A 57,671-nucleotide genomic window follows, 5' to 3' on the forward strand; every position below is an offset into this window, starting at 1 on the left:
CGGGCCTTGATATGTTATGCAGGGCGGGAGTCGCTGAATCGGGCTATTATTGAGAACGGTTATCAATTATAATAGGGTTAACCGGATTAGAACTAAGCGGAATTGAACATAAATGGAGAGCTGAGATGAATCTGAACGATCATATGAAGTGGTGGAGTCATGCATCGGTCAAAATCATGGATACCCGCAGCGGGAGGCTGGAGGCCGGCTTTGAGATCGCGCATTACAGGCTGCCGTCCAGTGCCTTTCTGTATGCTGTTCAGGGACAGGCGGTGGTAGAGCTGGACGAGCTGAGGGTCACCCTGGGACGCAATCAGCTGGCGCATGGGGGGCGGGGAGCTGTACTTGCCGTGCGGGCGGAGGAGGCTTTTGAATACTTCCTTGTGCTCTATAAAGCCGTGCTGATGCTGCCTCCGTCCAGCCGTGTAATGCAGTTGGACCGGGAGAACCCCACCCGGCTTCAATACACCTTCGGCCCGTCCTACCCGGTGGCGCTGCTGACCCGGCTTGAACAGATGCATTCCGGGTGGCTCACTGCCGATCCGCTGCAGCATATCTATGTAAGGTCGCTGTTCCTGCAATTCGTTCATGAGCTGTTATGGCAGATGAAGGAGCAGGGAATTCAACCGGTTCGGCCGGATCTGCTGGCCCAGGTGCTAAGGTATATGCAGGAGCATTACAGTGAACAGCTTACGCTGGATGTTCTGGCAGAGCGCTTTGATTGCAGTGTAAGCTTCTTAAGCAAGCTGTTCAAAAGCCGGCTGCAGGCCGGTCCCATCCGTATGCTGACCCGCATCCGCATGGACAAGGCGGCACAAGACTTGCTGCACACGGAGCTTAGCCTGCAGGAGATTGCGGAGCGGACAGGTTACCCGGATGCCCACACCTTGAGCCGGAATTTCAAAAAGCATTATGGCTCGTCCCCGTCACAGTTCAAAGTGAAATTCAGGACAGAGGGCGGTATACGAGAATTGCCTGCTGCTTATCCGAGAACTGCCCTTGTAGGCCATTCACCCGGATGCTATAGTAACCCAAGAGATGAGAATCATTATCATTCGTATCTTAAAGGGGGATTACCTGTGTTTAAAAGAACCAGGGCAGCATCTGTGGCCACCGCGGCCTTATTCTTGTGTATCACTTTGTTGTTGAGCGCTTGTTCGGGGGCCCAGGCTCCGGCGAACGGGAATGCAGCGGCAAGCCCTGCGGCACAGCCGGCGAAAGCAGCGGTCTCTGAGACTGCGGCAGACCAGTCAGCGGCAACGACCAAAATCTACAGGGACAGCAAAGGAGAGGTCACCATTCCGGCCAATCCGCAGCGGATCATCGATCTGACCGGCAGTGCCATCGGCAATTTACTGGTGCTCGGTGTGAAGCCGGTTGCCGCCGCTGATGATTCACTGAAGAATCCGTTCCATGAAGGCCGGCTCGACCATATCGTGAATATAGGCAAGGAACCGAACGCGGAAGCGATCCTGAAGCTGGACCCAGATCTGATTCTTATGTTCGACTATATGGAAGACGCTCAGTACGAGCAGCTCACGAAGATCGCCCCGGTAGTCAGACTGAAGTACGGCGGGGGAACACCACAGGATCTGCTGCTGGAATTCGGCAAAATCACCGGCAAAGAGGCTGAGGCGCAGCAATGGATAGATTCGTGGAATGCGAAGATCGCCGAAGTGAAGCCGAAAATCACTGAAGTGGTTGGCGATAAGACTGTGTCGATCCTACAGCCGTATGCGAAGGGCATCTATGCCTGGGGCGACAAGGGCGGAAGAGGCGGCGAGATTCTGTATAGAGACCTTGGCCTGAAAGCACCGGAGATTATCCGCACCACCCTGATTGACGGGGAGGGCTTCGGCGGGGACCTGTCGCTGGAGCTGCTGCCGGAGTATGCCGGAGATTATATTTTCACCAGTAATTGGGGCTGGGATGACGGGGATGCGAATGTCGTTTATGACAGCGAGGTGTGGAAGTCTCTGCCCGCGGTGAAGAACCATCAGGTCTATTTCATTGATGAGAAGGGCTCCTTCTATAACGATCCGATTTCGCTGGAGGCACAGCTGGATTTCATCACGAAAAGCCTGCTAGGTACAGCGCAATAAGTCGGGGGGACCTGTCGGAAAATTTATTCTTAGATGTACGGAAGACTGGTACTCTCAGGCTGAGAAGACCGGTCTTCTTCGCTGTTCGGCCGTGGCTTGGCAACTTAATTGTTTACATTTGGTGTGATGTATATATACTTAACTTTTGAAGGATTCATCATCTCGGGGTTACCCGGCAAGGGAGGATTACAGTAAATATGACTTCACGAATTAGAGTAGGTATTGTCGGTTACGGAAATTTGGGTAAAGGGGTACAGCAGGCGATTGCGCAGAATCCTGACATGGAGCTGGTCGCTATCTTCACCCGCAGAGAGCCGCAGCAGCTCGCTGAGATTACAGGCACAGTAACAGAGCATATCTCCGCAGCTGAACAGTATATAGGCAAAATTGATGTAATGATTCTGTGCGGCGGCTCTGCAACGGACCTGCCTGAGCAAACCCCGCAGCTGGCCCGGTGGTTCAATACCGTGGACAGCTTCGACACCCATGCCAAAATCCCGGAATTCTTCGCATCCGTGGACAAGTCCGCACAAGAAGGCGGCTCAGTCAGCGTCATCTCCACGGGCTGGGACCCGGGAATGTTCTCGATGAACCGTCTGCTCATGCAGTCCATCCTGCCAGTGGGCGAGGACTACACCTTCTGGGGCAAGGGAGTCAGCCAGGGACATTCCGATGCGATCCGCCGTGTTCCCGGCGTGAAGGCGGGCGTGCAATATACGATCCCTGTCCAGGAGGTCATTGACAGCATCCGTGCAGGCGAGACGCCGCAGCTGTCCACCCGCGAGAAGCACCGCCGCGAATGCTATGTAGTGGCGGAAGAAGGCGCTGACCGCGAGGCGATCACCCGCAGCATTGTGGAGATGCCGAATTACTTCGCCGATTATGATACGACCGTTAACTTCGTATCGGCCGAAGAGCTGGCTGAGAAGCATTCCGGGATGCCGCATGGCGGCTTCGTCATCCGCAGCGGAGTTACCGGCAGCGGCAGCAAGCAGATTGCTGAATTCGGGCTGAAGCTGGACAGCAATCCGGAGTTCACCGCCAGTGTGCTGGCCGCTTACGCCCGTGCAGCCGTCCGCCTGAAGCGTGAAGGTCACACCGGGGCGAAGACAGTGTTCGATATTCCGCTCGGCCACCTGTCGCCGAGATCAGCAGAGGACCTGCGGCGCGAACTGCTGTAGGAACTTGAAGCAGGGGCAGCCTGATATGGGCTGCCCTTTGTGCTGTCGCGGACGGCTGGCTGAAGGGAGATCAAAGGGATCAATCCCTTTAGTGGCGCAACTGAATAAGGTGGCTGAGGAGCATTAATGCACCTGAATCCAGGAGAAGTGGGCTAAAGGAGCGAATGAGGAGCATTAGTGCACCAGAATCCGGCGGATGTGAGCTAAATGAGCGAGTGTCCAACCTTCCCCCCGGGTGCAGCCTGTCTAACCACAAACAGACGTAAATAACGCGGCTATAGCGCTTCAACAACGAAATAAGAGGTGTCCCCCGGCCGTACTGGCTTCGGGGACACCTCTTTGTGAAATCAATGTTATACTACACCCTGGGCGATCATCGTATCTGCGACTCTCAGGAAGCCGGCAATGTTGGCTCCGGCGACCAGGTTGCCGGCGACGCCGTATTCCTCTGCCGCCTGTACGGTTCTGCGGTAGATGTTCTTCATAATGCCTTGCAGCTTCTCATCGACCTCTTCAAAGGTCCACGACAGCCGCATGCTGTTCTGGCTCATTTCCAGTCCCGACACTGCTACGCCGCCTGCATTGGCGGCCTTGGCCGGTGCAAAGAGCACCTGATTCTCAAGGAACAGCTCCACCGCGTCGATGGTGGTCGGCATATTGGCCCCTTCGCCAATGGCCAGGACTCCGTTCAGAATCAGCTGCCCGGCAGCGGCCTTATCCAGCTCGTTCTGAGTGGCACAAGGCAGGGCGATATCACACGGGATGTTCCAGATTCCGCTACAGCCTGCTACATATTCAGCGTGCGGATGTTCTTTGACGTATTCGCTGATGCGAAGGCGTTCGGTTTCCTTCAGTCTTTTGACTGTATCAAGGTTGATGCCCTGCGGGTCGTGAATATAGCCGTTTGAATCACTACAAGCGATGACGAGTGCGCCAAGCTGCTGCGCCTTCTCAATCGCATAAATGGAGACATTCCCGGAGCCGGAGACAACCACCTTGCGGTCCTGGAAGCTGGCTCCGCGTTCTGCCAGCATCTCCTGCACGAAGTACACACAGCCATAGCCGGTAGCTTCCTTGCGCGCCAGACTGCCGCCGTACAGAAGCCCTTTGCCGGTAAGAACCCCGGCGGTATGCCCGCCGTGAATCCGTTTGTACTGGCCGAACATGTAGCCGATCTCCCGCGCACCGACGCCGATGTCGCCGGCCGGAACATCTGTATCCGGTCCGATATGGCGGTACAGCTCGGTCATGAAGCTCTGCGTGAAGCGCATGATCTCCTGATCCGACTTGTCCTTGGGATCGAAATCGCTGCCTCCCTTGCCTCCGCCCATCGGCAGTCCGGTCAGCGCATTCTTGAAAATCTGCTCGAAGCCAAGAAACTTTACGATGCCGAGGTAGACGGAGGGATGGAAGCGCAAGCCGCCCTTGTAGGGTCCGATTGCACTGTTATACTGGATGCGGTACCCGCGGTTAACCCGCGTGCGGCCTGAATCGTCCACCCAGGGGATACGGAAGGAAATGCTGCGCTCAGGCTCAACCAGACGCTCCAGAATTCCTTGCTCCATGTATTTCGGATGACGGGTCAGAACGGGGGTGATACTCTCAAGGAACTCCTGGACGGCCTGATGGAATTCAGGCTCCTGCGGGTCGCGTTTCTGGACCTCCGCATAAATCTGCTGCACATATTGCACAGCCTCATTGGAAACCTCTGACGTTGCTGTAGGAACGATGGACACTTTAGAAAGCACTCCCTGTCTGTTGTATTTCGGGCTATCCCGTGTTATTTAGAATTTAAAAGAATTCTATAAAACCTGACATGAATTTGCCAATCAATTATTTTTGGCAAGGCCATTAAGAAATTCTATGAACCTTACATACCATGCCAGCTATATGCAGCAAAATGTTAATAAACCTCTGGTCAATTTTGGATTGCAGTTCCCCCTCTATGGGGTAATTATAGATTGCGGCAATAAGATATAGTATAAGAGAGAGAGGCGTCAGAATATGCACTTGTTATCTGTAGCAGAATTGGTAGATACGGAGAACCACGCGTGGGAGGAGATCAGGGAACTGCTTAGCCAGGGCCCGCGCACCTACCGGCTGGAGCCTGCTGAGCCGGAGGCCGCCGCACAGACGCTCGTCCGTCTGCAGGTGAGCACAAGATCCTATCTGGGCGCCATTGCCTATGAGAGCGGAGGTATCGTATTCGAGCACGGCTGGATTACCTTGCTCGGCGCCGGGGCGGCAGGAATCTGCGGCAGCCTGGCCTCCTGGAACGGCCTCGCGGATTCTGAGGAGCTCGCTGCCCTGCCGGGGCTGCTGGTCGTAGCTTATGATGCGGCCGGCGGGTTCTTCGGTCTGGATACAGGCCGCTTCGGACAGAGCGGGCAGATCTATTATTATGCCCCGGATGCTCAAGTATGGGAGACGACCGAATTGACCTATTCCGGATTCATCGGCTGGCTGGCGGAAGGGGATCTGGATCTGTTCTATGAGACATTCCGCTGGGAGGGCTGGGAAGAGGAGGTGCAGCAGCTTGCGCCGGATCAGGTCTTCGGGTATTATCCGCCGCTCTGGACGGAGCAGGGCAGCGGTTCGGGCAGCAGCAAAGCACCGGTCTCTATTCTGGAAGCGTGGCAGGCCGCGAGAAGCGCAGGTGCCGAATGAAGCGGCGCAAGGCAGGTCGGGAACGGCTTAGAGTGGTTACGATTGCCGAGGAACCGCTGGCGGTAGTTCCTTTTGTCAGTGCAGCGCCCGGCAGCCAGGGAATCATATACGATGAGCTTCCGGTACACTTGGGGGAGATGCTGGGACTGCCGGAGGACGTGGATGCGCTGATTGTCGCCTCTGACCTTCAGGGAATTGCCCTTTCCGAAAGCGGGGAATATGGGGATGTCTTGGTGGGAGAGCAGCTTGCCGGGACGCTGGTGGAACTGCTTATCCAACATCTGCCGGGTGTCCGCCCGGAGAAGGTGCTGGTCTGTTTATGCGGTGATTTATACGGAGATACTGCTGTAAGAGGTTCAAGCGGCGATCCGCTGCAGGTATGGCGGGCGTTCCGCCGCAGCTTCGGAAAGGTACTGGGCGTGAACGGCAACCACGATCTTCTGACTCCGCACGGGGAAGCTGAGCTTGCCGCCACACCGGGAACACATTTGTTCTCTGAACCGTCAGTCCTGCAGCATGAGAGTCTGCTTATAGCCGGGCTTGGAGGTGTCACAGGGAGAGCGGACCGGCCGAACCGCACGCCGGAGATAGAGTATCTGGAATTACTAGGCAGCTTGCTGAAGTGCGGACCCGATCTGCTGCTGCTGCATCAGAGCCCGGATCTGCCGGGCGCAGGTTTACCCGGACATGCAGGCATCCGTGAGCGGCTTGAGGCCGGGCCGGAAGTTCTGGTCTGCAGCGGGCATGTGCACTGGAACCGTCCGCTGGCAGAGCTGGCGAATGGCGTCCAGCTTCTCAATACAGACGGAAGGGTGCTGGTATTCACTGCCGCTGGTTGAAACCAAATGCGGGCTTGTCCGTAAACTTTACAAACAGCATCGGAATAGATATAATTTAGGTATAACTTTCAGGGTTTGAAACAACAGAAAGGGGCCTAACGCCATTAGGCTCCTTTTGTATTTTCGGCCCGTGTTAACAGGAGGGCGAAAGTCATTCATAAGGAAAAGATTATGGTATGTGTTCATTACGGTCCGCATGGCGAGCGTTTAATCCGGCGTGGAGTCCAGTTGTCCGAGCTGATCGGGGCACCGCTCTATGTTCTGAATGTGGATACTTCAGACAGTGATGAATATAATCAGAGCAAAGAAATGTATATGTCAGTCTGGAAGCGACTGGCAGAGGAAGCCGGGGCAGAGTTCATGATACGCAAGCGCCGGGGCCGCAAGACGACAGATGTCATTGTTGAAGCTGCCGAAGAGAAAGAGGTGACGCAGATCATCATCGGCCAGTCTGCCCAGACCCTGTGGCAGGAGCTGACCAAGCGCAACTTCGTCAATGAGCTGATCAGCAAGATGAAGATGATGGATCTGCATGTGGTGGCCGTGCAGCGGATGCGCGCCGGTCTGGAAGAGACGCATGAAGAAGGCGTAATTGCCTATCTGGTGAAGAACGATGGTGTGTACCAGCTCAGCGATGAGCCTGAGGGTGCAGATGCCATCAAGGGCAAATTTTTTCATGAACTTCATACCGAATTTGAGAATGGCCTGTTCAAGATTGAACAAGACGGCAAGGCCAGATATCTGCATATTTGTGAAGGGACATTAACCGATAAGCTGTAAGCGGTTTTCCCTTAAGGAAGTAAGTACCAGTCTTCACAACCACACTATAGATTGGAAAAGGAGGTTTGCCATTGCTGCATATCACCGTTCTGGTTCCGTTTCTCCTGGCTCTGATGATCGCACTGCTGCGCGGCAGGTTCCGCAGGCTCCATAGAGGCTGGCTGGTATTAGCCGCGCCGCTGGCGCTATTCATCTACTTCTTATCCCGGATTCCAGTCATCAAGGGAGGCGATTCCGGCTATGAGACTGTGTCGTGGATACCTTCCCTTGGCATTAATCTGGTCTTCCATCTGGATGGATTAAGTCTGTTGTTTGCCTTGTTAATTACAGGAATGGGTACGCTTGTCTTCATCTATTCGATTTTCTATCTGGACAAACGCAAGGAAGAGCTAACGCCGTTCTACGTATATCTTCTATTGTTCATGGGGGCCATGCTCGGTGTAGTGCTGTCTGATAATCTGATGGTGTTATACGGCTTCTGGGAAATGACAAGTGTATCCTCCTTCCTGCTGATCGCTTATTGGCACCGGAGACAGAAGTCGCGCTACGGCGCACTGAAGTCCATGCTGATTACGGTCTTCGGCGGTCTGGCGATGTTCGCAGGCTTCCTGATGCTGTATGTTATGACGGGTACCTTCAGTATCCGCGAGATCTGGAGCCAAGTTGGCGGCATCAGCGGACACGCGCTGTTCCTGCCGGCCATGCTGCTGATTCTGCTGGGTGCCTTCACCAAATCGGCCCAGTTCCCGTTCCATATCTGGCTGCCCGATGCAATGGAAGCGCCGACTCCGGTCAGTGCGTATCTGCACTCGGCAACCATGGTGAAGGCGGGTCTCTATCTGGTGGCGCGTTTCAGCCCGGTGTTTGCGGGGCAACATGAGTGGTTTTGGATTGTGTCGGGCGTCGGCCTGATCACCTTGATCTATGGATCGATCCAGGCGATGAAGCAGACGGACCTGAAGGCTCTGTTAGCTTATTCCACCATCAGTCAGCTCGGACTGATTATGGGACTGCTGGGCATGGGATCGGCCGCTTCCTTCTACTCGGGGGAACAGGCTGTATTCTATACCGCCGCAACAACGGCTGCGCTCTTTCATTTGTTTAATCATGCCATATTCAAAGGTTCGCTCTTCATGGTGGTCGGGATCGTCGACCATGAGACGAATACCCGCGACCTGCGCAAGCTGGGGGGGCTGGTATCGCTGATGCCGGTAACCTTCACGATTGCGCTGATCGGCAGCTTCTCAATGGCGGGTCTTCCGCCGTTTGCCGGATTCCTGAGCAAGGAAATGTTCTTCACGGCTGTGCTGAATATCAGACAGCTGGATATCCTCAGCCCCGGAGCATTCTTCACCCTGTTCCCGGTGCTGGCATGGATTGCAAGCATATTTACCTTTGCATACAGCATGATTATGGTATTCCATACCTTTTTTGGCAAGTTCCAGCCGGAGAAGCTGGACAAACAGCCGCATGAGGCGCCGCTGGGCCTGCTGCTGCCTCCTGTTCTCCTGGCGCTGCTGGCGATTGTCACCGGCTTTTTCCCGAATATCCTGGCCGATACGCTGATTGTGCCGGGCATGAATGCCATTCACCCGCAGCTTGCCTCTGCATCACCTTTTGATGTGCATATTTATTTCTGGCACGGCTTCACCACCGAGCTCTGGATGACGCTGGGCGTAGTCCTTCTGGGGATTGTCGTCTACCGAATTTATGGGCGTCTCAGCCTCGTTGATAAGGAATGGCGCAGCGGCTATACGCTGAACCAGGTCTATGACGGCAGTATCCGTCTCGTGGAGCAGGTATCCCGCTGGGTGACAGGCTGGTATATGACCGGCTCAATGCGCCATTATCTGATGTACATCTTCGCGATCATTATTGCGGTAGTCAGCGGAACCTTGCTGGTCTCCGAAGGCATTACCTTCGGGCAGGGCCAGTATGCGCCGGTTACCTTCTTTGAAGTGGTGGCTGTGCTGGTTCTATTGACCGGAGCGCTGGCTATTCCCTTCGCGAAATCCAGAGTGGCCGCGATTCTGCTGACAGGGATGGTAGGGTATATGGTGACCCTGCTCTTTATCCTCTTCCGGGCCCCGGATCTGGCGCTGACGCAGATGATTGTGGAAGTGGTCTCGGTCACGCTGTTCCTGCTCTGCTTCCGGCATCTGCCGCAGCTCAAGCGGGAGAAGGTCCGGCTGCGGCGGAAGCTGCCTAAGCTGATCATTGCACTGGGCTTCGGCGTAACGATGACCCTGGTCGCACTCGCTGCGCTCGGCAGCAGTCCGTTTGAGTCCATCTCCAGCTACTACACAGAGAACAGCTACAAGCTCGGCGGCGGCAAAAATATCGTTAACGTGTTGCTCGTTGACTTCCGCGGGTTCGATACGATGTTTGAAATTACGGTGCTGGGCCTCGCTTCGCTGGCCATATATTCCATGATCAAGCTGCAGCTTGACACGGACCATAAGCCGGCTGTAGCCCGAAAAGGGTTGGCTAATAACCTGCCGCGATATGCCCGCAGCAACGATGTGCTGCTGCAATCGGTCGCCAAGGTAGCCTTTGTCATCATTATTACCTTCTCGCTGTACCTGTTCTTTGCCGGTCATAACCAGCCGGGCGGCGGCTTCATCGGAGCCTTGATGGCTGCAGCGGCGCTTGTGCTTATTGCCATTGCCTTCGGGACGGAATTCGTGGAGAAGTTGCTGCCGGTGGATTACCGCAAGTTGATCGGGGTGGGGATTGCGCTTGCTTTTCTCACCGGGATCGGTTCCTTCGTATTCGATGTTCCGTTCCTGACCCAGGCCTTCCGCTACTTCGATCTGCCGGTGATGGGCAAGACGGAGCTGACTACCGCGATGCTGTTCGACCTTGGGGTCTACCTGTCGGTCATTGGCGTCACGATGAATATTATCTTTACGATCGGGAGGGATAACTGATGGAGATCCTAATTGCCCTGGCGATCGGTGTCTTGTTCACGGTAGGTGTATATCTGGTCCTCTCCAAGGGATTGCTCCGCATTCTTCTGGGGACGACGTTAATCACTCATGGCGTTCATCTGCTGCTGCTGACGATGGCGGGACTGAAGACGGGCGCTTCGCCGCTGCTTGGCGAGAAGGCGGACAGCTATGTCGATCCGCTGCCGCAGGCGCTTATCCTTACGTCTATTGTAATCAGCTTCGGCGTATCCGCGTTCTTCATTGTGCTGGCCTACCGGGCATACCGCTCGGCGGGGACGGATGATGTGGAAGGGGCAAGGGGGGAAGGCCATGAATAATCTGCTGGTGCTGCCTTTGCTGATTCCGGCCTTTACGGGCGTCATTCTGATTTTCCTGAAGGAGTATGTCAAGCTCCAGCGGATCATCAGCGCAATCAGTGTGTTCGTTAATATAGCCATAGCTATAATGATTGTCTACCAGGTCAATACGTACGGAATTCAGACGCTGTATATGGGCGGGTGGCTGCCGCCCTACGGCATCGTCTTCGTTGCCGATATGTTCGCGGCGCTGCTTGTCCTGACGGCTGCGGTGGTGGGGGCGGCTTGTCTGTTCTTCTCCTTCGCAAGTATCGGGGAGGAGCGGGAACGGTTCTACTACTATACGTTCTTCCATTTCCTGCTGACTGGTGTGTACGGCTCGTTCCTGACGGGAGATCTGTTCAACCTGTTCGTCTGCTTCGAGGTGCTGCTGGTTGCCTCCTATGCCATGATCGTATTGGGCGGGACCCGGGTTCAGCTGCGCGAGACACTTAAGTATATCCTTGTTAATGTGATCTCCTCCAGTCTGTTCGTGGCAGCCATCGCTTATCTCTATGCAGCGACAGGTACGCTGAATATGGCCCATCTGGCCGTTCGGGTTGCCGAGGCCGGACAGGGCGGTGTCATGAATGTGATTGCTGTGCTGCTGCTGCTGGTCTTCTCGCTGAAGGCGGGTCTGCTGCTGTTCTTCTGGCTGCCGGATTCGTACAGTGCCCCGCCGCAGGCGGTAAGAGCCTTGTTCGGCGCTTTGCTGACCAAGGTGGGGCTGTACGCGATCATCCGCACGTTCTCGCTGATTTTTGTCCATGATCTGGGCGTTACGCATTCGCTGATCGGCTGGATGGCCGGAGCCACGATGATTCTGGGAGCTGTCGGAGCGCTGGCCTATAATGATCTTAGCCGGATATTCAATTATAATATTGTCATTAGCGTAGGCTTCATTGCCTTCGGCATCTCTGTAGCGACCCAGGATTCCCTGAACGGGGTAGTCTTCTATCTGATGCATGATATCGTAGCCAAGGCACTGCTGTTCTTCCTGGGCGGGCTGATTCTTGCCGCTTCAGGGACGGAGCAGCTCAGACTGATGGGCGGACTGATCCGCCGGTATCCGTGGACGGGCTGGATGTTCTTCGTTCTTGCGCTGGCCCTGGTGGGTGTTCCTCCGCTGAGCGGCTTCGCCGGGAAGGTCATGATGGTCCGCAGCGGCTTCGGGGAGCAGCATACCGCACTCTCACTGATTGCGCTGGCCTCCAGCTTCGTCGTCTTGTATTCGCTGATTAAGGTGTTTCAGCAGGCGTTCTGGGGGGGCGAGAAGAACGAGGAAGAGATTCGTCCGCTGCATTACAAAGCCATGATGGCCCCGGCCGCTGTACTGTTCGTGCTTGTCATCCTGATGGGAATCGGCGCTGAGTGGGTGAACGGCTATGTGTCACAGGCCGGCGCGGTGCTTGCTGATCCGGCTGCGTACATTAACGCTGTCATGAAGGAGTAGATGAAGATGGCCTTTCAAATATTATTGAATCTCATGATCGCCTTCCTGTGGATGTTCCTGAACAATGACTGGACGGCCTCCGGCTTCATCGTCGGGTATGCGCTGGGGGTGGCGGTGCTGGTAATTATGCGGCGGTTCTTCGACGGACGGCTATATTTAGCCAAAATATGGGCAGTGCTGAAGCTGATCGCCCTGCTGCTGCGGGAGCTGGTCGCCTCCAGCTATGTGGTGGTGAAGGCGGTGCTCCGGCCCAGCCTGAACATCCGCCCGGCTATTCTGATGTACCATACGGAGCTGGAATCGGACTGGGAGGTCGCTGTGCTGATTACCCTGCTCTGCCTGACGCCGGGCTCCGTGGTGCTGGAGGTCTCCAAAGATAACCGGACCTTATACATTCATGCAATGGATATCCGGGACGCGGAACAGTTCGATGCCAATATCCGCAATAAATTTGAGCGGGCGATACTGGAGGTGAGCCGTTCATGATTCATTTTATCCTCATGCTATCCCTCTCGATTATGGTGCTCTCGATTGCGATTTGCGCCTGGCGTCTGGTCAAAGGCCCCTCGCTGCCTGACCGGGTCGCAGCACTTGACACGATCGGCATCAACCTGCTGGCGATGGTGGCGGTGCTCTCAATTCTGTTCAAGACCCAGGCATTCATCGAATATATTCTGCTGATCGGAATTCTCTCTTTTATCGGAACGATGGCCTTGGCCAGATATATTGAACGGGGGGTGGTGTTTGAACATGGAGATGATCAAGAGCGCGGTTGAACTTCTGTTCGTGCTGCTTATTCTGACCGGGGCTCTGCTCAGCGCCGTCAGCTCGGTCGGCCTGATCCGCCTGCCGGATGTCTATTTACGGTCACATGCCGCAGCCAAAAGCGCAACGCTGGGCGTACTCTGTATCCTCAGCGGAGCCTTTCTCTACTTCGCCTTCTTCCTGGACTTCATTAGTGCGAAGCTGCTGCTTGGCATCGTCTTCGTCTTCATGACCTCGCCGCTCTCCGCCCATCTGACCGGCCGGGCGGCCTACCGCACCGGGGTTCCGCTCTGGAACCGCCGTATCCAGGACGACCTGAAGGCCGCACTGGAGAAGGAGGAGATCAAGAGCGATTCCTCATCGTCATAACAACAGGCAAGCACAGGGATGTCCCGCACCTGCTTCAAGGTGCAGCGGACATCCCTGTTGTACTGTTGCTGGCGGGTTCAACCGTTCAGTTGTGCAGTGCGTTTACGATACATATGAAGCAGCAGGCAGGACGCGCCGAAGGCTATGGTTACCAGTACGAGCGGAATGCGCGGGTCCAGCTTATACGCCCAGCCGCCGATGATGCCGGCAGGGGCGGTGAACAGCAGGATCAGCACGGACAGCATGGAGAAGACCTTGGCCCGTTTGTCATCCTCAATGGCGTTCTGCACGGCAGCCTCCAGATACGGGGAGCTGATCATCAATCCGACGGCGGCCAGAATGGTGCTAAGACCAATCCAGACGTAGCTTGCGGACGGGTAGACGACCAGCATGGCGTTCGACAGGGCGGATAATCCGAGGCCGGCCATCATGGCCCGGTTGGCGCTCTGATCCGGGATTCGCGGCATCAGCAGCCACAAGGTGAGCAGCATGATGACCGAGGAGACCGCCGGGAACAACGAGAGCAGTCCACTGTCCAGATGAATATAATCTGCCAGATACAGGTACAGATACGTGCTTTTGAGTGTGGCCTGGAAGTTGAACAGAATGTAGACGGCAAAGATTAGCAGCAGGCTGCGCTCCGCCCCCAGATCGCGGAAGGCCCCGCCATATTCCGCTAGGCTCTCTCTGAGGCCCAGCTCCCGGGTCTCCTGGCGTTTACGGATGCCGGCTTCAGTCTCCCGGGTAGTCAGCTGACGGCCGACGAATTGGAAGGTCATGAACAGGAAGGCCAGCACATACATGATTCTCATGCCCGGAACCAGGCCGAACTGATGGACAAGCAGGCCTCCGAGTGGTGCAAACAAGCCTCCGATGACCCCGATAATCTGCAGCAGCGTGAATACATAGGTGCGGTCCGAGGGCCGGGTATCCTCTACAATGAGGCAGTAGAAGGCGATATGCGGCACACGCTGGAAGCCATTGATTACGGCAGCAGCTGCGAAGAACCACAGGTTCTGTGAGAAGGCCCACAGCAGTGTAACCAGGCTCCAGCTGAGCAGGTCAAAGTACAGAATCGCCCGCTTGCGTCCCATCCGGTCAGTCAGATACCCGCTGATTAACGAAGAGAACACCTGGACAACCAGCCCGATGGTCGTAATCCAGCCGATATTCAGCTCGTTCAGTCCGAGCTCGTACATGTACAGGGTGGCATAAGTTGAGAACATACTGAAGGGAATCAGAAAGAAGGGTTCAAAGGCCAAGCAGCCCCGGCTGTTCCCCTGCAGCCTTGGGAAAAAACGGTATGCCATGATGTTATCCTCCGCGTTGTCATTTAACTCTACTATTCTATGGGACGCAACAGGACTTAATCAAGAGCAAGCTATATATTTAGGAGTTGAGAATATGTTCATCATCCTTGGGCTGGTATTTATTGCGGTATACGCATTAATCGTCTTCTATATTGGCTGGAGCGGCTGGAGCTGGATCAAGCCGGTCGTCTCGGGCCGGTTCCGCCTGTTCTATATCATCGCCCTGGTCTTCCTGGCCAGCTCGCTGATTCTCTCCAGAGTGGTGGCAGGTTCGGCGGTTCTAAGCGTAATCGGCAGCTATTGGCTGGCTGTGTTCAGCCTATTAATCATGCTGCTGCCGCTGGTGCATCTGGCCGTCTGGCTTACGAAGCTGAGCAGGCTGCCGCGCCGGGCCGTCCAGAAGTGGTCGGGTATCCTTACGCTGGTGATATTAATAGGACTGATCGGATATGGCAGCTACAATGCCTATAGTCCGGTGGTGCGTTCCTATGATGTGCAGATCAACAAGCCGGGCCCGGCAAGCGGTAAGCTTCATATTGTGATGGCTTCGGATATGCATTTCGGCTATTTATCCGGCAAACGCCATGCAGAGCAGATGGTACAGGAGATCAATGCCCTGCAACCCGATCTGATTCTGCTCCCGGGCGATATTGTGGATGATGATGTCAGACCTTATAAAGAGAAGGGCCTCGGCACTGTGCTGGCGAAGCTTGAAGCTCCGCTAGGTGTGTATGCTTCCTTGGGGAATCATGACCGCTTCAAGGGCGGGACGGAGGAGATTATCCGCCTGCTGGAGGAGAGCGGGATTCAGGTGCTCTACGATGGGAACGTTGAGGTGGGCGGCTGGCTGACGCTGATCGGGCGGAAGGATTACAGCGACAAGGAGCGGGCCAAGCTGGCTGATTTGACCAGAGACATAGATCAATCTAAGCCGGTTATGATGCTGGAGCATCAGCCGGTGGAGTTCGCTACCGCAGAGGAGCAGGGCATCGACCTGATGGTCTCCGGCCATACCCATCGCGGGCAGATCGCCCCGGCGAATCTAATCACTTCCCGTGTGTTCGAGAATGATTGGGGTTACCTCCAGAAAGGCCGGCTCCATACGATTGTCTCTTCAGGCTATGGCTTCTGGGGACCGCCGATCCGTATCGGTTCGCAGTCAGAGGTGGTATCAATTCATGTAGAGTTTTCTAATGCAGAGATGTAAGCTATAAGGCTGACCCCATAAGGGGTCAGTTCTTTTTTTGTAAATACGGATTTACAAAAGCCTATAGATCAGTTATATTGTACTGGTACAATAAGTACACTGGTCGCGCAAGGAGGAAGCGTGTGGAGATCATTATCAGCAGTAACCGGAACAAGCCCATTTATGAGCAGATCACCTCGCAGATCAAGGGTAAGATTATGAGCGGAGAGCTTCAGGCAGGAGATCCCATCCCTTCAATGCGTGCTTTGGCCAAGTCCATTCAGGTCAGTGTCATCACTGTACAGAAGGCGTATGAGGACCTGCAGCGCGACGGATTCATCGAGACAACGGTCGGGCGCGGAAGCTTCGTCTCGGCCGTGAACCAGGATGTTTTTCAGGAAGAGCAGCTGAAGAAGGTGGATGAGCATCTAATGAAGGCAGCCGAAATCGCCCGCGCAAGCGGAATCAAACTGGAGACGATGGTGGATATGCTGACTATCTTTTACAAGGAGGGAAATCATGAATCTTAGTTTGGAAATCACAGGACTGACCAAGTCCTATGCCGATTCCGGCTTTATGCTGGACAATGTATCATTTGCTATTCCGAGCGGAACGATTATGGGGTTTGTAGGGGAGAACGGGGCTGGGAAGACGACAACCATCAAGTCCATTCTGAACACAGTTAAGATTGACAGCGGAACGATCCGGCTGCTGGGCCGGGAGATGACGGATACAGATACTGTCTTGCGTGAAGACATCGGAGTGGTGCTGGATTCGGCCAATTTCCCAGCGGTGCTGACCCCTGCTAAGCTGGCTAAGGTCATGCGCGGCGTCTATAAGCAGTGGGACCAGGAGGTCTACATCAAGCTTACAGGGAAGTTCGGCCTGCCTATGAACCAGAAGATCAGCGGGTTCTCCCGGGGTATGACGATGAAGCTGGCGATTGCTGCCGCCTTGTCGCACGATCCCAAGCTGCTGATTCTGGATGAGGCCACTTCAGGGCTGGACCCGGTGACACGGGAGGAGATTCTGGAGGTGTTCCTGGAATTCGTAGAGGATGAGCGTCACGCTATCCTGATGTCCTCCCATATCACAAGCGATCTGGAGAAAATCGCCGATTATATCACCTTCATCCATCAAGGGCAGATCATTCTGACGGCGATGAAGGATGAGCTGATCTACGACTACGGCGTGGCCCGCTGCACCAGCGGCCAGTTCCAGCGTATTGCAGAAGGAGACAGACTGGCTTACCGGGTGAGGGAGCATCAGACCGATGTGCTGGTGAGGGACAGAAGGGAATTTACGCAACGGTACAGCGGAATCGCCGTCGATCATGTATCGATAGATGACATTCTGCTGCTACTGGTAAAGGGGGCGAAATAGGATGCGCGGACTGCTGTTAAATAACCTGTATTCGCTGCAATATAATATCAGGCTTTCTCTGGGCATTTCGCTGTTTCTGGCACTGATCTCCTTTGCCGGAGTGGAGCACTCGGCACTGAATGCGATCATCGCGGCGCAGATTATGGTTTTTGTAGTGACCATCGGGGCTTCCCTGCAGGCGGATGAGGCATCGAAGTGGAACCGCTTTGAGATCACATTGCCGGTCAGAAGAAGAACGGTGATCCATGCCAAGTACCTGAGCTTCCTGCTGCTGATTTTGATGGGGACTGCGGCAAGTCTGGTTACCATGGCGATAATCTATGTAAAAGGGGCGGACATCTCGGGCTGGAGTCTGTCTGCCGGGTACACCTTCGGACTATCCTTATCGCTGTCCCTTCTGGCGATCTATTATCCGGTTATTCTTAAATTCGGCATTGAAAAAAGCGAGCAGATGCTCATGGTATCGATAGGGCTATCCTTGGGCCTGCGATTTCTCGTATGGATGCTGCTGAATCAGTATATGGACGACGTAAACTTTAATGGTCCAGAGACCGGAATTGCCAGCTTGATCACCGCTGTCCTTCTGTTCGCAGCTTCATATCTGGTAGCTGTACGGATTCAACGGAATAAAGAATTCTGATGCTGATGAAGCCGTGTTATGACCCGGCTTCATCATTTCTTGCGGCTCTGCATAATCTCCTTATAGACTTCAATGGCCAGCGCCCGGGACCGCTTCAGGTCAACGATAGCATCATCGGCAGGCAAATGAATAGCTTGATCAGACCATTCCAAGCGTTCCGGCAGCCAAGTGCGGAGATAACGGCCGTCCGGATCATGCGTTTTGGACTGGGTAACCGGGTTCATGACCCGAAAATAAGGGGAGGCATCGAAGCCCAGCGAAGAGCTCCACAGCCAGCCGCCGCGGTTCTGGGCATTGTCGTAATCGCTGAGCTTCAGCCGGAAATAGCGTTCGCCGTAGATGAACGGACAACCCAGATTCTTGGTCAGGAACATCGCCGTAATCATCCGCAGCCGGTTGGGCATCCAGCCGGTTGCGTTCAACTGGCGCATGGCTGCGTCCACAGCCGGGATACCGGTTCTGCCCTGAGACCAGGCATCGAAGTGCTGTGATCCCAGTGCAGACAGATCATATACCTTCTCATAGCTGAAGAAATCCTCATCCAGCCTTGCCTGGTACAGATAGAAATCCCTCCAGGCCAATTGCCTCAGCCATTCCTCCCCAAGGCCATTTTCTTCGGTCAGCCTGCTATAGACAGTCCGTGCAGATAAGGCACCTGTATTCAGATGTATGCTTATCCGGCTTGTCCGTTCCTCCGCATACCTGTCACGCGTATCCGGGTAATGCTGAAGCTCTGTCTGTACGAAATGCTCCAGAGTGCGGGCCGGATTCATCTCCCCAGCGGCACTCTTCAGTTGTAGAAGCTGCTGGGCGATTTCTTCGGGGAGTCCGAAGGCATCCCGTAGCTCCGGATGAAGGTCTGCGGTCTGCAGACTGCTTAGACCCGCAATGTACGGCGGCCGGAACCGCTGAGTGAGATAGGTGCGCCAACGGCGGTAGAAGGGAGTGAACACCTTGAAGGGCTCGCTCCGCCCGCACCAATCCATGAAGTCTTCCAGATCACAGAGCATCCGCTCATGCCGGGCCTCGAAGCGGAGTCCCAGCGCATGGGCAGTCTCCCGCAGCTGCCGGTCCCGCTTAAGGGCATAGGGAGTATAATCGGCATGAACGCTGATTTCTTGTATGGGGTGAAGCTGTGCCAAATGGCGGAGGATCTCCTCCGGCACCCCGTACAGGAGATGAAGCAGCTTGCCCTGCTCCGCATATTCCTGCTGAAGGCGGGCAACATGCTGGAGGAAGTTGCGGCCGCTGTGCTCCAGATAACGCTCCTTCCGCAGCAGGAACGGCTCCAGAATCAATACATGCAGCGAGCTTACTCCGGCAGCGGCAATGGCGTCGAAGGCCGGCAGATCAGAGGTGCGCAGGTCCTTACGGTGAATGAAGAGAATCATAGATGGTGGAGTTCCTTTCGGCGGTAAGTATCGTATCTCTATATTATAATGTCTATATACTATATACCCCGTTTATACTTTTACGAGTTATACGGCTCAAGTGTCAGGTTTTTTGATAGAATAAGAGGGTTGTTAGAATTTACCTGACATGAGGAGAGGTGTACGTTTGCGGCAAAAAGGATATACAGCGCTATTCGCGGTCTGGCTGCTGCTGAGCGGCGGGTCCGCAGCGCTGGCCGCAGAGCAAGGCAGCGATGGAGCAGCGGGAGCTACCCCATCCGGCATTGCGTTGAGCGGTTTGGAAGCTTTTGTAGACGATTATGTTGAAGAGTACATAGGAAAGCAGACCGTAGGCGCATCTGTTGTCATGGTGAAGGATGGACAGGTTGTGCTATCCAAGGGTTACGGATATGCAGATGTGGAGCAGCAGGTTCCCGTCTCCCCGGACACGGTGATGGAATGGGGTTCCATCAGCAAGCTTGCGGTCTGGACCTCCGTCATGCAGCTGGCCGAGCAGGGCAAACTGGATTTGAACGAGGATATCCGTAAGCTTTTGCCGGAGAATTTCCTGACCAAGCTGAAGGTTGACGAACCGATCACTATGCTGCAGCTGATGAACCACAGTGCCGGATTCGAAGAGTATATGTTCGATATGGCCTATCAGTCGCCTGAGGAAGTGCGGTCACTGGAAGAGGGACTGCGGCTTGCGCAGCCGGCACAGATTTACAGACCGGGAGAGGTGGTCGCTTATTCGAATTACGGCAACTCACTAGCCGCTTATATTGTTGAGCGGATCAGCGGCCAGCCGTTCCATGATTATGTGCAGCAGCATATTTTTGAGCCGCTGGGTATGAAGCATTCTATTGCGTATTCCGTGGTAGAGGACCGCCCGGAGCTGCTGAAGCAGAAGGCGAAAGGGTATTTCTTCGCCGGACAAGGCTCCTTCAAGCAAGGCTCATGGAATTATATGTCCATGTACCCTAACGGCGGGAATAACGGCACTGCGGAGGATCTGGCGAAGTTTGCTATGGCGCTCATGTCCGCAGCCGGAGCGAAGTCCCCGCTGTTTCAGAAGTCCGGTACGCTGGATACGATGCTGACCCGGAGTCATTCCGCTGCTGAAGACATGCCGGGCATCGCCCACGGGTTCTGGGAGTATCCCGGGGCACACCGGACACTGGGACATGGCGGGAACACGATTGCTTTTGCCACCAATGTTATGCTTGTGCCTGAAGACCGGTTTGCGGTCGTGATTATGACGAATCAGGCGGGCGAATCCCATATTGTTCACGGCCTGACCAAAGCGGTGGTGGGACAGAGAGCGCAGCCGGAGGCAGCGGTTCTGCCGGATGCAGCAGAGGTGGCAGGCCGGTTCGTGGCGGCGCGCCGTCCCGGGCATGGCTTCATGAAGCTGTTTCCTTACCTGACAATGATGAAGCTTGAGCCTCAAGGTGCTAATGAGCTTAAAGTGACATTGGCCGGGCTGACCGGAAGCTACAAGCAGGTTCAGTCTTACCTCTATGAGAAGACGGGCGGGGATTCCGGGCTGGATGCCTGGCCGATGCTGTATGCCACAGTGAAAGAGGGAAAGGTAACGGCTGTATCAGTCTATACCACCGATTATCTGCCGCTGCCTCCAGGACGTTCCATGCCGGTACTGCTGCTCAGCGCAGCACTTGCGGGGCTGGCAATTGTCTATTTCGTGATTTCTCCGTTGGTGTTGGGGGGACAGGCGATTCTCAGGAAGCGGAGAGAACGTAACCGTCCTGCACCCCGTTCCGCCAACCGGAAGCTGACGGCAGGGCTGACCTTGACAGGTACAGGTCTGGTGGTCAATAATCTGGTGCTGGCCTTACGGATGCTTAGCAACAGTGAGCGTGCATATGCGGAGGTGTACCCGCAGATTATAGTGAACTATGGTCTGAGTGGCTTGGCTGTTCTGCTTATAGCTGCGCTTTGGCTGCGCAGGAAGCAGCCCCGGAACCCGTACAGTATAACGGCCCGTAACCACTGGGCAGCCTTCGTGCCTGTGGTGATGATGGTGCTTTTGCTGGCCCAGCTTGTATTTTGGGAATTTTACAGTTAAGTAGCAGGGGAAGGGCGGAGAAGCGGTCACTTGGAAGAAGAATAACCGATTTCTATTCTTACATTCAAATAGGTGATTGTATTTAATGCAATAGAAAATGGATTACTGACCGTAAAATGAGATTCTATTGTATTTTATACAGTAGAATTTTGTGTTTTGGGTGAAAACAGGCCTTTGTTCAACATTCCATTGTACGGAATACATTAGATTCTATTTCGAAGCCCTTTTTACAGCAATCCATTGTACAAAATGCAATTACTATCGCTCCAGCGCCTACAGCATCCGAATGACTGCTGTGAAAATGAGAAGCTATAGTAAATCTGAGCCTGCACTAGTTCGTGGGGTATAACAGAATACCTTTCATTTTCTGTGTAAACTAGAAACGGCTATGCTATCCTCTTAAGGACGCATAGCCGTTTATACTACTATAAGGGCTATATTAATATTTCGGCTGCTTAATGAAGGGGGATAATAGCTTTTGTGCAATGGGACGCAGCCAAAAAGCTAGAATGGTCGTTCCCGTCCATGAGCTGCGCTTATTCTGGAGGTATTGATCGTTGATGATATAAGTCCGGGTCGAAGCGGGACTCTTAAGGCCAAGCTTCTCCCATTCAGCCGGATCATTGGACCCTCCGAGCCTGACAAGCATAGCCTCTGCCGCACGGTCGATTTTGGCCGGTATATGTCTGAAGGCTTCAGTGATCTTCATATGAAATTCATCAATGGGACTCCGGCTGGCGATGCTCTCCAGGTGAATACCTTCGCGGAGATAAGAGACGTAGGCCAGATGGTCTGCCCAGCATTCATCGATATAGAACAGCCGTACCCGCTGCTCCGCAGGGCTCAGCGGCTGCTCGCCCAGCAGAATGCGGAGGCGCTCCGTATAGAGAATCCTCCGCTGGTCCTCGACCATATCGGAATACCCGTTCAACTCGTTATGGATATCGAAGTTCTGGCTCATAACAATCTGCTGAATACTTGCAATCCTGCTGCGGAGCGAAGGTTCTTTGATAGCTTCCTTCTGTCTGAGCGCATGGGCTGGGGTAGGGGAGCTGAAGCGGCGCATGAGATCGTCTTCCAGGCTGACATAGAAGACAGAAGCCCCCGGATCGCCCTGGCGGCCGGAACGTCCACGGAGCTGGTTATCAATCCGCACGCTTTCGTTCACATGGGTGCCGATGACATATAAGCCGCCCAGCCTGGCGACAGCTTCGGCCTGTGCCGGATCGCCGCCGCCGAGCCGGATATCAACCCCGCGTCCCGCCATATTCGTAGAGACGGTTACGGCGCCGAGTTCGCCCGCTTTCGCAATGATTGCGGCTTCCTCGGCGTCGTTCTTCGCATTCAGCACCTGAGCGGGAACACCGGCAGCCGCAAGCTCCGCAGCGAGCATGTCCGATTCCTCAACGCTGGCGGTCCCGATCAGAATAGGACGTCCCTCCTTGTGAACGGAGGAAATATCCTGCACGAGCGCCTGATATTTGGCTTCTTTATGCGTGTAGATCCGGTGCGGGTGATCTACCCGGATATTAGGCTTATTCGGCGGAATCTGCACTACCTGCAGTGCATAGATATCCTTGAATTCGATCGCTGAGGCGCAGGCCGTAGCCGTCATTCCGCAGATTTCCGGATACAGGCTAATGAAGTGCTGAATGGTGATCGTACCGAGAATTTTCCCGCCAGCGGTCCATTTCAGTCCTTCTTTGGCCGTTAGAGCAGCTTGCAAGCCGTCCGGCAAAAAACGGTTCTCAGCCACGCGTCCGGTGTACTCTTCAATCAGTTCGATTCGGCCATCCCGGACAATGTAATCAACATCCTTCGTTAATAAGGTCTCCACATGCAACGCACAATTGAGTGAGGTTAACAGATGACTGTTATGGCTGTCATACAGATTGCCGCATCCCAGCAGAGCTTCCACCTTGGCAGCACCCGCTTCATTCAGGTATACATTACGCTGAAATTCATCATAATCGTAATGCTCCCCAGGCAGCAGTTGACGTGCCAGATCCGCGTACAGCATACCGTCACTGTGGCTTAGCTCAGACTCGCCGCTGATCACAAGCGGCACCCGCGCTTCATCAAGCAGAAGGGAATCGGCTTCATCTACAATGACGTAATGGAAGGGGCGGTGTACTGTAGCAGCCTCAGTGAAGGCAATGGTGTCGCGCAAGTAGTCGAACCCCGCTTCTTTGGCCGTAACATAGGTGATATCGCTCCTGTAGGCCACCCGTTTCTCTGTCAGGCTCATACCCGCTTGAACCGAATCCACCGTTAATCCCAGGAAGCGGTAGACCGGACCCATCCACTGCGCATCCCGCCGGGCTAAATAATCGTTGAAGGTCAGTACATGTACGCCTTTGCCAGTCAAGGCATTCAGATAGGCTGGCATTACGGCTGAGAGGGTTTTGCCCTCACCGGTGTGCTGCTCGATCAGCATTCGCTCGTGCAGAGCGATCCCAGCCATGATCTGGACATCGTAAGGCTGTAATCCGAGTGTTCTTGAGGCAGCCTCACAGACTAATGAATAGGCATCGACAAGCAACTCGTCCAGAGCGATGCCGGATTGGGCAGCACGCTGAAGCCGGAGGGACTCCTCCTGAAGCTTGGTGTCATCCCAATCCTGCAAATCTCGTTTGCGGATTTGCTCCGTTTTGTCGCGGTAGGCTTTAAGCATATTCCGGTTATCGTAATCTCTGAACCGTTGCATGAATCTGGCAGCCATATTCATAGTCATGTTCTCTCCCCGTTCTCCCAACTGCAAATATGAACGTCATCGGGTTACTTTATCTGTATATTATAATTCATAACTGTTTTCGTTTACCAATGTATGGATTATAGGCTACAGAGAAAGCGTCAGCCGGATAGAAAATAGGAGGGAAAGCAGCCTTTAGGCACTCAGTCCGCCGTCTACCGGCAGGATGACCCCAGTTACGAAGGAAGCTTGATCACTAAGTAACCAGGCCGCAGCCTGTGCGATTTCAACGGGCTCAGCCGGACGCCGGAGAGGCGTCTTGGCACTGATCTGCTCGATAATCTCAGGCTCGATGGAGACCCATTGTTGAATCATATCTGTCATCGTTGTGCCGGGGGCAATGGCATTGACCCGAATGCCCGCCGGTCCGTATTCGACGGCAGCCGTTTGCGTAAGGCTGTTAACCCCGCGTTTGGAGGCGCCGTAGGCACCCAAGCCAGGATTGCCCTTTAAGCTGCCGACACTGCTGGTATTGACAATGGCGCCTGATCCGGAGGTCTGCAACATTGCCGTAATCTGGGCTTTCATGCACAGCCAGACTCCTTTAAAGTTTACGGACTGAATCAGGTCGAAATCCTCTTCCTTCTCATCAGCCAATGAGGATACGGTGACTCCGACGCCAGCGTTATTGAAGGCGGCATCAAGCCGGCCATACCGCCTTACTGTGGCGTTGACCGCTTCTTGGGCCCCGCTTGCCTCCGACAGATCGGCTGTGAAATATTCCGCTTGTCCTCCCGTTGCCGTAATCTCATCTCTGAGTGAACGCAGCTCGGATTCTGTCCGTGAGACGAGCATCACCGAGGCACCCTGCACGGCAAACCACTTTGCTGCTGCAGCCCCGATCCCCCGTCCGGCACCCGTAATCATTACCACCTTGTCCTTGAGCAAGGCTTCAGCATATTTTGTCATGTTATTTCTCCTTTTCGTCAGGTATATTGATATCCTTGATCACTTTGAGTATACTTTGGCTATTGTTTTGGGAGGAGAGCCTTCTTTATGGTAGGCTTACGAGTGACAGGATAAGGGGGCTGCTTAGTTGAATGATAGTGAACGCCGTTTAGCCTTGGGGAATTTTCTGCGAAAAGCAAGATCCTCGATCTCGCCGCATGATGTCGGACTGTCTGCCGGCGGCCGCCGCCGGACACAAGGGTTACGCCGCGAAGAAGTTGCTCAACTCGCCAGTATAGGTCTTTCATGGTACACGCGGCTTGAGCAGGGGCGAGATATCAGTCCTTCAGCGGGTGTGCTGGAGAGTCTGGCTTCGGCCCTTAAGCTAACCCCTAATGAGCGCCGGCATCTTTTTCTGCTGTCAGGAGAGTCACTGCCGCCTCAACTGGCTGCTGCTGAAGAGAAGATCAGCCCGTCTGTCCAGTTGATGCTGGATGAATTTAATCCGAATCCTGCTTATGTCATCGGGAGGAGGTATGATTTTCTGGCCTGGAATGCAGCGGCGGAAGCTGTATTTACGATTAGCCGGCTGTCACCGCCGCATGATTACAATCTGATGTGGCGCCAGTTCACTGACCCAGTCTGGAGGGAGGGTTCAGAGGATTGGGAAACTGTCTCTCAGAGAATTGTAGCGGAGTTTCAGACATCAAGAGCCCGCTATCTGGAGGATGTTTCATTTAGCCATTTAATTGCTGACCTTAAGAAGGTAAGCGCCGATTTCGCCAGGATGTGGCAGGGGCATGAGGCGCCGGGCAGCCTTGACGGCTACAAGAAGCTGCATCATCCTGAGCTTGGAGTGCTGGAGTTTGAACATATTACGCTCCAGTTCCCCAATGACCCGGACCAGCGGATTATGTTATATTTGCCGGATACGGCAACGAAGGCCCGTTTGGAGCAGAATTTGCTGTAAAGTCCAAGCAAACAAGTGGAAACGGCTTTGCCGTCCTTTTAAAGGACGGTACCGTTTCAGCGAGAAATAGAAGGATAATTTATCGTGTGCAACATGTAAATTCTTATATTTTAAAACAAGCGACCCTACAGAAGGCGGACAGCCCCCGGAGGATCGCTTATTTATGTTAACAATATTTTTGGGCCCGTAAGACTTAGCCCTTAACCCCGCCGACAACCATCCCTTTGACGAAATACTTCTGCAGGAACGGATAGACGATGATGATCGGCACACTGGCCACAATGGTCATCGTAGCACGGATCGAGGTCGGTGTAACGGTCGCTTTATTGCCTTGCGCGTTCGCAAAGGCATCGGCTGCCGAGGAGCTGGACATCGCGGTGTTGGATGTTGACAGCATCTTCATCAGCTCGTATTGCAGTGTACTCAGGCTTGGCGTGGAGGAGTTGTACAGGAAGACGTCAAACCAGGAATTCCACTGATAGACTGCTACGAACAGGGAGACGGTGGCCAGCGCCGGAACGGTCAGCGGAAGCACAATGCGCGAGAAGGTGATGAAGTCGCCTGCGCCGTCGATTTTGGCCGATTCCATCAGTCCCTCAGGCAGTGCCTCAATGAAGGAGCGGATGACGATCATATTGAACACGCCGATGATGCCCGGAATGATATAGACCCAGAAGCTATTCAGCATGTTCAGCTCTTTGATCAGCAGGTAGCCCGGAATCAGACCGCCGCTGAAGTACATGGTGAAGATAAAAGTGATGGATACAAACTTTCTCAGCTTATATTCCGGACGGCTTACCGTATAGGCCAGCATCGCTGTACAGAATACGGAGACCACAGTGCCGATGACCGTCCGTGCTGCGGAGACAAACGTTGCAAAAAAGACATCGGATTCGCTGAACACATACTCAAAGTTGCGCAGTGTCCATTCCCGCGGCCAGATATAAATGTCTCCCCGCACCGAGTCATTCGCATCGTTGAAGGATAAGGCGAACATATTCAGGAACGGGTAAAGGGTGACAATCACTAACAGAATCATGAAGATAACATTGCATACATCGAAGATGCGGTCGCCTAATGAAGAATGGCGGTATGCGTTGGAGCTTGCTTTAGCTTTGGCCATTACATGTGTCCTCCTTTCTAGTACAATCTGCTCTCGCCCATACGTTTGGCGATATTATTGGCTGCGATCAAGAAGATGAAGCTGACCACCGTTTTGAACATACCCGCTGCGGTGGCGAGTCCGAAGTTATTCATCTGCATCCCGTATTTCAGTACGAAGATATCCAGATTCTCCGAGTAGTCGAGGTTCATCCCGTTCCCCAGCAGATACTGCGCCTCGAACCCGGATTCCAAGATATGACCGAGGTTCATGATCAGGATCAGGACAATGACCGGCTTGATGCCCGGCAGGGTAATATAGAACATTCTTTGCAGACGGGAGGCCCCGTCAATCTCAGCCGCTTCATATTGGGACGGGTCGATGGAGGTGATGGCTGCCAGATAGATGATCGTGTTCCAGCCGACATTCTTCCAGACCTCCGTAACCCCGAGTATTCCCCAGAAGTACTTGCCTTCGCCCAGCCACAGAATTGGATGATCAATAAGCTGCGCTTTGATCAGCAGCACATTGATGATCCCTTCCGGTGCCAGTGCCATTTGTACGATATTGGCCGCTACGACCCAGGAAATGAAGTAAGGCAGGTAGCTGATCGTCTGCACCGTGCGTTTGAAGAGGACATTGCGCAGCTCATTCAGCAGCAGGGCCAGCACGATCGCTGTAACGAATCCGAGAACCAGGTTAATTGAGCTCATGACGAGCGTATTGCGGAGCACACGGTAGAACTGCTGTTCCTGGAACAGGAACTTGAAGTTATCAAGTCCAACCCACTTCTGGTCGAACAGATCCTTAGCCGGTTTGAATTTCTGAAAAGCAATCGTCCATCCCCACAGAGGGAGGTATTTGAAGATGATTACCCAGATAAGGAAGGGCAATGACATCAGCATAAGCATTTTCTGTTTAGACAACTCTTTAAAAAAGGTTTTGAAGCGCGAGGTGCCAGTATTTGATTTCGTTAACTGCACAGCGGTTTTCCCCACCTGTACCGTCCCCTTTCCAAGCTCTATATTCTCTCTTTGCTAACAAGTGTAGAAGGGAAAAGTGAAGGCAGGCTTCACTTTTCCCGGTTCATCATGCTGCATCTGGGAAGCGGAGGCTTACCATTTGCCGTCGACGCGGTCCTTGATCTTGTTAGTCATGAATTCTTCGTAGCCCTTAGCATCGAGCTTGTTGAATTCGGCCAGGTATTCATTCCAGACCGTTTCGAATTGTCCGGGAGCGGCAAGCACCATACGAGGATAGTACTTCTGCTGCAAATCGCCGGCTCTCTGGCTGAAGAGCTGCTCAGGGGAGCCCGGTTCTTTCTCAATACTCCAGGCAGGATACCATGGACGCTCTACCGGCTCGGCATAGAAGTCGGAGAAGGTCTTCAGGTTGTATTTCTCCAGCAGGGTTTTGTCGCCCTCTGTGTAGTTGATAGCTGCAACTTCCGGCTGGTTGAACGGAACGTGGGCGTTGCCGTCATCATATACGGAGTTGTCGCCGTAACGCGGCCACTCATAATCGAAATAAGCGAAGCCGAATTTACGTTTGAAATCATTGTCGTTGCGGTTGGCCAGCTGTTCTTCGCTCATAATCATACGGCCTTCAGCGTTCTTAGAGTAGGTTTCGCCTTCAATGCCCCACTGTACAAGCTTCTGGTTCTCATCGGTCAGCAGGTTGTCGAAATATTTAATGATACGGACCGGATCTTTCGCGCTGACGGAGATACCCAGTCCGCGGTTGTTCACGAAGGACGGAGGATCAACATAAGCATCTTTAATGCTCTCGTCATACACGATAGGAAGGGCAACGTAACGCAGGTCGTCATTACCGGCGGATTTCAGGTTGTTAGTGGCATCAGTGACCTGCCAGGAATAGTTGACATACCCGAGCACACGGCCGGAGGTCAGCTTGGCCAGATACTGGTCTTTGTTCGCAGTGAACGTCTCAGGGTCAATCAGGCCCTTGCCGTTCATTTCATTCAGCTTGGCCAGCCAGCGCTTCTCTGTGTCCGTTCCCTGATACAGCTTGGCTTCATGGCTGTCCATATCGACCAGCACGGCGCCTTCATTCGGATAACCGGCCAGGTGCATTGGCTGGTTGGTGATCGTGTAGAATTCTCCTGGTGTGCCGGCGAAGGTGACGAAGCCGATGGTATCCTTACCATCTACCTTAGGGTACTTAGCCTGGTATTTCTCAATCAGCTCAAAGTACTGATCAAGCGTTTTCACTTCAGGGTAACCGAATTCCTTGAGGACGCGTCTCTGCATCCAGAAGGTGCTGCTAGGGTCTGGCGGCGACAAGTATCCGTTTACATTTGCAGTGAAGGGAAGGATATAGATATTGCCGTCTTCATTGGTAATTTTATTCATGTAGTCGCCGTAGACACGCTTGATGTTAGGGCCATATTTTTCAATCAGATCATTCAGCGGAATGTATGCACCGGCATCGAGCAGCTTGGCCAGCTCGCCGACTGGAGAGATGACATCAGGATAGTCGCCTCCGGCAATCATAACACCGGACTTGGTGCTTCCATCGCCAACCACGAATTCCATCTTCCAGTCTACACCGGTCTGCTCCTGAAGCTTCTTGCCGATGGTGGTATCACTGGCCATGGTATCCTTGTTGGACCCGAAGCCGAAATAAGTGAACGTTACCGGTTCAGTGCTTACCTCGCCGTCGTTGCCGCTGGCGCTGTTCTTGTTCCCGTTGTTGCCGCCCGAGCAGCCGGCAATGAGGAGGGCCGAAGCCATAACAGCGGCCAGGCCGGTCTGCAGCCATTTTTTTGTACGCATTGAATATCCCCTTTCTTGTGTGTGTGCCTGAAAACAATTTCATTATAAAAGAAAGCGTTTAACTTTGTTACAGGGCAAACCTTAGATCAGTCTTTGAATAATTAAGGTTCACCCTATATTTATTTATTTTTCAAAGGCAGCCGCAGCATAATGCGCGTTCCTGCGCCGGGTTCGCTTGTGATCGTGAAGGAAAAGGATTCACCGTACATGATTCTCAGCCGCGTAATGACGTTCTTTATGCCGATGGAGTCGCCCATCGCTGAAGTATCCTCGAAATAGTCCTGAAGCTCACGGATTTTGTCCGGCTCCATCCCCACACCGTTATCCGTAATGACGAAGAGAATCTGGCCGTTCTCCTGGGCAATCTGAATGTTGATATATCCGATCCCGGCAATATTCTCAATACCGTGAATGCTGGCGTTCTCCACGAAGGGAAGGAAGGTCATCTTCGGAAGCTCAATGTTCAGCAGGGATTGATCTACCTCGATGTGGTAGTCCAGCTTGCTGTCGAAACGGTATTTCTGAATCTCCAGGAAGCTCTCGATTAGCTCCAGCTCCTCGCGGATGGTCACGAAGCTGCTTTTCCAGAGAATGGACTTGCGGAAGATCTTCGCCATGTTCTGAATCGTCCGCGCTGTCTGGGTCTCGCCCTTCATCATGCTGCGCATCCGGATCGTCTCCAGCGCATTGAACAGGAAGTGGGGATTAATCTGGCTGTGCAGCGCATGAAGCTGGGCCTGCCGCTGCCGCAGCTCCAGCTCCTTCTTCTGGATCTCCGCCACATACACATCGTTGATCAGATTCTCGATCCGCTTGCTCATCCGGTTGAACTCCACGGTCAGCTCGCCGATCTCATCGCGCTCCAGATGGTAGGGGATCAGCCCGAAGTTTTTGTCCTTCACCGACTTCATGTGCTTCAGTATGTTTTTGATCCGTGAATGAATCGAGCGGGACATGATCACAATTACGAGGGTAGGCACAAGGAAGTTAATCCCGGCGAACCACAGGATGAATTGTCCCGACCGCCGGACATCCGAGAGAATCAGCGCTTCATCAAGCACTCCGTAGATGGACCAGCCGCCCAGATAACGATTGTTCTGGTACATCTTGTCGATGACAATGGCCTGCTTGGGCTTGGGAATCTCGTTGGGGGTCAAGATGCGGCCTGCTGCAACCAGCTCACTGGGCTGGCCGCCGGAGAGGCGTCCGAAGCGTGCCTGACCGGAAGGGTCAAGCAGATAGATGTCGCCGCTGAAGCTGGACAACTCCAGAATCTGACGGATGTAGTTCATGTTCAGGTCGATTTTGAGAATATGCTCATAGGTCTCGACCCGGCGGTCGGTGAGCCGCTGAATGACGCTGATGCTGTCGGGCGTCACATAGAGATGAGGGTGGGTATTGCTGTACTTACTGATCTGGTTATACCAGTCCTGCTTCCGCATTTCATCCTCCAGCCTAATAATATGGGACGAGGCCAGCACACTCGGGTTATCGGTCATAATAACGGAGGAGCTCAGCACCTTGTTCTCTTTGTCGGTACGGTTGAACAAATTGGAAATGGCACTGAGCGATTCCACATATAGATTCGATGAGGTATAGGTCGTATTCAGGTGCTCAATCAGCTGCCGGTCAATGGAATAGAGGTAGGACATCCCTGCCGCATCCTCAATGACCGTTCTCAGCTCGGCTTGCAGCAGATTCATCGCCTGCTCGGCATCCGCCGTCTTCTGGTTCTTGATATTGGCAGTGGTAACCTGGTAGAACATCACATTGGTCAGGATGATCGGGATGAACACGCATACAATGTAAATGACGATCAGCTTGCTTCTGAGCTTCATATGATTCAGGCGAAAGTTGAACAAGGGAAGCAGCCTCCTTATTTGCTGTCGATCATCAGGTTGCGGTAATCGGTGGGCGTCATGTTCTCCAGCTTCTCAAACTGGGTGGCGAAATAATCGGCGTTCTGGAAACCAACCTGCTCAGCGATCTCATACATCCGTTTCTTGGTCTGGCGCAGCAGCCGCTTCGCTTCCTCAATCCGCAGGGTCAGCAGGTATTCATTGAAATAGACGCCGTAGGTTTTGCGGAACAGCTGTCCAAGATAGACCGCATTCATGTCAAAATCCGCTGCAATCCCCTTAAGATAGATGTTCTCCCGGTAATGACCGTCAATGTATTTTTTGATCCGTTCAATGCTGCCTTCGCTCTTGCCGCTGCGCTTCTCTGCGATATATCCGGCGGCCTCGCCGATGAACTCCCGGAATACCTGCTTGAGCTGGTTCAGATTCCGGTATTTGAGCTGCCAGTTGAGGAGTTCATTCACCCAGCGCAGAGAATTCTCATCGCCCTCCAGCTGGCGGATAATATTGATGATGGCAATCATGCTGCGGCGGATCGTGTTGGTCACGGCCCCGGGAGCGAAATGCCGCTGCTGGAACATGGTGAAAATCTCGTCAACGGTCGAACTGTAGCCCTTCACATCATTAGCTTCAACCTCATAGATCAGCCTGCTGTGCAGGCCTTCATCAATATCGAAATAATACAGAGGCATTGACAGCAGCTCGTCAGCCATATAAATGCCGGTGAGCGCGGCCGCGAACCGGTAATTGAGACATTTCTCCGCGCTGGCGCCCGACAGGCGGATCTCCTTCAGCTGGCTGGCCTTATGGCCGATGAACAAGGCAATGGTTGTTCCAAGCTCCCGCTCCAGCGTCTCCAGCAGATAGCTGTAGTTGTCGCGTTCCGCCGCACTCCGCTTCTCCATCCACACCTCAGGCACAATGAGGCCATATTGGTTGTTGGCACGGACATGCACCGGGAGCGTCTGCACCGCCTGACGGAAATAACGCTGCAGCGAGGTCTGGAGCAGGGGCATATAATCCTTCTCGCCATGCGGCTGCCCGTCCTGCATCTCTGCAATGATATACGTATAGGCAGAGGAGAGCGGCAGCTCCAGGGCATAGCTGATCCGGTCCATCACCTGGTCATCAGGCTCTGTCTGCAGCAGGCTCTCAATCACCGTCTCCACAAGAGGCTTCTCCCTGGTGATGGAGAGGAGCTGCTGCTGGTTCAGAGTCTGGGCGATCTTCTTCAGCGCCGCAGTCAACTCCTGCTCGTCAACCGGCTTGAGGATATAATCCGAGACATTATGGCGGAAGGCCTGCTGGGCATAAGAGAAATCAGCGTATCCGCTCAAAATAATAAAGACCGGCTGATGCTCAAGCTCCGTCTTCACTCTGCCGATCAGCTCCAGGCCGTCCAGCACGGGCATACGGATATCGACAATGACTAGCTCCGGCGTTAATTGCTCGATCAGCGTAAGTGCCTGCTCTCCGTTCTCGGCCTCGCCGCAAATTTCAAATTCCAGCGAGCACTCATTCATGATGCGGATCAGGCCTTTGCGCACAAAGATTTCATCGTCTACAATAAGCACTTTGTACAATATAATTCCTCCTTTGGGATAATATAGATTAATTAGAGCCGTTTCATCCTCGCTCCAGCGGCGGTGAGACCATTATAAGCTAATTCCCTGACAGAATTCGAGTTGAAACGACTTTTTGTTCTCGTTTCTGATGGTGTCCATGATTGGATATGAAGCAATTATGAAGCTGATTATGTATTGTTTAAGCACAAAATAACCCCACAAAGTGGGGCTTTAGCGTAGGTGATGACTCAGATACTTTGCGGGGACCCCAAAACATATAAATTCTATCAAAAAAGCCTGCATCATCAGACGCAGGCTCTTCGCTATTGCAATGTCTATTCACACTCCTGCTGCTTATTTCTCATCTTGCCGAAGATGCGGAGGCAGCGGGTGCTGATGCTGGATCACATCGGCGGCGCGGGTCTGAACATTCTGCAGCGCCGCCGAATATTCATCCGTCCACATGTCTCCTCTGGCCAGCCGTTCCTTTAATTCCTGGGTCAGGGCTTCCGCCACAAGATTAACGACTTTAGTAGTGCTGCCATTGGCGGCTGCCAGATCAGCCAGGGACTGTCCACTCTCCAGGCTTGCAGCAAGTTCACTTGTGCTTAATCCCAGAAGCGAGGCCAGCTCTGAACGGTCCATACCGTCCAGACCCGGGCCGAGCGGCGGAAGACCGGCCGGCTCTGCTCCCGGAACCGGCGGCTGCGGCCGGGTCTGGCTGATCCAGGCGGCCGCACGGTTTGCGGCTTCGTTCAGCCGTTCTTGATAGACGCTCTCCGTGATGCGGCCGTCCGCATACTCCTGGCTGAGCCGGGTCTTAAGTCCGCTTGCGGCCAGCTGGACCAGCTTCTGCGGGTCTACCTGCTGGGCCTGGGCAACTGCGCCGAGAGAGCTGCCGGCTTCAAGGGCGCTGCGCAGCTCATCGGCTGACAGGCCAAGCGTGCTGAGCAGTTCGGTGCTGTCGATGCCGCCGGGTCCGGGTCCGATGCCTGCAGGACCTGGCGGCGGGCTCAGCGGCTCAGCGTCCGCAGGCGGCAGCCCCGCTTCCGGCGCAGGAAGCAGCGGGGCCGGAGTGCTGCTGTAGGTGGCAGACTGGACCGTCGGCACGCTGGAGGCCGGAGTGGAGGTGGCAGCGAAGGCAGTCAGTCCGCCTGTGCTTAAGGCGAGTGCTGCTGTCAGAGTGCCTGTAAGCAGCTTGTTTGCTTTTGAAGTAAACAGATTGCGTGTTGAACTCATATCAGAATCATCCTTTCCCGCTGGGGGTAATGTATAACCTGCCACTTACTCTATACGCTTTGGGTGAAAAGACGGAGAAATGCACAAAGCTGTTTTTTCACCTGATTTTCACCGGAATGTGGTATCTTGAAGTATTGGGAGTGTTGTGGACAGGCATCTGATGACAAGGAAGAGGAGGGAAGGCTGCTTGAAGATCTTACTCGCGGAGGATGACACCCGGCTGGGTGAATTGATCGTACATATGCTTAAGAAAAAAGCGGGATATACCGTAGAATGGGCCACATCCGGGGAAGAGGCATACGATCTGGCCAGTGTCTCCGCTTATGATGTGCTGGTGCTGGACTGGATGCTGCCGGAGCGGGATGGCCGGGAGGTGTGCCGCCAGCTTCGCGGGGACGGATATGCAGGAGCGATCCTGATGTTAACGGCCAGAGATTCGCTGGAGGACCGGATTCGCGGTCTGGATGCGGGCGCAGATGATTATCTGGTGAAGCCGTTTGAGATTGACGAGCTGCTGGCGCGGCTCCGGGCCTTGGGCAGACGGACCTTCCTCCCGCTGGAGAATGATACATGCAGGATCGGGGAGCTGGTGCTGGACCGGAACAGCCACCGGATTGTGGCAGGGGAGCAGGAGGTGCAGCTCACGCCCAGAGAGTATCAGCTTCTGGATCTGCTGCTGAAGAATGAGGGAACGGTGCTGGCGCGCGAGGTGATTCTGGACCGGATCTGGGGAATGGAGTCCGAGGTTACGCTCAAGACGATCGATGCTACCGTCAAGCTGCTCCGCAAGAAGCTGGCCCTTCTGGACGAAGAGCAGCAGTATATCCACAGCATACGGGGAGTGGGGTATTCCTTTGAAGGCTAAAGACTTCCGCCCCGGCGGCGGACGCTCCGGCAATGATCTGTTCGGGCGCACCCAGAAGCGCCTTACCCTGCGCTACAGTGCGGTTATGAGCGTGTTCCTGCTGCTGTCCTTCCTGATTATCTACCTGCTCCTGCATCTCCTGATCTGGAATAACCAGAAGGAGCGGCTGAATCTGCTGCTGGATGCCGAAGTGAAGCAGCTTCAAGGGCCAATGTACGAAGAGCTGCTGCAAGGGCTGTATCAGGGGCCCGGGAATCAAGCCTTTACGCTTAGTGCGGATCAGGCCTTCTATGTGATTCTGGATGCCGGAGGCGGCCTCTTGGGCAGCGGCGAGCTTCAGCCGGGACTGAAGGAGCAGGTGCTGAGGCTGGCGGATGCCCGGGCGAAGGGGGGAGAGAGCGGGCTTGCTGTAGTGGAGCTGGAGCAGGGGCCGGATCTGCTGCACAAGGCGGATGATCCGAGGAGCCGGCCGCTGTCTGCGTATCTGGCCGGCAGCCGGACCTTCGAGCGGGGCGGCCAGCCTGCGGGCATCCTCTATGCCGGCAAGGACGTAACCTTCCAGCAGCAGCTATTCCGCTGGCTGCTCGGGGTGCTGGCCGCCATTGCCGCGGCATTCATCCTGCTGGCCGCCGTCTTCAGCCGGGTGATGTCGCGGCAGGCGATGGTGCCGGTCCGCAAGGCGTATGACCGGCAGAAACACTTCACGGCCGACGCCTCGCATGAGCTGCGTACGCCGCTGAGCGTGATGCTGTCCTCCATTGAGACGCTGAAGCTGGAGGACAGCATCAATGAACAGCCGTTCACCCGCCATGTGGTGGACGGGATGCATTCGGAGGTCCAGCGGATGATCGCGCTGACCCGGGACCTGCTCCTGCTGGCCCGCAGTGACGCCGGGCTGCTGGAGCTGAATCCCCGGCGCTTCGACCTTGCGCCGGTTGCGGCTGCTACGCTCTCCGGCCTGAGCGTGCTGGCCGAAGCGAAGCAGCTCCGGCTGGAGCTTGACGCTCCGGCGGAGCTGCCGGTGAAGCAGGATCAGGAGAAGCTGGTGCAGCTCATGGTCATTCTGCTGGAGAATGCCATCAAGTTCACGCCTGCGGGCGGACTTGTCATTCTGCGGGCCGCCCTCCTGCAGAAGAGCAGCGGCACGTGGCTGCTGCTGGAGGTGCAGGATACCGGCGTGGGCATCCCGGCCGAAGACCTGGGCCGGATCTTCGAGCGGTTCTACCGCCCCGACCAGTCGCGGTCGCGGGAGGGCGGAGGCCATGGGCTGGGCCTGGCGATCGCCAGGGAGCTTGTGGACGCGCTTGGCGGCAGCATACGCGCGGAGAACAGCCCCGGCGGGGGCAGCGTGTTCCGGGTTGAGCTGCGGAGCTGAAACGGTAGGTATGCGAAAAGAGCACACAATGGGGGGCGGTGAAAGTGTGTGGGCCTAATGTAATCGGAAAACCGAACACAATCCGCCAGAACGGGGTGCGCGGACCAAATGTAATCGGAAAACCGATCACAATCCGCCAGAGCGGGGTGCGCGGGCCAAATGTGTGTGGAAAACCGAACAGAATGCGCCAGAACGGGGTGCGCGGGCCAAATGTAATCGGAAAACCGAATACAATGCGCCAGAGCGGGGTGTGCAGACCAAATGTAATCAGAAAACCGAATACAATGCGCCAGAGCGGGGTGTGCAGACCAAATTGTGTGTGGAAAACCGAATACAATGCGCCAGAGCGGGGTGCGCGGACCAAATGTTTGTGGAAAACCGAACACAATGCGCCAGAATGGGGTGCGCGGACCAAATGTAATCGAAAAACAGGCATGACAAGGCAGAGGCCTTGTCACCCCCAGGAATGAAAATAAGTGGTTGGCATCCGTCGCATCCATTCTAAATGAGGCTGTAGTCGTCAACACTTACATATACAAATCAAAGGGCGGAAACGGTTACTGGGACCCACCCCGTTCGAAAAACCGTTCTATTGCGCTTTTCGAGCATCGCCTATTGTAGCCCCCAAAAGTACGTGTATTAAATTACACTCACTCGAGCGCATGATTTGTAAACTGACGATGGAGGATGGTAGGAATGGATGCTGTACGTATGTGTTGCGCCGGTCTGGACGTGCATCAGGAAACCGTTGTAGCCTGCGTGTTAAAAGGACCGATCGAACAGAAACCCCAATATCACCTGAAAACGTTTGGGACGACAACCAAAGAATTGCTCGGCCTGCAAGATTGGCTGAGTGAACACGGCTGCCGGGAAGTGGTGATGGAGAGCACCGGCGTGTTATGGAAACCGGTATGGAACATCTTAGAGGGCAGTTGTGACCTCGTCCTGGCCAACGCCCGGCGGGTAAAGAATACGTCGGGTCGAAAAACGGACATGCAAGACGCGCGCTGGTTAGCGCAATTGCACCGTTGCGGGCTCATTGAAGGCAGTATGGTGCCCGAACAGGACATCCGGGATTTGCGGGATTTGACTCGTTACCGGAGTAAGATGGTGCAGGCGGTGACGGCGGAGAAAAACCGCATTCACAAAATCCTGCAGGATGCCAACATCAAACTAACCACCTTTATGTCCGATCTCTATGGGGTTACGGGACGGGGCCTGCTCCAGAAGATCATGGACGGCGAGGTCGTGGACGAAGTGACCGTTAAAAACCTGGTCAAAACCCGTTTAAAAAAGAAAGTTCCGCAGCTACTCGACGCGCTCAATGGCAAGTTGCGCCGTCATCATCGGGAGATGATTCGAGACCACTGGGACCACTTGGTCTATTTGGAGAAAAGAATCACGGAACTGGAAGCGCGAATCGAGGCGAAGGCAGAACCGTACCTGGAGGTGATTGAACAAATTGACTCCATTCCAGGAATTGAGCGGACGTCTGCTGTGACCATTTTTGCCGAAGTGGGGCCGCATGTCGCGGAAATGTTCCCGAGTGATGCGCAGTTCGCTTCATGGGCGGGAGTGTGTCCAGGGAACAACGAAAGTGCGGGAAAGCGAAGAAAGTCAAAAACGATGCAAGGGAACAAGCATCTGAAAGGTGCGTTGTGTCAGGCGGCTTGGGCGAACGCTCGCTCCTCGAACCGGATCGGCCAATTCTTTCGACGAATCCGGAAGAGACGAGGAGATAAAAAAGCAAACGTCGCCACGGCGCATTTGCTGATTCGAATCCTCCATGCCCTGATGCGGGAGAAGAGGTCATACCAAGAAATAGACGTCTCACTAGGCGATGAGACGTCCAAGAAAAACAGGTTGGATCGGTACGTTCAATATATCCAGCAGTTAGGATATAGCGTGCAACTAAATCCTACCCCATAGTCTTCCCTTTTTCAAAAAAACGAAACGTTTTTTGGGGGCGGTGGGTCTTTTTTTGTCAAAACCCAGTCTGCGGCGCGTTTTCCGGTACTTTTATTTTCGTATTAAACCGAACACATATCAACTTGTGGCCAACCTATTATACTCCTATCCTGCCGTATATGGGAGCATCTATCCGAACATCTGCGAACCTGGCTGCTGAGTCAGTCTCTTCTACGCTCAGCGCGGCTCACCCTATGTAAGCCCGGCTGCCCCGCGTTGGGTGAGCCGGGTCTTTCCCGTATAATAGTAAACGTTACGCCGGAAGTCACATTAGAGAATTAATCCCGGCGTATGAACTCTAGGCATCAGGAAGGGAATGAAGAAACGTTGACTTATACGAAACTGTTGGAACGTAAAGGCGAAATTCTCAAGAGAACCGTGGAAACCTGGATCATGAAAGAGAACCGTGACGGACTGGACCGTCAGGAAGCCCACATCTACAGGAATATGGTCAAGGAGCTTCATCAGAACGAGCAGGAGCTCAATGTGGCCCGTGTGGAAGAACTGGATAATAGCTCAGATTCGGACACAATTGGAGCGGATTCCGCTAAGCGTGAGCTTATATCACAAGGGGTATGAAACCAGAATACTAACTAATATAATGGAAAAAGCCGCCCGGAATTCGCATTAGCGAAGCGGGCGGCTTTTCGCTGAGCATAAACTTCAGGTCAAGGCAGCTTGATCCGGTAACAGCGGGCGGTAGCCACCTCTGTGCCTTTGGTCGTAGCGAAGGTATAGTGGTCGCTGAAGGCGTAACGAATTCCGCCCCGAGTCACCCAATTCCCGCTCACAGCTGCGATTTTGCCGTGGGAGATGGCATGTTCAACCGTCAGTGCAGTGAGCTCCGGAACAGAAGCTGATCCTTCAAGAACGGCAGACAACGGGGAACGTTCGCCGCCAACAAGTTCTACAGCAGCATCATCTGTGAGCAGATGAGTTAATGTCTTGGTATCTCCAGTGATAAGAGCGACGGCTAAATCTTCAGCCAGCTTGTTCTTCGGTGAATTGCCGCACATGCCGCTTAATTGTATTTCCATGCTTCTGTGTCTCCTTTGACAGTATCAGAATGGTTGGCCTACAGCCTCACAACCCGCCGGTACACCAGGCAATCCAGCAGATCCTCCCACGCAAGCTCGCTCTCATAAGGGTCGCGGAAAGCGGTAGCGGTCGGCAGATATCCCAGAGCGGGACCATGTCCGCCGTGCAGATTACAGCCGCCGTCGCCGCCTTTGCCGGTGATACCGTCCGGTGTGAGCACCAGCTCCTTCTTGTAAGGGTCGCCCGGGAAGCACAGGCCGAACCCATTCGGCAGCTCCAGCGGATACGGAGCCTCAGCATTAGCCTCCCCTGAACCGGGTACATGCCTCAAGCGCATGGACGCATCAATCTCGTCACCCCACGGAAACAGCGTCCGGGTGCCTGCGCCGTACAGATACTCCCATTCATCCTCAGTCGGCAGGGCGAAGCCCTCCGGCACTTCTGTATCGCACCATTCCTCGAAGGTCTCGCTGTCGTCGAACAGGAATACGGTAATCTCTTCACCGTCCCGCTCCAGCCGGAAATACTGTGAGAACTCATGGCTATTGTGCGGCCCCTGACGGAACTCCTCGATGGCTTCAAGCACATCCTCATCCTCTTCCGGGTCCAGCCGCTCCAGCGGACATTCGTACCAGCCTGCCGAAATCGGCGAGCGCTGAACGAGCAGCGCTCCGATCACAGCCTCGCGGACGGGAGACATCTTGGCATACATATGTATCTCTGACCGGCCCAGGGTGACCGTATCACCCGGTACGTACACGTATTCACTGCCTTCATGTATGAAGACACCCGTCTCTATGGACTGGCCGTACCGTTCGAACCTCTCCAGCCGCAGCCATTTGAAGCCTGCGGGCAGCCGTTCAAGTAACTCCTGCATCGCGGATTGTTTCTCTTCTATCGTTAATTGCCCCCATGCGGCGCGGTTCCATGCTTCCATGTCATACTCTCCTCCCGGGAATTGGCACTGTCAGCCTGTTTACTGTCATTGTAATGGACAGCCCGGGTGACTGGCAAACCCGCGAGGTGCTGTAGACAGCTACTTCGTTCCCAGGAAGCTGTCTACCACAAATTGAAGCTGGGCTTCCAGCGAGATCGGATCGCTGAACACGAAGCCACGGCTATTCTCGCGGTAGACATGATGATTGCGGACTGCGGGAAGGCTGTCCCAGAGCTTGCCTTCGAAGATCCACGCGGCATTCTCTTCACCCGTCCACCCGCTGATAAAGATATAGTCCCCGGCATATTCCGGCAACAGCTCAAGAGATAATTTGGCCCAGCCTTGGCCGCTGTCTATAGCTTCCTTCTGGATAATCGGCGGAGCCTTAAGTCCGAATTCGCCGTAGATAATGTCACCGCCCCGGCCAAAGCTGCCGTAAGCATAGAACTCCTTGGCACTTCCAGCGTCAAAAATGGATACCGTGCGGTCACCCACAGCCTGCTTCACAAGCGGCTTGTATTTGGCGATTTGAGCATCCCACTGTTCGATCCAGGCTTTGGCCTGTTCTTCACGGCCGGTCATGGTCCCGAAGTCCATCAATTGCTCCCGAAAAGGAATTCCGTAGTCAACAGCGACAGTAGGGGCAATCTGGGTCAGCTTCTCGATCGCAGCCGGGTCATTCCACACCACAATTAAATCCGGCTGCAGCTCAATAATCTGCTCATAGGGGATGTCATTCCCCAGATTGACCACATCATCCAGCTTACCTTCTGTATAGTTGTTGAAGGACTCATCTCCGGTCGCGACAGGCTTTATCCCCAGCGCCAGCAGATGCCCGGTAAAGGCTCCGGCTACCATGACGATTCTTTGCGGATTTTTGGGAATCTGTATATCACCGTTAACCGCTTTGAAGGTTATGGTTCCGGAACTGCCGTTTGTATTCTTTGCCGCTGCATTGGCGGTATTGCTGCTAGTGCTTACCTTCGGGCCTGGTGTAACGTTGCTTGCTCCGCCTTGCGTATTCGCAGGCCTTGCGCAGGCGCTTAGCAGGAGCGTCAGGCACAGCAATAATGCAACTCCTACTGGTAATTTGCTCTTGTACATCGGCAAAACTCCTTTTTCACTGTATTGATAATGATTATCATCTCTGTTATCAATATAGTGACGAAGCCTGCGCGGAGCAATGGACGATCCGAGCCTAATGATAGGACGATAAGAACCGTTTGCCTTGCGCAACGAATTATTTCTGAATTCTCCGGGTGGAACTCCAGCCGTCTTCTTGAACAATCGGATGAAGTAGGATACATCCGTGTACCCGACGCTGCGTGCAATTTCCTGCATGGATAGGTCTGTCTGCTGCAGTAAGGCTCCCGCCCGGTTCATCCTGATGCGGATGAAGTAATCAATGATGCTTGTCCCGGTCTCGCGGCGGAAATGCTTGGACAGGTAAGGAGCGCTGTAGTTAAAAATACGTGCCAGTGAATCCCGCGTGACCGGCTCCGCATAATGCAGCTCCATATAACGGATCAGCTGGGAGATCAGATCCGGTCTAACCGGACTGACCTGCTGCTGATCCATCTGCTGAAGCAGCTCATAGACAAACTGATAGAATAATGCTTTGACATGCAGCTGCTCCAGCCGTTCCTGCACCAGCCATTCCTCCAGCATTTGCTCAGCTAACTGGTAGAGAGTTGCCGGATGAAGCGGAACGAATCCGAACTGCAGGCTGAAGGGGAGATTCCCCTCTGCATTCCCCCGTTCGTATGGCCTTACGGACAGCGCCATGCTTGCTTTATATAGAATAAGATAGTAGTGGAAGGGATGCTCCGTAAGGCGGATGTCCAGACAGGTACCCTTACCCCCGTGAAGCAGATAGTAAGGCTTGGCAGCATGCTCAGCTCCGTCCAGGATCACAGATGCACTGCCATGAGTAACGTATAGATAAGCGCTGGAAGGGAACAGATAGGGTCTGATCTCATCACCGTGCTGTATACGGATATGACGGATATCCATCACTTGGATCGAAGCATGATTCCAGATCAGAATGTGTTCTTGTATATTTATAGTTTTGGCCAATGAGGATTCCCTCCTTTCCGAAGGACGCCAGATTGATAGTATCCGCTATTCCAGCTTGAACTGCCGCAGCTCCTCCTCCAGCTTCAGGGAGATCTGGCTCAGCTCCCGGGACAATTCCGCGACTTGTTCAATACTGCCAAGCTGCTCTTGTGTATTGGCGCTGACCTCTTCGGTGGAGGCGGAATTCTCCTCGGTGGTGGAGGAGATGACCTCAATCGCCTGCAGAATCTCATCCTTATGCTTATGGACAATTGAAGTGTTGCTGCTGATCTGGAGCATCCGTGTCTTTAGCTCCTCCAGGTCACTGTTCAAGCTGAAGAAGACCTGCTTGGCATTCTCTACAGATTTGGCATTCTCCTCCGCAATCGTAAGACCCAAAGTTGTATGTTCTACGGACAGGCTTGTTTTTTCCTCAATGGCGCTGACCTTCTTGTAGATTTCTTCGGTAGCCCGGGCGGTCTGCTCGGCAAGCTTGCGTACCTCCCCGGCCACCACGGCGAAGCCCCTGCCTTGTTCACCAGCCCGGGCAGCTTCGATGGAAGCATTGAGGGCGAGCAGGTTGGTTTGGGTGGCAATTTGATTCACTGTGCCGACGATGCCCGAAATCTCATGACGGCTCAGATCAATATCCTCAATGAGCGCTGACATCGCCTGTGTCGATCTGTGATTGTCCTCTGCGGCTTTGGAGAGCTGCTCCACCAACGAAAGACCAGAGCTGCTGAGCTGTGCAGAGGTCTGTACCATCGTTCCTACAGCCTGCGCGTCACTGGTAATCTGGTCAATTTGATTGGACAAAGCACCGGTTTTGTGGAGAATGCTCTCCGATTCTTCCGACTGGTAGTTGGTGGCATTGGCAATTTCATTGATGGCCGTGGCGGTCTCGTTCATGGTGACGGCGGTTTTAGCAGAAATGGCTTGCAGGTTGCCCGAGGACTGGGTCAGAATCTGAGCCGTATTATGGATGACCTGAATCATGCCTTGAATCTTCTGGACCATGTTGGCCATTCCCCCGGCGATCTGCCCGATTTCGTTGCCGGAAGGTTCAGGGAGCTGAACGGTCAAATCCCCGTCTTCAATCCGCTTCATGGCAGCCAGCAGTCTGGGAATGGAGCGCAACAGATAACGCAGCGTGATATAACAGATGAATACCAGGAGAAGGGCGGCAACGGCAAAGCCGGCGATGGTTGTCCGGGTGAAGGAGGTCAGCTCGCTAAGCGCCTCTTGCCGGGTAATGGTTAAGCCCACAGACCATCCGGTATCCATACTGGTAGCATAGCCGATGTAGCGGGGCTCGCCGTTATCATTGATCAGCGTTACGCCGGATTCGCCGTTGATCATTTTTTGGCCGATCATACCGAAGTCTCCGGGAAGCTCTGTAATTTTGGCTTGCAGCACCTTGGTTTGATCCGGGTGGTAGAGAATATCGCCTGCGCGGGTGGCCAGAACGGAGAAGCCTGTGCTGCCCAGGGAATAGCTCTGCATGATATCCGGGATATCATTGAAGGCAATATCTGCGGCAATGAGGCCGATCATCTGGTTGCTGTCATTCATAATCGGATAGAAAATCCCCATCAGCATAGTGCCATTATTGACATCGGCATAAGGCTCGGAATAATAGAGGCCATTGGCTTCAGAGACGGGTTTGAAATAGGGGCGGGAGCGGATATCGAAGTCCGGCTTGGAGGTCAGACCGTCATGCTGGAGGAAGTAGCCCTTCCCCGACAAACCGGCCACCCAGGCATCGGCAAAAGAGGGCTCCGCCTTCACAATCGCCGCCAGTGCGGCAAGTGCTTCTGCGGCGTGGGGGGAGGTGGTGATTTGATCTGGGGTGGTGCTTTCGATATATTTTTGAAAAATCGAGTTGGTGGACATTTGTTTGACCAGTGAGCCCTTTTCCTTGAATAACGCATCGAATTGGCTGACGATCCCTTGTGTCTTGGTCATCAGAAGTGACTCTTGCTGGTCGACAAGAATAGCTCTGGTGCTGGAATAGAAGAAGGTACCCAGAGTCGAGAAGACGACAAGAATAATGACAAGCAGTACAAGGGCCAATGTGTTGGCAATGCTGGTTGAACGGACTGGCCGTTTTAATTTTGGCTGTGACATAGGTCATCTCCCGGATATGTATTAGAGCGAAAGCTCTTAGGTAATATGTCGGAATCCGGAAGATATTCTTGTAGAGTTAACCCAGTTAAATTTCACAAAAAAACCGGCTGGAAGAAGGCTCCAAGCCGGTGATCGTCTATAAACGCGTGCTGATTAGAGTATAGGACACCCGCCGCAATAGTCATGATCCGTTCTGAGCTTATAGGCCAGACAGCAGGTGGCTTTGACGGATATCAGCTCATGCGGTAGCTCGGGGTCCCTCCGGAATTTGGGGGTAATACAGAACGGATTGCGGCGAAGGCCGAATACCTCCGGCTTCAGTTTCCAGTGCGCAGCTTGGAATTGTCCGATGACCTGATTGCGGTGGCAAGCACTGCGGGCGGCAAGGGCATCCTCCTCCATAAAAGTATATAATTGATTATAGATCTGCTTCCACAGCATCACAGCTGAGGTCTGTGAAGCCTCGGCAAGCGCAGCAATAATCGGTCTCATATCATTCCTGTAGAACCTCCCAAGCTCGTCGGATATGTCTTTTTCATTCCCGCTCTGCTCAGAGATGCTCTCCCGCTGATTATGAATAGGGAAGGCGAACTCAGGGTACCCCTCCGTGCGAATGAGCTGCACAGACATGTTATTGAGACACAAAGACTGAGCCAGCGGGTCAGCGGCTGTTAGCAGTGCGTATTTGGCTCCGCAGATTCCGGCAATCCAGCTGCACAGGATGGCTGCGGCAATTCGTTTATCCTCTGTCCCGAGCATGGAAGCATACGCGGTAAGCAACTGCTCAGCTTGTGCAGGTATACATAATTCAGTCAGCGGTAGAGTAATCACTGCGTTTTCAATAGCTGCGGGAGGAATGAAGAAACGTTCAGCTCCATGGAGCTTGCCAGTGCCGCTCATCCTGAACCCCCCTTATTTAGATTTCCCTTCGAAGACTTGAAGCACCGCATCCACCGCATAGCTGTTAGCCATAGGAGACATGCCCAGGTTGAACCAGTCCTTGCCGGCCATCGTGTAGACCTGATTTTTTTGGACCGCAGTCATGTTCTTCCATAAGGGACTATTCAGCAGATCCTCATAGGTCTGCTTAACCGCAGCATCATCCTCATTATTCAATTGAAGGAAGATGTGATCGGGATTATACTCCGGCAGCTTCTCCAGTGAGATCGATAACGAAGAATCGGTGTCCGGGAAATTCGGGATCTTCTCCAGCCCAAGCGTAGTGTGAAGGAATTTTCCGCGGTCAATCTGGTCCCCGTAGAGAATGAAGCTGTCCTTCATCACCATCATGTACATCACCGTTTCGCTTCCGGCCAGATCATCCAGCTTCTGTTTCGCTTCCGCTTCCTTGGCCTCCAGATCCTGAATCACCTTCTCTGCAAGCTCCGTCTTGCCGAGTACCCCGGCGATGTCCTTCAGCTCCTCGCGCCAGTCATCGCGCTGCGGGAGCAGAACCGTCGGAGCGATCCCCGACAATTGTTCATAATCCTTAGCCGACCACCATGTAGGGGCGAGGATCAGATCAGGATTGGCAGAGAGGATCATTTCGAAATTCGGGGTCTGGGCGATGCCCATCTTCAGCGTATCCTTGAACGGCTCCTCCAGATAGGTCGGGAGCTCCTCCTGATAGTTCTGCACGGCAACCGGGGTAACGCCCAAAGCCTGCAGGAACTCCGGGTAGACCACGGACAGCCCGATTACTCTGGCCGGACGGGCAGGGATTGTGATCTCGCCTTTTTCACTGTTTACTACCCGTACATCTGCTGTATCGCCTGCTGTGACCTGGGCCTGTCCGCTACAAGCGGTTATCACCAATGTCAATACAACCGCCATGCAGAACGCCATTCCTTGTCTCACCTGTCGCATAACTTCTATAACCTCCTGAACCTCTTGAGTCTCGATACCTGCAGTCTCACCTGAGAGTGAGAATCAATATCACTGTTAGGAGTATAAAACAATATGCCTGATTCGCCTATTGACTATCGCGCCAATTTTTCATGTCCGATTACGCCACAGGTCTGGTGCTAGGTCGAGAATAAGCTCATGGGTGAACGCGGTATACTCTGTCCAGGGGTAGGGAGGGAGTTGCTCGGTTCGCAACTGTCCGGCGGGAGAAGGGGGCAGCCATAACTCATTCTCCCGGATTGTAGACCAGGCGGCTTGTGAATCTGCATCCTCGTCTACGATGAACAGGAGCTTGTCCGCATCTGCCGACTCCAGCTCTTTCAGAGTCAATATCTGGCTGCTGCACTTACGGTCAACAACGGAAGCCGGGGTATAATGCAGATCATCATAGAATACCTCTGCCAAGCTCCGGTAGGACAACACGGTGATCGTCTGTCCGGTTATGCGGACAATTAGCAATTTGTCTGTGACTGGTCCTTGAACTAGTTCTGCCCGGACACTCTTAGCTTTGCGTTCATAGTTGTTCAGCCAGCCTTCTGCGTCCGGCACCTTGTCCAGGCATTTTCCAATATGGATGAATTGCGATCGCCAATCCGTTTGGGGCAGTAGACAAGTGGGCGCAATCGCTTGAAGCTCTATCCTGAGCGTCTGGTTGACCGGAACCTCCAGGGCAAAAATATAATCAGGATCAAGAGCGGCAAGCTGCCGTAGCCGGAGAGTCTGTTCCTGGGCGAGGGGCAGCACCGCGTCCGTCCCATATTTCCGGCGGTAGTACTCTGTCCAGGGATGCTCAGCCGGAGCGGCGCACGGAATAATATTCAGGGGAAGCAGCGCCCCGATGAGGCTGCTGTCGTAAACAGCAATTTTCTGCTTGGCATTGCGCATGAAGGTTGCCGGCGCTATCCCGGTGATGTGCTTGAATTTGCGCCTGAAGTAAGGAACATCCTTGTAGCCGACGTAAGCTGCAATATCCTTCAGCTCATAATTTAAATGCGGCCGCATCAGGCGCCTTGCTTGTCTAATCCGGTATTCGGTCAGGTATTCGATCGCGCTGAGACCATACCTCTGCTTGAACAGCCGGATGAAATGCCTGACGCTGGTACCTGCTTCAGCAGCGAGCAGACCGATAGTAATCTCTTCGCGGTAGTGCTGCTCGATATAGAGCTTGCTCCGCTCCATAGCACAATCAGTATCGCTTGTCTGCGATTCTCCGGCACTGCTCAGCAGACTGTACAGCAGCTCATAGAACCGGCTCTGGGCAAGCAGACGCTGTAAGGGGTCCTGGCTTTCCATGCAATTGGTGATGGCCTCACAATGCTTGCTGTATGTAATCGTTGATTGTACAGCTATGCTACCTTCCAGTGGGAAGGGGAGATGAGGCTCCGCCGGGCGGGCCGGGTGCTCTCCTGCCGGCATACTATGCTGGTCAAAGACATCAAACCGCAGGATGTAAACACTCTGGTCACCTGTGTCCTCATGTGTGGTCTCGATTAACTGTCCCGGCAGACAGATGAAAACAGCTCCAGTCTTCAGTTCGCAATATCTGCCATCCACCGTAATGCAGCCCTGGCCTGCAATGGGAATCAGCAGCATATACGAATCCAAAAATTGCAGCCGCAGCGGCCACCCTCCCCCTGAGCTGCTGCTATGCATGATGCTCCGAAGCCTGAACCACATCTGATCAAGCCGGCCAAAGGCTCCCGAAGGCAGGAGGTTATCCTTGTCATTCATACGTTGCACTCCCTTCCTGTGAGCATAAGGCTGTTGATGTTGCCTTGTCCTTCATTGAGTTTATCTGCTTGGTCCGGCTAGATGCACTATTGCCAGCGACTCCGCATCGATTGTTACCTCTTTCCAGCGGACTCTCTTTTCTGTATGAATTCATTACATTGATTATAGCGCACCTGGGATACATATCCCATTTTGCGGAGCTGTAGTGTTGTAAATGATAATGGTTATCAATTATAATAATAAGAATTTACTGCGGACGGGCAGCCAGGGGGAAGTACTTGTGAGATTCGAGATAACAGACAGCATTCGGGCATGGAACCAGGTGCCGGTTAGAATCATGGATATCCGTCATGTGATCATGAGACCGGGGGAGCAGTTGCGGCGGTATCTTTTTCCGTCAAGCAGCTTTGTGTTCACTGGCCAGGGAGAGGCCATCGTCAAGCTGGACGGGACCGGAGGGACTGCAAGCCATCCACAGATCATTCATGCCGGCAAAAACGCCGTTCTACAAGTCGCCGGCACGGATCATCCATTCGACTATTATCTCATCCTATACAAACCGTGGAGCAACAGTCCTTTTACAGAGACGGACGGGGACAGGACCAATCCTTTTCAACAGAATTATGCCTTCCGCGGGACGGACCCATGGGTGATTCTCTCCCTGCTGGAGCGTATGCATCAGCTATGGAAGTGCGGCGGAGAGCTGGAACGGATGCAGGTAACCGGGCTGTTCTATCAGTTCGTGTCCGAGCAGTTCCGTCAGCTTGAGCTGGCCGTGGAGCAGGAGCCGGAGACGGATCTGGCTGAGCAGATCGCCCGTTATATTGATGAATTCTATCACCAGCCTCTGTCTATGACCGCTATGGCCGAGTTGTTTCACTACAGCACCCATCATTTGGTGAGGGTGTTCAAGCGCAAATATCAGTGCAGCCCGATGGAGTACGTGAGCCGGACCCGGATGCAGCACGCCAGAAGCCTGTTGGCCGGGACAGATGCGCCGATCCGTGACGTGGCTGAACGTGTGGGATATACGGATTTTTATTATTTTAGCAGACTGTTCAAAAAGGCATACGGAGAGACCCCCGCTCAGTTCAAAATGCACGCCCCGCTGCTGGAAGGTTCAAATCCTACCAAAGAAATGCCGGAATCGTTCATTGCTCCCAGGAGGGAAGCAGGCTATATTGATATCGATGATAATCATTATCAATACAGAAGACGGAGTGTGAATGATTTGAAAGTTAGCCGTACGCCCTTATTCGCGATAACCCTCTTAATCAGCTTGTCTATGATGCTTGCAGGCTGCGGAGGCGGAAATACGAAGATTGCTGAAGACAAAGCCACCAGGCTGTACACCGACGCTTTTGGCAGAGAAGTGGAAATTCCCGCAGAGCCGGGTCAGGTTGTTGCCCTCGCTTACGGCGGGTATATGCTTCCGCTTGGTCTGAACCCGGCAGGCGTCAACCAGGAGACACTGGAGCAATATAAGGAAGAGATGGCGGATGTGGAGAATGTCGGCTCAGGAACGGGCAGTGTGGAGGCGATCTCGGCATTGCTGCCCGATCTGATTATTATCCCGGATTATCTGGGGGAGGATGTCATTGAGACTTACGAGAAGATTGCTCCGACCGTAGCCGTGGCCTGGGGCGGTGACCCGGATGTGGTGAACACGTTGCGAACCATGGGCGACATTATGGGTAAGCAGGACGAGGCGGAGAAGTGGATTGGAACTTTTGAGGAGAAGCTGCAAGGCATCCGGGATAGCATCAATGTGAAGATTGATGAAGGCACGACCGCCATCTCCTTCATTATCCGCAATGGAGAGGTGCTGCTTGGAGGCGAGGGAGGCACCCTGGGCAAGCTGATCTATCAGGATTTCGGCTTCACTATGCCGGAGCAATTCAAGCCGTATGCTGACGGAGGCACGGCGCTGTCTATGGAGAGATTGGTGGACAAGCCGGCGGATTACTTTTTCACGCAAATGACGGATGAAGAGCTGGCTGCGATGTATGAACTGTTCAAGGAGCCGGTCTACCAGAGCATCCCTGCGGTGAAGAACAACCGGATCATCAACGTCTCGCGTGCTAACTGGAACAATGGGCCTTACACAGTGGACCGGGGTGTGGATGCGCTGATTGAGCAGGTGTCGAAGCTGCAGGAGTAGTAAGAGAGCGGGAGAATGAAGGAAGTAGGTTGAAAGCTGGAATTAACATGAAATCTGCTATGCGATAAGCAATGCAGAAAGCCTCCGTTGGGAGGCTTTTGTGTATTTTAAAGTAAATATTATCGTAATGGCGAAGCTGTATCGGGGACCTATGTCTCCCGATTGCTTGTTACCTCAATAAGCAGGTTCGCTCCAAGTTTGAACCCATATAGAAAGACTGCTTCCGCATGCATACTACTTGCGCTGTCGCACAGGTCAAAATATTCCCCAAGTTCATCAAATACTTCTTTCCCTAATCGTTCTCGCCATTGAATCGTCTGTGCTGACACTTGTCTGCTTAGGGATCGGTATTCAGGCTGAGACGGAACAATGATCTCATCGGGATTTATTTGTCCACGGTAAAGTGCTTCCAGAATACTCTTCATGTTTATCCTCCCATTAATGATCATCGCATCACTTGAATGAGCTTCCTGCACATGGTAGGATATTTATGCAGTCTGCTTATTTAAGCGGTTGCGGATAGGAAGTAGCGGTGTTCTTCGCGGGATGCTCGCTGCTTCCTTGTTTATTTTTGGAGCTCGTCATACACCTTATCAATCCCTTGGCGGACGATTGCAGAACGTGACGTATTTAGCTTTTCAGCAGAAGCATCAAGCTTGCTTAACGTTTCCTCATCGACACGAATTTCAATCGTTTTGCTTTTGGGTTTGTCAGATGGAGGACGCCCCATCTTTTTAGAGGACATTTCTTCACCTCGCTTTTTTGTCCTGACATTAATATATTGTTGTCGGGACGAAAAGTCAACATAATCTTGACAATCAGCACATTTCCAGAGCTTTGAAGCCTAATCAAGGCTGGTCTGAGAGCAGTAAGAAGTTAAATTAACTGGAGATTATTTTTTATACGTGCCGAGTTTAACCGAGAACTGATGCAGAGCTCTTGGCAGTCCGCTAAACTCTAAAACTCCTTGGTTAACTAAGCTCCATATTCTATTGGTAATAAATGAACACCCTACGAATTGGTGCGAAGTATCAAATACTCTAGCGACCACACTCGCCGCGTTGATAAAGCCATTCTCATCTTGTTCTTGCTCAAGTTCAAGGACTGATCTTATGATCACTTCGTCCAGAGCAGATTCCTCAGTACCTTTAACAGATCCTTCCTTCCACAAACGGAGCACATGATCTTCATTTGAGAGCATTAGCCATTCTGATTCATATCTTCTTCTTTGGCTAGGGTCGAGAGGAACACCTTCATAATACCTTTTAACGATGATCTCAAAATGCTCTCTATCGATTAAGCTACTCCAACAGGGTTTGAATTCTTCTTTGCCAGGAGTATCTATAGTATTATAGAGCTCAGTTACATTGACAACATTAACTGGCTGTTTCCGGTTTCTTAACAAATACATTACGAAACGTAAACCTGTTTGATCATGTGCGTTATCCGCGCACCAAATGACAATCGTTTTATTTTCTGGAATATTCTTTACAGTCTCTACTATTCTATCAAGCTGATGCTCGTGATTGTAGCTGACGTTTTCATCGTATTCCGACAACCAAATTTGCCTATTCTGCTGTCCAGTTTCTGTATCCAAGTTAGTTATGGGTCCAACTGAGAACAATTCATTGAATGCTAAGACTTGGCAAAGCTCGCGCTTGCCGATTTTACTTAACGTTACTTTTAATGAACCTGCATCAGAGAGACTGAAAACAAGATAAACATATTGTTGGAGTTCATCTATTTGTCGTTTATGGTTATGAACCGCCTCAATATGATTTTGGACGATATTAAGGAGTCCTTCTGCTAATTTTTTTTCTTCAATACTGCCGTTCGTTTGATAATGATCTATTGTTTTTAATAAGTTGTAAAGGAAAAACCGCAGGTCATTTCCATCTAATTGATGTAGGCGATCGTAGATCTTCTCCATTGACATCCTCCTCACAGGGCTGCTCAAGCTCTACACACACCGCCAAGCTTCAAGTCCTTTCTCACTGATATGCAGGAACAGATCGGCCTGCCTGTGATACAAGTCGGGTTGAACCGGGGTTTCAAAAATCTGGGGCTGCATATCCGGCAGGATCCAGCAATATAGGGGCAGGCCGGTTCCCCAGGCGAACAGTCGGCCAGAAGATGAAGCGGCCAGCTGTGCTTGAGCGTGTATAAATACATCACTAGTACCAGAGCTCATGACATAAGCAGGCAGGTCTGTCAGAACGACCTCTCTGCTGTCTTTGGCCGCATTGTAGACCAGAATGGCCGGACGAATGCCTTCTTCGTGCCAGTCTTCTTCATCTACCATATCCCCATCGATCTGCCCCCATACCGCCAGCCGTTCGTTATCCAGCCATACCATGGGCAGATCCCAATCCGCCAGCGGGGTCCAGATCGCGTTCAACTGTTCGCCTCCCCCCGTTACCGGCTTATTCTGAGCCCCATTCGAGAGCTTCCACACCCGGGTGATTCCGGCCGGCGACCATGCCCATCCGGTCTCAGCGATGTAGGTATGATCTGGAGAGACATGAAGCTGCCCGTGAAAATAGTCCAAATCGTCTTCCAGCGAAGCGGAGCTTGCTTCATCATGAATTGTACCGGCAGCAACCGGCCCAGCCTCGGGGCAAACTGCCGTAAGCTCTAGCCGGTTCCAATCCACACCGTGTATAAGAACCAATTCCTGTCCGCGTTCAGCAAAGGCCAGCGGATAGGTGGATACGTTGAAATAATAGGTTCCCCGGCTTAATTCCAGCAGCGTATGACCGGTTGTCAGAGAGACCACGGTGGCATGACGCCCGAACCGGTTGCTCACGGCGGCCGCTTGTCCGCAGGGGCTAATGACCAGCTGCACCGGATGCTCCGGATTAAAATCTGGCAGATGAAGATCCGCTGCAGCGAAGGTACGGCCGGATATGAGATCAATCTGCCATAGCTGGAGTTGCTCGTTCAGAGCGATTAACTGGGGCTGTGAATTCTCCCGGATTCTTGGCGGCTGCGGCAGTTCGCGAATCACAAGCAGCTTGCCGGGATCGGGTTGAAGCGGAGGATAGGAATAGCGCTGAATCTCCATCGTCTATCTCCTTTACATACATTTCTATTTAGCCAAAATAATCTTCTGAATAAGTGCTTTCTTGACCGCCTAAACCGATCATCAGATCAATATCATTCAACTCTCGAAATTTTGTTCTTCTTGCAAAAGAGCCAAAATGAATATCGATATCATTATAAAGCTTGAGAAAATCATTGTGAATCAAAGTTATCTATTAGTTTTATTAACCAGTCTCTACTACCACGAGCAATTAATGTTTCATTTGAATCTAAATTTACAGAGTTCTTCATAATCTCACTAAAAGCGTTGTTAACCGTAGTAGTTATAGATATAATCCCCAGCACAAAGAGCCCGCTACGGACGCGGGCTCTTAACCGTTACTCATTCCCTGTAGCTATCGCATTCTCCTCATAACTAATCCAGTCACTCCAGCTCCCCGCATACAGCCGCACATTCTTGAATCCGGCCTTCTCCAGTGCCAGTATATTCGGGCAGGCAGTCACACCGGAGCCGCAGTAGACGATAATCTCCGCTTCCTTGTCCAGGCCGGCAAAATGCTCCGCAAGCTCCTCCGCGCTTTTGAAGCTGCCGTCAGCGTTCTGCGTGTCTTTCCAGAAAAAGTTCACCGCGCCGGGGACATGGCCTGCCTTCTTGTCCATGGTCTCGTTCATGCCCCGGAAGCGGTCACCAGCGCGGGAGTCGATCAGGATCTCTGTGCTTGTACCCTCACCAGCCCGCGCCTGAACCAGCTTCTCCGATACCAGCCGCACATCATCGACCCCAGCCAGCATCTGCGGCTGAACATTTGGCGTAAACGAACTCGGCACACGAACCGGCTGATGATCCGTCACCGGATATTTCTCTGCCTTCCACTGGCTGAAGCCGCCTTCCAGGATGAACACCTGCTCATGTCCCAGGTAGCGCAGCAGCCACCAGAGCCGGGCGGCGTTCATGCCGCTCTCATCGTCATAGGCGACAACGCGGGTACTATTGCTAATGCCGAGCTTCGAGAAGCGTGCCGCGAATACCTCAGGATCAGGCAGCGGATGGCGTCCGCCGTGTTCGGCTTCCGGTGCGGACAGGTCTAATTTCAGATCAAGATAGACCGCGCCCGGAATATGCCCGGCTTCGTACAGCGCTCTGCCCTCACCGGGGTCATTCAGGTTGAACCGGCAGTCTACGATTGTCTGCTCCGGTTCATAGAGTCTGGCGAGCAGCCAGCGTTTGGTAACGGTAGAGTCCATGGATACCATCCTTTGCTATTGTGATATGGAGTCTATTATAGCGGATAATGGCCTCGCCGTGTAACCGCGCTTCGCGTCGGATTAGTTGACACTGCTCCGATTGGATTCTACAATGGCTGGATACATACCTAATTAGGAAAGGGGCATACGGCTACGGAAGCTTTGGTGAGTCAGGCCTGGCCTGCATGGAGAGGAACGCTGCGCAAACGGAGCGGAGGCTGGAATAATACAACCTATTTCGTAGAGAGCGGGGAACGCCGCGCAGTGCTGCGAATCTATGATACCCATAAGGACAGGAACAAAATAGAGTTCGAGCATGTAGTGCTGCAAAAGCTACAAGCACTTAACCTGCCCTTCAGCACACCGGCTCCAATTCTTACCGCAGCGGGAGAGACAATCGCGCAGCTTGGGGACGGCAGCGGTAAATTCGCCTGCTTGTTTGCCTATATCGATGGCGAATCCCCCTCAGAGGAGGCATCCGCTTACTATGAATCCTTCGGGGAAGCGGCAGGGACACTGTCTGCTGCGCTGGCTGAGATTGAGCCGGGTATACCTGCGGTCTACCGTCCTTATTATGAGCTGCGGACCTCGTATCCGCTGTGTACCCCGGAAGCGCTCCATAATCTTTTACAAGACACACCGGAGCCTCTGCAAGAGCTGCTGCCGCAGCTGCGAACTTTAATTGAAGCATACGATAACGTAGCGGATTCGCTGGAAGACCTGGAGCGTCTGCCGCATCAGCTTGTGCACGGTGATCTGAATGCCTCCAATCTGCTGGTGGATGGAGCGGATACCACCCGGGTGACGGCGCTGCTGGATTTTGAATTCTGTACCCGGGATGTACGGGTGATGGACGCCGCGGTGATCCTGTCAGCATTGCAAGGTCTTAAGGACTCGGAGCGGATCATTCGTGACTTCTGGCGGGGCTATAACCGCAGAGTTACCCTGACTCCCGGGGAGCTGGCGGCGATTCCGGTGCTGATGCTGCTGCGCAAAATCGATGTATTCCTGCACTTCGTCACCCGCTACTGGGAAGGGACCGACGAGGTGAATGTCCTGCAGCAGCAGGTCCGGGAGCTGGCGGCTGAGGTTGCTGCAATGTAGAAGGAGAGACCGCCGTCTCCTCCAGGCTCAATCGGTAATCAGTTGATGACGATATATTTTATTCAAAAGCTCTCTGCCGTAGCGGACGATTCTGGGCGCATCATGCTGGGTTCCCCAGCAGATATCGCCGATGGCCATTTTGATGCAGCAGATTTGAATTTCCGCAGATCTGTGCTGAAGCACCCCGGGTCCATAGCCTTGGAAGAAGGCCTGCGCGGCAGAGGGGTTGTCACTGAAGTATCGGGCGAACAGAATGGAGAAGCTGTCCACATCGATGCCCCACAGCATATTCTCGAAGTCTATCATCCCCGTCATTACACCCCGGTCATCCACCAGCCAATTCCCCGGCGTTGAATCCCAGCTGACAGGCACAGGCAAGGCTCCTGCAAAAACTTGCACATTCTCTAGTGCACAATGTACCAATTCCTGTTCGGAGGCTTGCAGCAAGCCCTTCTCAATACACTGCGCATTCAACTCCCGGATGGATTCCGATATGTACAGCACCGGGTCCTCATAAGGGGTTAGCTCAATTGGATTTCCGTTCATGTCAGGACGCCCGAACCACTTCCCGGTCTGTGAATGGTGCAGAAGGCTTGTCCATTCACCTGCCCTGCGGTAAGCCTCATCAACAGCCACGGGGTCCAGCTCCGCCTCTCTCATAATGGTTCCTTCTATTGAAGTGATCAGAATGGCCTGACAGTCTCCGCTCTCATAAGCGGCAATAAACTCAGGAACATGCGGCTTCAGAACAGGTACCCAGTGCTGGTAGGCGTAGACTTCGGGATGCCATCTTTGCTTGCGGCTGTAGGTTTTTATGTAAAAATATTTCGCATCCCGGTGAGCGCGCAGCTTCCACACCCCGGTCCTCACACTGTTCAGCCGGTAATTGGCGGTCACTTCAAAAGGGCCAATTAAGGACTCAGCCCAGCCGTACAATTCAGACGGATGCATCTCCGGCCGGTTCATTGATTGCTGTTCCTCCTCTGCTGGATACCTCCATGCATTTTTTTACAGTTATATCCTATCACAGACCCTTTCTTATTCCATTGACAAACTTAACAGGGCACCCCCGGCTGGATGCGACCAGAGTGTGCCCTACGGCTATTTCCTGTTCATGTTCTAATCAGATTACCCGATAATCCGGTAGCCGGGAGGAAGGTCGCCGCTGCTGCGGATTCTGCGGATCTGGGCCAGCGTCAGGCGCTGGTTGGAAGAGATAATCGATTCGACATCGTTACCGGAGATATAGTCGTCCAGATCACGGATGCTGTGATTGCCGCGCAGTACGCGGAAGCTGCCTCTGAAGCGGGTTCTGCTGAACAGAACGAGGGTTGCATCGCTGCTGGTGGAGAAGAAGCGGAGACTCTCGATGCCATCCAGAATGTTGTCGGTATCACGGATACCGAGGTTGCCTCTGTAAATTCTGCTTCTTCCCCGGTAGTTTTCTTCGCTGTATACCGTGAGCCGCGGATACGTCTGAGAGATATGCACCTCTTTGTTCATGTATAGT

General features: G+C 53.5%; 48 protein-coding genes. 23 read left to right on the forward strand and 25 right to left on the reverse strand.

All coding sequences use genetic code 11. The features are described 5' to 3' along the window. Positions 1–125 precede the first annotated feature (125 nt). Together MHI24_RS30095 and MHI24_RS30100 are read left to right on the forward strand one after the other, a co-directional pair. Positions 126–2,102 carry an AraC family transcriptional regulator gene (locus tag MHI24_RS30095; RefSeq protein ID WP_340023223.1) on the forward strand — a complete coding sequence of 659 codons (1,977 nt, stop codon included), beginning with the start codon at positions 126–128 and terminating at the stop codon, positions 2,100–2,102. Between the two features lie 197 nt (positions 2,103–2,299). Next, a complete protein-coding gene (locus tag MHI24_RS30100; protein ID WP_340023224.1) occupies positions 2,300–3,283 on the forward strand; it encodes a diaminopimelate dehydrogenase in 984 nt (327 codons plus the stop codon). A 353-nt stretch (positions 3,284–3,636) separates the two neighbouring features. Here MHI24_RS30100 and gdhA read toward each other — a convergent pair whose 3' ends face one another. After that, the gene (gene gdhA / locus MHI24_RS30105; RefSeq protein WP_340023225.1) at positions 3,637–5,019 is read right to left on the reverse strand and encodes an NADP-specific glutamate dehydrogenase; all 1,383 of its coding nucleotides are present in this window, start codon (positions 5,017–5,019) and stop codon (positions 3,637–3,639) included. Between the two features lie 268 nt (positions 5,020–5,287). Here gdhA and MHI24_RS30110 point away from each other — a divergent pair, with 268 nt between their 5' ends. The 9 genes from MHI24_RS30110 (at position 5,288) to mnhG (ending at position 13,442) form a co-directional block, all read left to right on the forward strand. Continuing rightward, positions 5,288–5,950, forward strand: coding sequence for a DUF2625 family protein (locus MHI24_RS30110; protein WP_340023226.1), 663 nt, complete (start codon positions 5,288–5,290; stop codon positions 5,948–5,950). Continuing rightward, complete coding sequence (locus tag MHI24_RS30115; RefSeq protein WP_340023227.1) at positions 5,947–6,789, forward strand: hypothetical protein; 843 nt, start codon at positions 5,947–5,949, stop codon at positions 6,787–6,789. Before MHI24_RS30110 ends, MHI24_RS30115 begins: the two co-directional genes overlap by 4 nt. Positions 6,790–6,960: 171 nt before the next feature. Beyond that, positions 6,961–7,569 carry a hypothetical protein gene (locus tag MHI24_RS30120; protein WP_340023228.1) on the forward strand — a complete coding sequence of 203 codons (609 nt, stop codon included), beginning with the start codon at positions 6,961–6,963 and terminating at the stop codon, positions 7,567–7,569. A 65-nt stretch (positions 7,570–7,634) separates the two neighbouring features. Continuing rightward, positions 7,635–10,499, forward strand: coding sequence for a Na+/H+ antiporter subunit A (locus MHI24_RS30125; protein ID WP_340023229.1), 2,865 nt, complete (start codon positions 7,635–7,637; stop codon positions 10,497–10,499). After that, positions 10,499–10,837, forward strand: a complete 339-nt coding sequence (locus MHI24_RS30130; RefSeq protein WP_340023230.1) for a Na(+)/H(+) antiporter subunit C — start codon at positions 10,499–10,501, stop codon at positions 10,835–10,837. Before MHI24_RS30125 ends, MHI24_RS30130 begins: the two co-directional genes overlap by 1 nt. Beyond that, positions 10,830–12,308, forward strand: a complete 1,479-nt coding sequence (locus tag MHI24_RS30135; RefSeq protein WP_340023231.1) for a Na+/H+ antiporter subunit D — start codon at positions 10,830–10,832, stop codon at positions 12,306–12,308. Before MHI24_RS30130 ends, MHI24_RS30135 begins: the two co-directional genes overlap by 8 nt. Positions 12,309–12,314: 6 nt before the next feature. After that, a complete protein-coding gene (locus MHI24_RS30140; RefSeq protein WP_340023232.1) occupies positions 12,315–12,794 on the forward strand; it encodes a Na+/H+ antiporter subunit E in 480 nt (159 codons plus the stop codon). Beyond that, positions 12,791–13,084 carry a Na(+)/H(+) antiporter subunit F1 gene (locus tag MHI24_RS30145; RefSeq protein WP_340023233.1) on the forward strand — a complete coding sequence of 98 codons (294 nt, stop codon included), beginning with the start codon at positions 12,791–12,793 and terminating at the stop codon, positions 13,082–13,084. The genes MHI24_RS30140 and MHI24_RS30145 overlap by 4 nt, the downstream gene beginning before the upstream one ends. Then, the gene (mnhG, locus tag MHI24_RS30150) at positions 13,059–13,442 is read left to right on the forward strand and encodes a monovalent cation/H(+) antiporter subunit G (RefSeq protein ID WP_340023234.1); all 384 of its coding nucleotides are present in this window, start codon (positions 13,059–13,061) and stop codon (positions 13,440–13,442) included. Before MHI24_RS30145 ends, mnhG begins: the two co-directional genes overlap by 26 nt. 77 nt (positions 13,443–13,519) lie before the next feature. On the opposite strand, the gene MHI24_RS30155 is transcribed toward mnhG, so the two are convergent. Continuing rightward, on the reverse strand, positions 13,520–14,752 hold the full coding sequence (locus tag MHI24_RS30155) for an MFS transporter (RefSeq protein ID WP_340023235.1): 1,233 nt from the start codon (positions 14,750–14,752) through the stop codon (positions 13,520–13,522). Positions 14,753–14,846: 94 nt separating this feature from the next. On the opposite strand from MHI24_RS30155, the gene MHI24_RS30160 reads away from it, so the two are divergent. The 4 genes from MHI24_RS30160 (at position 14,847) to MHI24_RS30175 (ending at position 17,961) form a co-directional block, all read left to right on the forward strand. Beyond that, positions 14,847–15,959 (forward strand): metallophosphoesterase, encoded by a 1,113-nt coding sequence (locus MHI24_RS30160; RefSeq protein ID WP_340023236.1) that lies wholly within the window; start codon positions 14,847–14,849, stop codon positions 15,957–15,959. 122 nt (positions 15,960–16,081) lie between these two features. Continuing rightward, positions 16,082–16,468, forward strand: a complete 387-nt coding sequence (locus tag MHI24_RS30165; RefSeq protein WP_340023237.1) for a GntR family transcriptional regulator — start codon at positions 16,082–16,084, stop codon at positions 16,466–16,468. Next, complete coding sequence (locus tag MHI24_RS30170; RefSeq protein WP_340023238.1) at positions 16,458–17,321, forward strand: ABC transporter ATP-binding protein; 864 nt, start codon at positions 16,458–16,460, stop codon at positions 17,319–17,321. Before MHI24_RS30165 ends, MHI24_RS30170 begins: the two co-directional genes overlap by 11 nt. Before the next feature lies 1 nt (position 17,322). Further along, the gene (locus tag MHI24_RS30175; protein WP_340023239.1) at positions 17,323–17,961 is read left to right on the forward strand and encodes an ABC-2 transporter permease; all 639 of its coding nucleotides are present in this window, start codon (positions 17,323–17,325) and stop codon (positions 17,959–17,961) included. Positions 17,962–17,993: 32 nt separating this feature from the next. On the opposite strand, the gene MHI24_RS30180 is transcribed toward MHI24_RS30175, so the two are convergent. After that, positions 17,994–19,352 (reverse strand): deoxyribodipyrimidine photo-lyase, encoded by a 1,359-nt coding sequence (locus MHI24_RS30180; protein WP_340023240.1) that lies wholly within the window; start codon positions 19,350–19,352, stop codon positions 17,994–17,996. Between the two features lie 166 nt (positions 19,353–19,518). Here MHI24_RS30180 and MHI24_RS30185 point away from each other — a divergent pair, with 166 nt between their 5' ends. Then, positions 19,519–21,438, forward strand: coding sequence for a serine hydrolase domain-containing protein (locus tag MHI24_RS30185; RefSeq protein ID WP_340023241.1), 1,920 nt, complete (start codon positions 19,519–19,521; stop codon positions 21,436–21,438). Between the two features lie 439 nt (positions 21,439–21,877). On the opposite strand, the gene MHI24_RS30190 is transcribed toward MHI24_RS30185, so the two are convergent. Then, positions 21,878–24,166 carry a DEAD/DEAH box helicase gene (locus tag MHI24_RS30190; protein WP_340026842.1) on the reverse strand — a complete coding sequence of 763 codons (2,289 nt, stop codon included), beginning with the start codon at positions 24,164–24,166 and terminating at the stop codon, positions 21,878–21,880. Between the two features lie 159 nt (positions 24,167–24,325). After that, positions 24,326–25,099 (reverse strand): glucose 1-dehydrogenase, encoded by a 774-nt coding sequence (locus MHI24_RS30195; protein WP_340023242.1) that lies wholly within the window; start codon positions 25,097–25,099, stop codon positions 24,326–24,328. A 127-nt stretch (positions 25,100–25,226) separates the two neighbouring features. Here MHI24_RS30195 and MHI24_RS30200 point away from each other — a divergent pair, with 127 nt between their 5' ends. Beyond that, entirely contained in the window at positions 25,227–26,048 is an 822-nt protein-coding gene (locus tag MHI24_RS30200) for a helix-turn-helix transcriptional regulator (RefSeq protein WP_340023243.1), read from the forward strand. Positions 26,049–26,241: 193 nt separating this feature from the next. Here MHI24_RS30200 and MHI24_RS30205 read toward each other — a convergent pair whose 3' ends face one another. The 6 genes from MHI24_RS30205 to MHI24_RS30230 all read right to left on the reverse strand — a co-directional run bounded on the left by MHI24_RS30205 (position 26,242) and on the right by MHI24_RS30230 (position 34,608). Next, entirely contained in the window at positions 26,242–27,171 is a 930-nt protein-coding gene (locus MHI24_RS30205) for a carbohydrate ABC transporter permease (RefSeq protein WP_340023244.1), read from the reverse strand. A 17-nt stretch (positions 27,172–27,188) separates the two neighbouring features. Beyond that, complete coding sequence (locus MHI24_RS30210) at positions 27,189–28,148, reverse strand: ABC transporter permease subunit (RefSeq protein ID WP_340023245.1); 960 nt, start codon at positions 28,146–28,148, stop codon at positions 27,189–27,191. A 117-nt stretch (positions 28,149–28,265) separates the two neighbouring features. Continuing rightward, positions 28,266–29,945, reverse strand: a complete 1,680-nt coding sequence (locus tag MHI24_RS30215; protein ID WP_340023246.1) for an ABC transporter substrate-binding protein — start codon at positions 29,943–29,945, stop codon at positions 28,266–28,268. Positions 29,946–30,064: 119 nt separating this feature from the next. Next, positions 30,065–31,807, reverse strand: coding sequence for a sensor histidine kinase (locus MHI24_RS30220; protein WP_340023247.1), 1,743 nt, complete (start codon positions 31,805–31,807; stop codon positions 30,065–30,067). 14 nt (positions 31,808–31,821) lie between these two features. Further along, positions 31,822–33,378, reverse strand: a complete 1,557-nt coding sequence (locus MHI24_RS30225) for a response regulator (protein WP_340026843.1) — start codon at positions 33,376–33,378, stop codon at positions 31,822–31,824. 345 nt (positions 33,379–33,723) lie between these two features. Continuing rightward, the gene (locus MHI24_RS30230) at positions 33,724–34,608 is read right to left on the reverse strand and encodes a hypothetical protein (RefSeq protein ID WP_340023248.1); all 885 of its coding nucleotides are present in this window, start codon (positions 34,606–34,608) and stop codon (positions 33,724–33,726) included. Positions 34,609–34,795: 187 nt separating this feature from the next. Between MHI24_RS30230 and MHI24_RS30235 the strand changes: the two genes are divergently transcribed. The 4 genes from MHI24_RS30235 to MHI24_RS30250 all read left to right on the forward strand — a co-directional run bounded on the left by MHI24_RS30235 (position 34,796) and on the right by MHI24_RS30250 (position 39,395). After that, positions 34,796–35,473, forward strand: coding sequence for a response regulator transcription factor (locus tag MHI24_RS30235; RefSeq protein WP_340023249.1), 678 nt, complete (start codon positions 34,796–34,798; stop codon positions 35,471–35,473). Further along, positions 35,463–36,848 (forward strand): ATP-binding protein, encoded by a 1,386-nt coding sequence (locus MHI24_RS30240; protein WP_340023250.1) that lies wholly within the window; start codon positions 35,463–35,465, stop codon positions 36,846–36,848. The genes MHI24_RS30235 and MHI24_RS30240 overlap by 11 nt, the downstream gene beginning before the upstream one ends. Before the next feature lie 696 nt (positions 36,849–37,544). Further along, the gene (locus MHI24_RS30245) at positions 37,545–38,777 is read left to right on the forward strand and encodes an IS110 family transposase (RefSeq protein ID WP_340020827.1); all 1,233 of its coding nucleotides are present in this window, start codon (positions 37,545–37,547) and stop codon (positions 38,775–38,777) included. Positions 38,778–39,209: 432 nt separating this feature from the next. Next, positions 39,210–39,395, forward strand: coding sequence for a hypothetical protein (locus MHI24_RS30250; protein WP_340023251.1), 186 nt, complete (start codon positions 39,210–39,212; stop codon positions 39,393–39,395). An 89-nt stretch (positions 39,396–39,484) separates the two neighbouring features. On the opposite strand, the gene MHI24_RS30255 is transcribed toward MHI24_RS30250, so the two are convergent. The 7 genes from MHI24_RS30255 to MHI24_RS30285 all read right to left on the reverse strand — a co-directional run bounded on the left by MHI24_RS30255 (position 39,485) and on the right by MHI24_RS30285 (position 48,609). Further along, a complete protein-coding gene (locus MHI24_RS30255) occupies positions 39,485–39,853 on the reverse strand; it encodes a nuclear transport factor 2 family protein (protein WP_340023252.1) in 369 nt (122 codons plus the stop codon). A 38-nt stretch (positions 39,854–39,891) separates the two neighbouring features. Then, a complete protein-coding gene (locus MHI24_RS30260; protein WP_340023253.1) occupies positions 39,892–40,791 on the reverse strand; it encodes an SUMF1/EgtB/PvdO family nonheme iron enzyme in 900 nt (299 codons plus the stop codon). Positions 40,792–40,890: 99 nt separating this feature from the next. After that, complete coding sequence (locus MHI24_RS30265) at positions 40,891–42,867, reverse strand: AraC family transcriptional regulator (RefSeq protein ID WP_340023254.1); 1,977 nt, start codon at positions 42,865–42,867, stop codon at positions 40,891–40,893. A 45-nt stretch (positions 42,868–42,912) separates the two neighbouring features. Then, complete coding sequence (locus tag MHI24_RS30270; RefSeq protein ID WP_340023255.1) at positions 42,913–44,973, reverse strand: methyl-accepting chemotaxis protein; 2,061 nt, start codon at positions 44,971–44,973, stop codon at positions 42,913–42,915. Positions 44,974–45,126: 153 nt separating this feature from the next. Next, the gene (locus MHI24_RS30275; protein WP_340023256.1) at positions 45,127–45,873 is read right to left on the reverse strand and encodes a hypothetical protein; all 747 of its coding nucleotides are present in this window, start codon (positions 45,871–45,873) and stop codon (positions 45,127–45,129) included. A gap of 12 nt (positions 45,874–45,885) precedes the next feature. Next, positions 45,886–46,839, reverse strand: a complete 954-nt coding sequence (locus MHI24_RS30280) for an ABC transporter substrate-binding protein (RefSeq protein WP_340023257.1) — start codon at positions 46,837–46,839, stop codon at positions 45,886–45,888. Between the two features lie 129 nt (positions 46,840–46,968). Next, the gene (locus tag MHI24_RS30285) at positions 46,969–48,609 is read right to left on the reverse strand and encodes a helix-turn-helix domain-containing protein (RefSeq protein ID WP_340023258.1); all 1,641 of its coding nucleotides are present in this window, start codon (positions 48,607–48,609) and stop codon (positions 46,969–46,971) included. A 280-nt stretch (positions 48,610–48,889) separates the two neighbouring features. On the opposite strand from MHI24_RS30285, the gene MHI24_RS30290 reads away from it, so the two are divergent. Next, on the forward strand, positions 48,890–50,770 hold the full coding sequence (locus MHI24_RS30290) for a helix-turn-helix domain-containing protein (RefSeq protein WP_340023259.1): 1,881 nt from the start codon (positions 48,890–48,892) through the stop codon (positions 50,768–50,770). A 149-nt stretch (positions 50,771–50,919) separates the two neighbouring features. On the opposite strand, the gene MHI24_RS30295 is transcribed toward MHI24_RS30290, so the two are convergent. From MHI24_RS30295 to MHI24_RS30315, 5 genes are all read right to left on the reverse strand, one after another. Further along, the gene (locus MHI24_RS30295) at positions 50,920–51,195 is read right to left on the reverse strand and encodes a DUF6809 family protein (RefSeq protein ID WP_340023261.1); all 276 of its coding nucleotides are present in this window, start codon (positions 51,193–51,195) and stop codon (positions 50,920–50,922) included. A 140-nt stretch (positions 51,196–51,335) separates the two neighbouring features. Continuing rightward, positions 51,336–51,515, reverse strand: a complete 180-nt coding sequence (locus MHI24_RS30300; RefSeq protein ID WP_340023262.1) for a ribbon-helix-helix protein, CopG family — start codon at positions 51,513–51,515, stop codon at positions 51,336–51,338. Between the two features lie 147 nt (positions 51,516–51,662). Next, positions 51,663–52,700, reverse strand: coding sequence for a DUF1835 domain-containing protein (locus MHI24_RS30305; protein WP_340023264.1), 1,038 nt, complete (start codon positions 52,698–52,700; stop codon positions 51,663–51,665). A gap of 30 nt (positions 52,701–52,730) precedes the next feature. Further along, on the reverse strand, positions 52,731–53,834 hold the full coding sequence (locus MHI24_RS30310; protein WP_340023265.1) for a hypothetical protein: 1,104 nt from the start codon (positions 53,832–53,834) through the stop codon (positions 52,731–52,733). A gap of 356 nt (positions 53,835–54,190) precedes the next feature. Then, positions 54,191–55,057: a sulfurtransferase gene (locus MHI24_RS30315; protein WP_340023266.1), complete on the reverse strand. Its 867-nt coding sequence runs from the start codon at positions 55,055–55,057 to the stop codon at positions 54,191–54,193. A 165-nt stretch (positions 55,058–55,222) separates the two neighbouring features. Between MHI24_RS30315 and MHI24_RS30320 the strand changes: the two genes are divergently transcribed. Continuing rightward, the gene (locus MHI24_RS30320) at positions 55,223–56,161 is read left to right on the forward strand and encodes a phosphotransferase (RefSeq protein ID WP_340023267.1); all 939 of its coding nucleotides are present in this window, start codon (positions 55,223–55,225) and stop codon (positions 56,159–56,161) included. A gap of 27 nt (positions 56,162–56,188) precedes the next feature. Here MHI24_RS30320 and MHI24_RS30325 read toward each other — a convergent pair whose 3' ends face one another. Beyond that, positions 56,189–57,127 carry an aminoglycoside phosphotransferase family protein gene (locus MHI24_RS30325; protein ID WP_340023268.1) on the reverse strand — a complete coding sequence of 313 codons (939 nt, stop codon included), beginning with the start codon at positions 57,125–57,127 and terminating at the stop codon, positions 56,189–56,191. 162 nt (positions 57,128–57,289) lie between these two features. Further along, positions 57,290–57,664 carry a hypothetical protein gene (locus tag MHI24_RS30330; protein ID WP_340023269.1) on the reverse strand — a complete coding sequence of 125 codons (375 nt, stop codon included), beginning with the start codon at positions 57,662–57,664 and terminating at the stop codon, positions 57,290–57,292. Positions 57,665–57,671: the final 7 nt, after the last annotated feature.

The organism is Paenibacillus sp. FSL K6-1096, from assembly GCF_037977055.1.
Taxonomy (GTDB): Bacteria; Bacillota; Bacilli; order Paenibacillales; family Paenibacillaceae; genus Paenibacillus_AQ.

Coding starts and splice junctions, on each gene's coding strand:
- MHI24_RS30140 (WP_340023232.1), top strand. CDS start 12,315: ATGGCCTTTCAAATATTATTGAATCTCATGATCGCCTTCCTGTGGATG.
- MHI24_RS30175 (WP_340023239.1), top strand. CDS start 17,323: ATGCGCGGACTGCTGTTAAATAACCTGTATTCGCTGCAATATAATATC.
- MHI24_RS30285 (WP_340023258.1), bottom strand. CDS start 48,609: ATGAATGACAAGGATAACCTCCTGCCTTCGGGAGCCTTTGGCCGGCTT.
- MHI24_RS30190 (WP_340026842.1), bottom strand. CDS start 24,166: ATGAATATGGCTGCCAGATTCATGCAACGGTTCAGAGATTACGATAAC.
- MHI24_RS30270 (WP_340023255.1), bottom strand. CDS start 44,973: ATGTCACAGCCAAAATTAAAACGGCCAGTCCGTTCAACCAGCATTGCC.
- MHI24_RS30195 (WP_340023242.1), bottom strand. CDS start 25,099: ATGACAAAATATGCTGAAGCCTTGCTCAAGGACAAGGTGGTAATGATT.
- MHI24_RS30155 (WP_340023235.1), bottom strand. CDS start 14,752: ATGGCATACCGTTTTTTCCCAAGGCTGCAGGGGAACAGCCGGGGCTGC.
- MHI24_RS30160 (WP_340023236.1), top strand. CDS start 14,847: ATGTTCATCATCCTTGGGCTGGTATTTATTGCGGTATACGCATTAATC.
- MHI24_RS30215 (WP_340023246.1), bottom strand. CDS start 29,945: ATGCGTACAAAAAAATGGCTGCAGACCGGCCTGGCCGCTGTTATGGCT.
- MHI24_RS30135 (WP_340023231.1), top strand. CDS start 10,830: ATGAATAATCTGCTGGTGCTGCCTTTGCTGATTCCGGCCTTTACGGGC.
- MHI24_RS30115 (WP_340023227.1), top strand. CDS start 5,947: ATGAAGCGGCGCAAGGCAGGTCGGGAACGGCTTAGAGTGGTTACGATT.
- MHI24_RS30250 (WP_340023251.1), top strand. CDS start 39,210: ATGAAAGAGAACCGTGACGGACTGGACCGTCAGGAAGCCCACATCTAC.
- MHI24_RS30245 (WP_340020827.1), top strand. CDS start 37,545: ATGGATGCTGTACGTATGTGTTGCGCCGGTCTGGACGTGCATCAGGAA.
- MHI24_RS30230 (WP_340023248.1), bottom strand. CDS start 34,608: ATGAGTTCAACACGCAATCTGTTTACTTCAAAAGCAAACAAGCTGCTT.
- MHI24_RS30330 (WP_340023269.1), bottom strand. CDS start 57,664: ATGAACAAAGAGGTGCATATCTCTCAGACGTATCCGCGGCTCACGGTA.
- MHI24_RS30180 (WP_340023240.1), bottom strand. CDS start 19,352: ATGATTCTCTTCATTCACCGTAAGGACCTGCGCACCTCTGATCTGCCG.
- MHI24_RS30130 (WP_340023230.1), top strand. CDS start 10,499: ATGGAGATCCTAATTGCCCTGGCGATCGGTGTCTTGTTCACGGTAGGT.
- MHI24_RS30100 (WP_340023224.1), top strand. CDS start 2,300: ATGACTTCACGAATTAGAGTAGGTATTGTCGGTTACGGAAATTTGGGT.
- MHI24_RS30170 (WP_340023238.1), top strand. CDS start 16,458: ATGAATCTTAGTTTGGAAATCACAGGACTGACCAAGTCCTATGCCGAT.
- MHI24_RS30255 (WP_340023252.1), bottom strand. CDS start 39,853: ATGGAAATACAATTAAGCGGCATGTGCGGCAATTCACCGAAGAACAAG.
- MHI24_RS30120 (WP_340023228.1), top strand. CDS start 6,961: ATGGTATGTGTTCATTACGGTCCGCATGGCGAGCGTTTAATCCGGCGT.
- MHI24_RS30325 (WP_340023268.1), bottom strand. CDS start 57,127: ATGAACCGGCCGGAGATGCATCCGTCTGAATTGTACGGCTGGGCTGAG.
- MHI24_RS30295 (WP_340023261.1), bottom strand. CDS start 51,195: ATGAAGAGTATTCTGGAAGCACTTTACCGTGGACAAATAAATCCCGAT.
- MHI24_RS30275 (WP_340023256.1), bottom strand. CDS start 45,873: ATGAGCGGCACTGGCAAGCTCCATGGAGCTGAACGTTTCTTCATTCCT.
- MHI24_RS30145 (WP_340023233.1), top strand. CDS start 12,791: ATGATTCATTTTATCCTCATGCTATCCCTCTCGATTATGGTGCTCTCG.
- MHI24_RS30110 (WP_340023226.1), top strand. CDS start 5,288: ATGCACTTGTTATCTGTAGCAGAATTGGTAGATACGGAGAACCACGCG.
- MHI24_RS30205 (WP_340023244.1), bottom strand. CDS start 27,171: ATGGCCAAAGCTAAAGCAAGCTCCAACGCATACCGCCATTCTTCATTA.
- MHI24_RS30300 (WP_340023262.1), bottom strand. CDS start 51,515: ATGTCCTCTAAAAAGATGGGGCGTCCTCCATCTGACAAACCCAAAAGC.
- MHI24_RS30310 (WP_340023265.1), bottom strand. CDS start 53,834: ATGGAGATTCAGCGCTATTCCTATCCTCCGCTTCAACCCGATCCCGGC.
- MHI24_RS30305 (WP_340023264.1), bottom strand. CDS start 52,700: ATGGAGAAGATCTACGATCGCCTACATCAATTAGATGGAAATGACCTG.
- mnhG (WP_340023234.1), top strand. CDS start 13,059: ATGGAGATGATCAAGAGCGCGGTTGAACTTCTGTTCGTGCTGCTTATT.
- MHI24_RS30095 (WP_340023223.1), top strand. CDS start 126: ATGAATCTGAACGATCATATGAAGTGGTGGAGTCATGCATCGGTCAAA.
- MHI24_RS30315 (WP_340023266.1), bottom strand. CDS start 55,057: ATGGACTCTACCGTTACCAAACGCTGGCTGCTCGCCAGACTCTATGAA.
- MHI24_RS30280 (WP_340023257.1), bottom strand. CDS start 46,839: ATGCGACAGGTGAGACAAGGAATGGCGTTCTGCATGGCGGTTGTATTG.
- MHI24_RS30260 (WP_340023253.1), bottom strand. CDS start 40,791: ATGGAAGCATGGAACCGCGCCGCATGGGGGCAATTAACGATAGAAGAG.